General features: G+C 53.4%; 76 protein-coding genes (1 of these 76 cut by a window edge). 15 read left to right on the forward strand and 61 right to left on the reverse strand.

All coding sequences use genetic code 11. From position 1 onward, the window contains the following. The first annotated feature begins 423 nt into the window (after positions 1–423). The gene (locus M2433_RS19420; protein ID WP_429056848.1) at positions 424–978 is read left to right on the forward strand and encodes a gamma carbonic anhydrase family protein; all 555 of its coding nucleotides are present in this window, start codon (positions 424–426) and stop codon (positions 976–978) included. On the opposite strand, the gene M2433_RS19425 is transcribed toward M2433_RS19420, so the two are convergent. The 6 genes from M2433_RS19425 to dprA are packed head-to-tail and all read right to left on the reverse strand — an operon-like array spanning position 954 to position 4737. Beyond that, positions 954–1202 carry a DUF1488 domain-containing protein gene (locus M2433_RS19425; RefSeq protein ID WP_429056846.1) on the reverse strand — a complete coding sequence of 83 codons (249 nt, stop codon included), beginning with the start codon at positions 1200–1202 and terminating at the stop codon, positions 954–956. The two genes, M2433_RS19420 and M2433_RS19425, sit on opposite strands and share 25 nt — an antisense overlap. Beyond that, positions 1199–2017 carry a shikimate dehydrogenase gene (gene aroE / locus M2433_RS19430; protein ID WP_429056844.1) on the reverse strand — a complete coding sequence of 273 codons (819 nt, stop codon included), beginning with the start codon at positions 2015–2017 and terminating at the stop codon, positions 1199–1201. Before aroE ends, M2433_RS19425 begins: the two co-directional genes overlap by 4 nt. A gap of 4 nt (positions 2018–2021) precedes the next feature. Continuing rightward, complete coding sequence (gene tsaC / locus M2433_RS19435) at positions 2022–2594, reverse strand: L-threonylcarbamoyladenylate synthase type 1 TsaC (protein WP_429056871.1); 573 nt, start codon at positions 2592–2594, stop codon at positions 2022–2024. Continuing rightward, entirely contained in the window at positions 2587–3141 is a 555-nt protein-coding gene (locus M2433_RS19440; protein ID WP_429056841.1) for a topoisomerase DNA-binding C4 zinc finger domain-containing protein, read from the reverse strand. Before M2433_RS19440 ends, tsaC begins: the two co-directional genes overlap by 8 nt. A gap of 26 nt (positions 3142–3167) precedes the next feature. Then, positions 3168–3641, reverse strand: coding sequence for a DUF494 family protein Smg (gene smg, locus M2433_RS19445; protein WP_008503477.1), 474 nt, complete (start codon positions 3639–3641; stop codon positions 3168–3170). After that, complete coding sequence (gene dprA, locus M2433_RS19450; RefSeq protein WP_429056838.1) at positions 3613–4737, reverse strand: DNA-protecting protein DprA; 1125 nt, start codon at positions 4735–4737, stop codon at positions 3613–3615. The genes smg and dprA overlap by 29 nt, the downstream gene beginning before the upstream one ends. A gap of 127 nt (positions 4738–4864) precedes the next feature. Between dprA and def the strand changes: the two genes are divergently transcribed. From def to mscL, 5 genes are all read left to right on the forward strand, one after another. Beyond that, positions 4865–5374, forward strand: coding sequence for a peptide deformylase (gene def, locus M2433_RS19455; protein WP_008503479.1), 510 nt, complete (start codon positions 4865–4867; stop codon positions 5372–5374). Positions 5375–5399: 25 nt separating this feature from the next. Further along, complete coding sequence (gene fmt / locus M2433_RS19460; RefSeq protein ID WP_429056836.1) at positions 5400–6347, forward strand: methionyl-tRNA formyltransferase; 948 nt, start codon at positions 5400–5402, stop codon at positions 6345–6347. Between the two features lie 52 nt (positions 6348–6399). Further along, entirely contained in the window at positions 6400–7686 is a 1287-nt protein-coding gene (gene rsmB, locus M2433_RS19465; protein ID WP_429056833.1) for a 16S rRNA (cytosine(967)-C(5))-methyltransferase RsmB, read from the forward strand. 22 nt (positions 7687–7708) lie between these two features. Next, positions 7709–9085 carry a Trk system potassium transporter TrkA gene (trkA, locus tag M2433_RS19470; protein WP_047345326.1) on the forward strand — a complete coding sequence of 459 codons (1377 nt, stop codon included), beginning with the start codon at positions 7709–7711 and terminating at the stop codon, positions 9083–9085. Positions 9086–9231: 146 nt separating this feature from the next. Beyond that, the gene (gene mscL / locus M2433_RS19475; RefSeq protein WP_023309449.1) at positions 9232–9642 is read left to right on the forward strand and encodes a large-conductance mechanosensitive channel protein MscL; all 411 of its coding nucleotides are present in this window, start codon (positions 9232–9234) and stop codon (positions 9640–9642) included. On the opposite strand, the gene M2433_RS19480 is transcribed toward mscL, so the two are convergent. The 31 genes from M2433_RS19480 to rpsJ all read right to left on the reverse strand — a co-directional run bounded on the left by M2433_RS19480 (position 9643) and on the right by rpsJ (position 24472). Then, positions 9643–9858: an alternative ribosome-rescue factor A gene (locus M2433_RS19480; RefSeq protein ID WP_429056830.1), complete on the reverse strand. Its 216-nt coding sequence runs from the start codon at positions 9856–9858 to the stop codon at positions 9643–9645. It abuts the gene before it with no gap. A 57-nt stretch (positions 9859–9915) separates the two neighbouring features. After that, a complete protein-coding gene (gene zntR, locus M2433_RS19485) occupies positions 9916–10341 on the reverse strand; it encodes a Zn(2+)-responsive transcriptional regulator (RefSeq protein WP_429056827.1) in 426 nt (141 codons plus the stop codon). Positions 10342–10343: 2 nt separating this feature from the next. After that, positions 10344–10712, reverse strand: a complete 369-nt coding sequence (locus tag M2433_RS19490; RefSeq protein ID WP_429056826.1) for a DUF1992 domain-containing protein — start codon at positions 10710–10712, stop codon at positions 10344–10346. A gap of 107 nt (positions 10713–10819) precedes the next feature. Continuing rightward, positions 10820–11203, reverse strand: coding sequence for a 50S ribosomal protein L17 (gene rplQ, locus M2433_RS19495; RefSeq protein WP_001216368.1), 384 nt, complete (start codon positions 11201–11203; stop codon positions 10820–10822). Positions 11204–11243: 40 nt separating this feature from the next. Further along, positions 11244–12233: a DNA-directed RNA polymerase subunit alpha gene (locus M2433_RS19500; RefSeq protein WP_002919219.1), complete on the reverse strand. Its 990-nt coding sequence runs from the start codon at positions 12231–12233 to the stop codon at positions 11244–11246. A 25-nt stretch (positions 12234–12258) separates the two neighbouring features. Further along, positions 12259–12879: a 30S ribosomal protein S4 gene (gene rpsD / locus M2433_RS19505; RefSeq protein ID WP_004868345.1), complete on the reverse strand. Its 621-nt coding sequence runs from the start codon at positions 12877–12879 to the stop codon at positions 12259–12261. A 32-nt stretch (positions 12880–12911) separates the two neighbouring features. Then, positions 12912–13301: a 30S ribosomal protein S11 gene (gene rpsK, locus M2433_RS19510; protein ID WP_003863312.1), complete on the reverse strand. Its 390-nt coding sequence runs from the start codon at positions 13299–13301 to the stop codon at positions 12912–12914. Positions 13302–13317: 16 nt separating this feature from the next. Next, positions 13318–13674, reverse strand: coding sequence for a 30S ribosomal protein S13 (gene rpsM / locus M2433_RS19515; protein WP_003863308.1), 357 nt, complete (start codon positions 13672–13674; stop codon positions 13318–13320). Positions 13675–13820: 146 nt separating this feature from the next. Continuing rightward, positions 13821–13937, reverse strand: a complete 117-nt coding sequence (rpmJ, locus tag M2433_RS19520; protein WP_000868187.1) for a 50S ribosomal protein L36 — start codon at positions 13935–13937, stop codon at positions 13821–13823. A 31-nt stretch (positions 13938–13968) separates the two neighbouring features. Further along, positions 13969–15300 (reverse strand): preprotein translocase subunit SecY, encoded by a 1332-nt coding sequence (gene secY / locus M2433_RS19525; RefSeq protein ID WP_003863305.1) that lies wholly within the window; start codon positions 15298–15300, stop codon positions 13969–13971. Between the two features lie 7 nt (positions 15301–15307). Then, positions 15308–15742 (reverse strand): 50S ribosomal protein L15, encoded by a 435-nt coding sequence (gene rplO, locus M2433_RS19530; protein WP_003863304.1) that lies wholly within the window; start codon positions 15740–15742, stop codon positions 15308–15310. Between the two features lie 3 nt (positions 15743–15745). Next, entirely contained in the window at positions 15746–15925 is a 180-nt protein-coding gene (gene rpmD / locus M2433_RS19535; RefSeq protein ID WP_003863301.1) for a 50S ribosomal protein L30, read from the reverse strand. Between the two features lie 6 nt (positions 15926–15931). Continuing rightward, positions 15932–16432 (reverse strand): 30S ribosomal protein S5, encoded by a 501-nt coding sequence (gene rpsE, locus M2433_RS19540; protein WP_003863299.1) that lies wholly within the window; start codon positions 16430–16432, stop codon positions 15932–15934. Positions 16433–16446: 14 nt separating this feature from the next. Further along, complete coding sequence (gene rplR / locus M2433_RS19545) at positions 16447–16800, reverse strand: 50S ribosomal protein L18 (RefSeq protein WP_003863297.1); 354 nt, start codon at positions 16798–16800, stop codon at positions 16447–16449. Between the two features lie 9 nt (positions 16801–16809). Further along, the gene (gene rplF, locus M2433_RS19550) at positions 16810–17343 is read right to left on the reverse strand and encodes a 50S ribosomal protein L6 (RefSeq protein WP_003863296.1); all 534 of its coding nucleotides are present in this window, start codon (positions 17341–17343) and stop codon (positions 16810–16812) included. 12 nt (positions 17344–17355) lie between these two features. Continuing rightward, the gene (rpsH, locus tag M2433_RS19555; RefSeq protein WP_006178918.1) at positions 17356–17748 is read right to left on the reverse strand and encodes a 30S ribosomal protein S8; all 393 of its coding nucleotides are present in this window, start codon (positions 17746–17748) and stop codon (positions 17356–17358) included. A 30-nt stretch (positions 17749–17778) separates the two neighbouring features. Beyond that, positions 17779–18084 carry a 30S ribosomal protein S14 gene (gene rpsN / locus M2433_RS19560; protein ID WP_003863291.1) on the reverse strand — a complete coding sequence of 102 codons (306 nt, stop codon included), beginning with the start codon at positions 18082–18084 and terminating at the stop codon, positions 17779–17781. A 14-nt stretch (positions 18085–18098) separates the two neighbouring features. Further along, positions 18099–18638 carry a 50S ribosomal protein L5 gene (gene rplE / locus M2433_RS19565; RefSeq protein WP_001096206.1) on the reverse strand — a complete coding sequence of 180 codons (540 nt, stop codon included), beginning with the start codon at positions 18636–18638 and terminating at the stop codon, positions 18099–18101. Positions 18639–18652: 14 nt separating this feature from the next. Further along, positions 18653–18967, reverse strand: a complete 315-nt coding sequence (gene rplX, locus M2433_RS19570) for a 50S ribosomal protein L24 (protein WP_003863287.1) — start codon at positions 18965–18967, stop codon at positions 18653–18655. A gap of 10 nt (positions 18968–18977) precedes the next feature. Continuing rightward, positions 18978–19349 carry a 50S ribosomal protein L14 gene (rplN, locus tag M2433_RS19575; RefSeq protein ID WP_002919748.1) on the reverse strand — a complete coding sequence of 124 codons (372 nt, stop codon included), beginning with the start codon at positions 19347–19349 and terminating at the stop codon, positions 18978–18980. A 166-nt stretch (positions 19350–19515) separates the two neighbouring features. Further along, positions 19516–19770, reverse strand: coding sequence for a 30S ribosomal protein S17 (gene rpsQ / locus M2433_RS19580; RefSeq protein WP_008503489.1), 255 nt, complete (start codon positions 19768–19770; stop codon positions 19516–19518). Beyond that, on the reverse strand, positions 19770–19961 hold the full coding sequence (gene rpmC, locus M2433_RS19585) for a 50S ribosomal protein L29 (RefSeq protein ID WP_003863282.1): 192 nt from the start codon (positions 19959–19961) through the stop codon (positions 19770–19772). The genes rpsQ and rpmC overlap by 1 nt, the downstream gene beginning before the upstream one ends. Next, a complete protein-coding gene (gene rplP, locus M2433_RS19590) occupies positions 19961–20371 on the reverse strand; it encodes a 50S ribosomal protein L16 (RefSeq protein ID WP_002919759.1) in 411 nt (136 codons plus the stop codon). The genes rpmC and rplP overlap by 1 nt, the downstream gene beginning before the upstream one ends. 12 nt (positions 20372–20383) lie before the next feature. After that, a complete protein-coding gene (gene rpsC, locus M2433_RS19595; protein ID WP_000529945.1) occupies positions 20384–21085 on the reverse strand; it encodes a 30S ribosomal protein S3 in 702 nt (233 codons plus the stop codon). A gap of 17 nt (positions 21086–21102) precedes the next feature. Continuing rightward, positions 21103–21435: a 50S ribosomal protein L22 gene (gene rplV / locus M2433_RS19600; protein WP_002919773.1), complete on the reverse strand. Its 333-nt coding sequence runs from the start codon at positions 21433–21435 to the stop codon at positions 21103–21105. Positions 21436–21449: 14 nt separating this feature from the next. Further along, a complete protein-coding gene (gene rpsS, locus M2433_RS19605; RefSeq protein WP_001138117.1) occupies positions 21450–21728 on the reverse strand; it encodes a 30S ribosomal protein S19 in 279 nt (92 codons plus the stop codon). Positions 21729–21744: 16 nt separating this feature from the next. Continuing rightward, the gene (rplB, locus tag M2433_RS19610) at positions 21745–22566 is read right to left on the reverse strand and encodes a 50S ribosomal protein L2 (RefSeq protein WP_000301859.1); all 822 of its coding nucleotides are present in this window, start codon (positions 22564–22566) and stop codon (positions 21745–21747) included. Between the two features lie 17 nt (positions 22567–22583). Continuing rightward, complete coding sequence (gene rplW, locus M2433_RS19615; protein ID WP_000617546.1) at positions 22584–22886, reverse strand: 50S ribosomal protein L23; 303 nt, start codon at positions 22884–22886, stop codon at positions 22584–22586. Further along, positions 22883–23488, reverse strand: a complete 606-nt coding sequence (gene rplD, locus M2433_RS19620; protein ID WP_003031119.1) for a 50S ribosomal protein L4 — start codon at positions 23486–23488, stop codon at positions 22883–22885. Before rplD ends, rplW begins: the two co-directional genes overlap by 4 nt. Before the next feature lie 10 nt (positions 23489–23498). Beyond that, complete coding sequence (gene rplC, locus M2433_RS19625) at positions 23499–24128, reverse strand: 50S ribosomal protein L3 (RefSeq protein WP_006178923.1); 630 nt, start codon at positions 24126–24128, stop codon at positions 23499–23501. Positions 24129–24160: 32 nt separating this feature from the next. Then, positions 24161–24472 (reverse strand): 30S ribosomal protein S10, encoded by a 312-nt coding sequence (gene rpsJ, locus M2433_RS19630; RefSeq protein ID WP_001181005.1) that lies wholly within the window; start codon positions 24470–24472, stop codon positions 24161–24163. Positions 24473–24852: 380 nt separating this feature from the next. On the opposite strand from rpsJ, the gene M2433_RS19635 reads away from it, so the two are divergent. Next, complete coding sequence (locus M2433_RS19635; protein WP_429056617.1) at positions 24853–25326, forward strand: prepilin peptidase; 474 nt, start codon at positions 24853–24855, stop codon at positions 25324–25326. Here M2433_RS19635 and bfr read toward each other — a convergent pair. From bfr to fkpA, 11 genes are all read right to left on the reverse strand, one after another. After that, the gene (bfr, locus tag M2433_RS19640) at positions 25310–25786 is read right to left on the reverse strand and encodes a bacterioferritin (RefSeq protein ID WP_008503492.1); all 477 of its coding nucleotides are present in this window, start codon (positions 25784–25786) and stop codon (positions 25310–25312) included. The two genes, M2433_RS19635 and bfr, sit on opposite strands and share 17 nt — an antisense overlap. Positions 25787–25858: 72 nt before the next feature. Next, positions 25859–26053 carry a bacterioferritin-associated ferredoxin gene (gene bfd / locus M2433_RS19645; RefSeq protein ID WP_008503493.1) on the reverse strand — a complete coding sequence of 65 codons (195 nt, stop codon included), beginning with the start codon at positions 26051–26053 and terminating at the stop codon, positions 25859–25861. A gap of 179 nt (positions 26054–26232) precedes the next feature. Beyond that, positions 26233–27417: an elongation factor Tu gene (gene tuf / locus M2433_RS19650; protein WP_014068448.1), complete on the reverse strand. Its 1185-nt coding sequence runs from the start codon at positions 27415–27417 to the stop codon at positions 26233–26235. A gap of 69 nt (positions 27418–27486) precedes the next feature. Further along, a complete protein-coding gene (gene fusA / locus M2433_RS19655; RefSeq protein WP_032662329.1) occupies positions 27487–29601 on the reverse strand; it encodes an elongation factor G in 2115 nt (704 codons plus the stop codon). Positions 29602–29697: 96 nt separating this feature from the next. After that, positions 29698–30168, reverse strand: a complete 471-nt coding sequence (rpsG, locus tag M2433_RS19660) for a 30S ribosomal protein S7 (RefSeq protein WP_004106370.1) — start codon at positions 30166–30168, stop codon at positions 29698–29700. A 96-nt stretch (positions 30169–30264) separates the two neighbouring features. Then, entirely contained in the window at positions 30265–30639 is a 375-nt protein-coding gene (rpsL, locus tag M2433_RS19665; RefSeq protein ID WP_000246815.1) for a 30S ribosomal protein S12, read from the reverse strand. Positions 30640–30763: 124 nt separating this feature from the next. Further along, on the reverse strand, positions 30764–31051 hold the full coding sequence (gene tusB, locus M2433_RS19670) for a sulfurtransferase complex subunit TusB (RefSeq protein WP_429056584.1): 288 nt from the start codon (positions 31049–31051) through the stop codon (positions 30764–30766). 7 nt (positions 31052–31058) lie between these two features. Beyond that, positions 31059–31418 (reverse strand): sulfurtransferase complex subunit TusC, encoded by a 360-nt coding sequence (gene tusC / locus M2433_RS19675; RefSeq protein ID WP_429056581.1) that lies wholly within the window; start codon positions 31416–31418, stop codon positions 31059–31061. Further along, positions 31418–31804, reverse strand: coding sequence for a sulfurtransferase complex subunit TusD (tusD, locus tag M2433_RS19680; RefSeq protein ID WP_033146792.1), 387 nt, complete (start codon positions 31802–31804; stop codon positions 31418–31420). The genes tusC and tusD overlap by 1 nt, the downstream gene beginning before the upstream one ends. Then, positions 31804–32526: a helix-turn-helix transcriptional regulator gene (locus tag M2433_RS19685; RefSeq protein WP_003861697.1), complete on the reverse strand. Its 723-nt coding sequence runs from the start codon at positions 32524–32526 to the stop codon at positions 31804–31806. The genes tusD and M2433_RS19685 overlap by 1 nt, the downstream gene beginning before the upstream one ends. Positions 32527–32691: 165 nt before the next feature. Beyond that, on the reverse strand, positions 32692–33513 hold the full coding sequence (fkpA, locus tag M2433_RS19690; RefSeq protein WP_025758059.1) for an FKBP-type peptidyl-prolyl cis-trans isomerase: 822 nt from the start codon (positions 33511–33513) through the stop codon (positions 32692–32694). A 238-nt stretch (positions 33514–33751) separates the two neighbouring features. Here fkpA and M2433_RS19695 point away from each other — a divergent pair, with 238 nt between their 5' ends. Further along, positions 33752–33970: a protein SlyX gene (locus M2433_RS19695; protein WP_047345774.1), complete on the forward strand. Its 219-nt coding sequence runs from the start codon at positions 33752–33754 to the stop codon at positions 33968–33970. A 51-nt stretch (positions 33971–34021) separates the two neighbouring features. Here the strand turns inward: M2433_RS19695 and slyD are convergent, their stop codons facing one another. The 4 genes from slyD to kefG form a co-directional block, all read right to left on the reverse strand. Continuing rightward, positions 34022–34612, reverse strand: a complete 591-nt coding sequence (gene slyD / locus M2433_RS19700) for a peptidylprolyl isomerase (RefSeq protein ID WP_014885491.1) — start codon at positions 34610–34612, stop codon at positions 34022–34024. 94 nt (positions 34613–34706) lie between these two features. Continuing rightward, on the reverse strand, positions 34707–34907 hold the full coding sequence (locus M2433_RS19705) for a YheV family putative zinc ribbon protein (protein WP_368544978.1): 201 nt from the start codon (positions 34905–34907) through the stop codon (positions 34707–34709). Between the two features lie 13 nt (positions 34908–34920). Next, positions 34921–36726: a glutathione-regulated potassium-efflux system protein KefB gene (gene kefB / locus M2433_RS19710; RefSeq protein WP_059311257.1), complete on the reverse strand. Its 1806-nt coding sequence runs from the start codon at positions 36724–36726 to the stop codon at positions 34921–34923. Next, positions 36726–37277, reverse strand: a complete 552-nt coding sequence (gene kefG / locus M2433_RS19715) for a glutathione-regulated potassium-efflux system ancillary protein KefG (RefSeq protein ID WP_014885493.1) — start codon at positions 37275–37277, stop codon at positions 36726–36728. The genes kefB and kefG overlap by 1 nt, the downstream gene beginning before the upstream one ends. 132 nt (positions 37278–37409) lie before the next feature. On the opposite strand from kefG, the gene M2433_RS19720 reads away from it, so the two are divergent. Continuing rightward, positions 37410–39314, forward strand: coding sequence for an ABC transporter ATP-binding protein (locus tag M2433_RS19720; protein ID WP_429056574.1), 1905 nt, complete (start codon positions 37410–37412; stop codon positions 39312–39314). 15 nt (positions 39315–39329) lie between these two features. Then, positions 39330–40262, forward strand: coding sequence for a LysR substrate-binding domain-containing protein (locus M2433_RS19725; protein ID WP_429056571.1), 933 nt, complete (start codon positions 39330–39332; stop codon positions 40260–40262). Positions 40263–40314: 52 nt separating this feature from the next. Here M2433_RS19725 and mdcH read toward each other — a convergent pair whose 3' ends face one another. The 8 genes from mdcH to mdcA all read right to left on the reverse strand — a co-directional run bounded on the left by mdcH (position 40315) and on the right by mdcA (position 47364). Beyond that, positions 40315–41211, reverse strand: coding sequence for a malonate decarboxylase subunit epsilon (mdcH, locus tag M2433_RS19730; protein ID WP_429056568.1), 897 nt, complete (start codon positions 41209–41211; stop codon positions 40315–40317). After that, positions 41211–41828: a malonate decarboxylase holo-ACP synthase gene (locus M2433_RS19735; protein WP_429056566.1), complete on the reverse strand. Its 618-nt coding sequence runs from the start codon at positions 41826–41828 to the stop codon at positions 41211–41213. Before M2433_RS19735 ends, mdcH begins: the two co-directional genes overlap by 1 nt. A gap of 2 nt (positions 41829–41830) precedes the next feature. Beyond that, complete coding sequence (locus M2433_RS19740) at positions 41831–42790, reverse strand: AEC family transporter (protein WP_264439957.1); 960 nt, start codon at positions 42788–42790, stop codon at positions 41831–41833. A 126-nt stretch (positions 42791–42916) separates the two neighbouring features. Next, positions 42917–43717: a biotin-independent malonate decarboxylase subunit gamma gene (gene mdcE / locus M2433_RS19745; RefSeq protein WP_429056868.1), complete on the reverse strand. Its 801-nt coding sequence runs from the start codon at positions 43715–43717 to the stop codon at positions 42917–42919. Continuing rightward, positions 43717–44550, reverse strand: a complete 834-nt coding sequence (locus M2433_RS19750) for a biotin-independent malonate decarboxylase subunit beta (protein WP_047345766.1) — start codon at positions 44548–44550, stop codon at positions 43717–43719. The genes mdcE and M2433_RS19750 overlap by 1 nt, the downstream gene beginning before the upstream one ends. After that, positions 44543–44842 (reverse strand): malonate decarboxylase acyl carrier protein, encoded by a 300-nt coding sequence (gene mdcC, locus M2433_RS19755; protein WP_014885504.1) that lies wholly within the window; start codon positions 44840–44842, stop codon positions 44543–44545. The genes M2433_RS19750 and mdcC overlap by 8 nt, the downstream gene beginning before the upstream one ends. Positions 44843–44851: 9 nt before the next feature. Beyond that, positions 44852–45709, reverse strand: a complete 858-nt coding sequence (locus M2433_RS19760; RefSeq protein WP_429056563.1) for a triphosphoribosyl-dephospho-CoA synthase — start codon at positions 45707–45709, stop codon at positions 44852–44854. Further along, positions 45709–47364 carry a malonate decarboxylase subunit alpha gene (gene mdcA, locus M2433_RS19765; RefSeq protein WP_039024078.1) on the reverse strand — a complete coding sequence of 552 codons (1656 nt, stop codon included), beginning with the start codon at positions 47362–47364 and terminating at the stop codon, positions 45709–45711. Before mdcA ends, M2433_RS19760 begins: the two co-directional genes overlap by 1 nt. 228 nt (positions 47365–47592) lie before the next feature. On the opposite strand from mdcA, the gene M2433_RS19770 reads away from it, so the two are divergent. From M2433_RS19770 to M2433_RS19780, 3 genes are read left to right on the forward strand one after another with little or no spacing between them, the layout of a single operon-like run. After that, on the forward strand, positions 47593–48615 hold the full coding sequence (locus M2433_RS19770; RefSeq protein WP_429056560.1) for a hydrolase: 1023 nt from the start codon (positions 47593–47595) through the stop codon (positions 48613–48615). Beyond that, the gene (locus tag M2433_RS19775; protein WP_008503016.1) at positions 48612–48830 is read left to right on the forward strand and encodes a YheU family protein; all 219 of its coding nucleotides are present in this window, start codon (positions 48612–48614) and stop codon (positions 48828–48830) included. Before M2433_RS19770 ends, M2433_RS19775 begins: the two co-directional genes overlap by 4 nt. Positions 48831–48860: 30 nt before the next feature. Next, positions 48861–49730, forward strand: a complete 870-nt coding sequence (locus M2433_RS19780; protein WP_429056558.1) for a phosphoribulokinase — start codon at positions 48861–48863, stop codon at positions 49728–49730. Between the two features lie 495 nt (positions 49731–50225). Here the strand turns inward: M2433_RS19780 and M2433_RS19785 are convergent, their stop codons facing one another. Then, positions 50226–50630, reverse strand: a complete 405-nt coding sequence (locus tag M2433_RS19785; protein WP_010436331.1) for an OsmC family protein — start codon at positions 50628–50630, stop codon at positions 50226–50228. A gap of 311 nt (positions 50631–50941) precedes the next feature. Here M2433_RS19785 and crp point away from each other — a divergent pair, with 311 nt between their 5' ends. Next, complete coding sequence (gene crp / locus M2433_RS19790) at positions 50942–51574, forward strand: cAMP-activated global transcriptional regulator CRP (RefSeq protein ID WP_000242758.1); 633 nt, start codon at positions 50942–50944, stop codon at positions 51572–51574. Between the two features lie 57 nt (positions 51575–51631). Further along, a protein-coding gene (locus tag M2433_RS19795; RefSeq protein WP_429056866.1) for a YccS/YhfK family putative transporter crosses the window boundary here: on the forward strand, positions 51632–52054 show its 5' end (the start). 1665 nt of this gene lie beyond the right edge of the window; only the first 423 of its 2088 coding nucleotides appear in the window; its start codon is at positions 51632–51634; its stop codon lies beyond the right edge, outside the window.

The following is a 52054-nucleotide window of genomic DNA, read 5'->3' on the forward strand; positions in this document are numbered from 1 at the left end:
TCAGAGACTTGGTATTCATTTATTGTCCGAAGACATTAAGAATCCATGTCACTTTGAGTGCCCACACAGATTGTCTGATAAATTGTTAAAGAGCATTGCAACGCGGCTTTCGCTCACCGTTGCGAGGTGGCGTATATTACGCTTTCCTCTTTCAGAGTCAACCCGTTATTTCAGGATTTTTTCTCTTCAACCGAACCGCTTGTTGTGTGAAGTGATTCACATCCGCCGTGTCGATGGAGGCGCATTATAGGGATCCCATTTTTTAGCACAAGTATTTTTTAGATCTTTTTTTCCGACTGCTGATTTTCCGTGCTTTTCGCTGAAATCCCGCCCGATTTGCTTAAATATTGACGTATTTTGCCTTGCCTCGATCCAATAATATGATCACAGTCTTCTGTATAGCGCTCATCATTAGAGGTGGATATGCCCGCAGTATTACGTCCTTATAAAGATCTGTTCCCCCAAAAAGGCGATCGCGTGATGATCGATGCCAGCAGCGTGGTCATTGGCGATGTCCGAATGGCCGATGACGTCAGTATCTGGCCACTCGTTGCCATTAGGGGAGATGTTAACTATGTGTCGATTGGTGCACGTACCAATATTCAGGACGGGAGCGTTCTGCATGTCACCCACAAGTCCTCTTATAATCCGGAAGGTAATCCGCTAATCATTGGAGAAGAGGTTACCGTCGGCCATAAAGTGATGCTTCACGGCTGCACTATCGGAAACCGGGTACTCGTTGGGATGGGGTCGATTTTGCTGGATGGCGTCATAGTTGAAGATGACGTCATGATTGGTGCCGGTAGCCTTGTCCCGCAAAACAAAAGACTCGAGAGCGGTTATCTCTATCTGGGAAGCCCGGTAAAACAGATCCGCCCCCTGAAGGAGGCAGAGATCGAAGGATTAAAATACTCAGCGAACAACTATGTTAAATGGAAGAATGACTATCTGAATCAGGACAACCAAATCCAGCCCTGATCGTCCTCCTGCTGTTCACGGATTAAATCGCTGGCTTCCTCTTCCAGATCCCAGCGATTTTCACAAAATACCGCTATCGGATCAGAGCCGCCAAAACGGCACAATAGCGTTTCCCCCAAAATGGCACAGGTAAGTTGCATCCCCTGTACCAGCACCGGGAAACAGACCGCTTGTTTACTCTCATCCCAGCTCTCTCTGTCCGGGAAGTGTATAGCCTGATTCACGCCGAAAGCTCCTGCTTTAACTTTTCAATGACCGGCTCGACTGCAGGCAACACGCCATGCCAGAGCAGTACCGCATGCGCAGCCTGACCCACCAGCATTCCCAGTCCATCCGCTACATGCTTCGCGCCGTGTTGTTCACACCAGCTCAGGAAAGGGGTCTTCCCTTTCTGATAATACATGTCATAGAAGTACATATGAGCGTTTACCAGCGAAGCGGGGATTGCCGGACTCTCGCCATTGATGCCGCTGGACGTGGCATTGATGACAAGATCGAATTCACGATTCTCAAGATCATCAAGTGCTACCGCACTCACGCTACCGGTATGTGCAAACAACGCCGCCAGCGCTTCTGCCCGGGAAAAAGTTCTGTTGGTTATGGTTACCGCACAGTCCAGCGAAAGCAGAGGCAAAAGGACTCCCCGCGATGCGCCACCCGCACCAATCAGCAGGACCCGGAATCCGGGCTTGATAAAGGAGAGTCTTTCCAGATCGCTAAGTAAACCAATTCCGTCAGTGTTATCACCCAGAAGACGGCCATCCTCAAGCCGTTTTAAGGTATTTACTGCACCAGCAAGTGAAGCGCGCTCGGTCAGCTCATCCGCACGCTCGAAAGCTTCCTCTTTAAAAGGAACCGTCACATTCGCGCCTTTACCGCCCGCGGCGAAAAAGGCCTCCAGCGTTGCAATAAATGCATCCACCGGTGCCAGTACACGACCATAGGGATGATTTATCTGAAGCTGCTCCGCAAAGTACTGATGGATCAACGGTGATTTGCTGTGCGCAATTGGATTACCAAAAACAGCATAGGTTTCCATGAGATTACCCCTGGCGAAAACGTTCGCCGGTCAAAGCGTCACGAATTTCGGACGGATTCTGGCGCCCTCCCGTTTCACCGACAGCGACAGGGAAGTCATTTCCGAACTGCGCCAGCACCTCATCGGTTGTGCGACAAGGCGGCAACCCTGTCAGGTTGGCGCTGGTTGAAACCAGCGGTTTGCCATATGCCAGGCAAAGCTCTACCACCAGCGGATGGTCAGTTACGCGAACCGCAAGGGAATCAAAGCGTCCGGTTAACCAGCGTGGCGTTGTCGGCTGCGCCGGGAAGACGAAGGTCACTGGACCAGGCCACGCGGAAAAGATCGTCTCGTGCTGCTCAGGCGTCAGCATAGAGTCATCAATATAGGGCTTAAGCTGCTCATAATTCGCAGCAATCAAAATCAGCCCTTTCTCAACGGGTCTTTGTTTTAAGGTAAGCAGGCGGCTCACGGCCGTCTCGCTGTCGGGATCGCAACCGACCCCAAAAACAGCTTCAGTTGGATAGGCGATGACTTCTTCGTTGTTCAGGACATCCACCAAATGCGCAATGGAGCCTGATTGCAGGTTATTATTCACTGTTTTGATCCGCCAAAACTGGCTTTCCACATTGTTTACTGGCGCAGAAGCGTTTCATACCTTGCGCCGTTTTCTTCTCGATAAGTAGCGGATAATTGCAATGGATGCAGACGCCCGCTACCGGTTTAAAATTGATAACGAACTGGCATTCAGGGTAGCGATCGCAGGAATGGAAGGTCTTACCAAAACGAGAGCGACGCTGTACTAATTGTCCGCGTTGGCATTGAGGACAGGCAATAGCCGTTTCATCAGGCTTATCAATTTGTTCAGTATGTTCACATTCTGGATAACGGCTACATCCAATAAACATGCCGAAACGTCCCTGGCGCAGCGCTAATTCGCCTCCGCAGAGAGGACAAAGCTGCCCCTCCAGAATTTTAACGATATGTCCATCCGCCTGGCTTTTCAGAGGACGAACATAATCACATTCCGGATAGTGTGAACAACCGAGAAACGGGCCGTGTTTCCCGGACCGAATAACAAGTTCAGCCCCGCACTGCGGGCAGGGCTCGTTTTTATGCACCGTGAATAGTGCTGATTTGGCCATAACAACTCTTGGTGCTGCACATTGAATTAATGCAGCATACCTTCATTCACTTCAAAGAGTAATTCTTCCATTTGCTGATAGGCATTTTCACAGCCCGGGATATTGAACAGAACCATCAGGATCACCCACTTGAGATCTTCCAGCTCAAATTCTGCAGTATCCAGCGCCATGACGCGCTCTATCACCATTTCTCTCGTTTCGAGGTTTAGCACCTGAATCTGCTCAAGGAATAAAATGAACCCCCGGCAGCTGGCGTCCAGCCTTTCACACTCTTCAGCGGTATAAATGCGTACTGACAATGGGTCAGAAGCAAGCTGCATCGGTTCGGCGAGGCCTTCCTGATAATCAGCCAGTTTTTCCAGCCACATCAACGCATTATAGATATCTTCCCGCTCAAACCCCGCATCGGTAAGATCCTGTGTCAATTTGTCCTGATCCACTCGCATTTCTGCTTCGTTATGGATGTAAGTCTCAAACAAATACATCAGTACGTCGAACATGGCATGCCCTCCTTAATCGGACATAGCCGCCGGGTACAGCTGCGATCCACCCTGCTAACTCCAGTTCGAGTAGCTGTGCTACCGTTACTGGCACAGGTTGGCCGGCACGTTCAGCGACAACGTCAACAGGTGTTACCTCATCTCCTACGTTAGCCAGGAGCTTGGGAAATGGCAATGCCACCTTTCCCTGATCTGATGAATAATGTCGCTTTTCGGGATCTTCCTGCAGCCATTGCAGCCCATATTGCAAATTTTCAAGTATGTCCCCGACTTCCGTTACCGGTGTCGCCCCCTGCTTAATCAGCCAGTGCGGCCCCTCGCATCCGGGGTTACCTATCGGGCCGGGCAAGGCAAAAATCTCTCGCCCCTGTTCGAGCGCGCATCGCGCCGTGACCAGTGAACCGCTTCGCCGCGCCCCTTCAACCACCAGTACGCCCTGGCTCAGACCGCTGATAATTCGATTACGACGCGGAAAGTTTGCTGGCCTGGGCTGTGCAGAAAGAGGAAACTCAGACACTATCGCGCCGTCAGACTCGATAATCCGCATCGCCAATGCCTGATGTCGGCGGGGATAAATGCTAAACAGTCCGTTCCCCAGCACCGCTACACTTCGCCCTTTTACCGACAGCGCCGCGCTGTGGGCAATGCCGTCAATACCGCAGGCCAGCCCGCTGGTAATCGTAAAACCACTTTGCGAAAGTTGCTCGCAGAGAATCTTTCCCCATCGCTCGCCGTACCATGACGGCGCACGGCTACCGACGACCGCCAGTTGGACCGAATTAAGCGTCTCAAGGTTACCTTTTACGAATAACGCCCCGGGATAATCAGGAATCGCGCGGAGTAAAGGGGGATAAAGCGGATGGTTAGCCATCAATAAATGATTTCCCGGCTGCTCAAGCCATATCAGGCTACGTTCCAGCTCACTTTCATCTGGAGCGAAGAACCGTTCAGTCTGCTTTACTGTCAGCCCGGCGTTTCTGACGACGAGAGCATCAATCCTTTCCAGCTTCTGCAATTGTGCAGCCGCTTCGAGCATTACATCACCATACAGAGAACCTGTGTGTATTAGCCGTAGCCATATCTCGATAGACGTCATCCTTTCCCCTGCCATAAGCGGCCTGCGCAATCATTGCGATTGGTCACTGATGCTGTCAATCGATGGGGGTTTTGTCTAGAATAGAGAGAGTATTCTTATCAACTCCTGAACACGACTCTGGAAATTTATGGCAGTTTTGCAAGTGTTACATATTCCGGACGAGCGCCTTCGCATCGTCGCTGAACCGGTCAAAGAAGTGAATGCAGAAATCCAGCGTATCGTTGATGATATGTTCGATACCATGTACGCCGAAGAAGGCATTGGCCTGGCGGCGACGCAGGTGGACATTCACAAACGTATTATCGTGATCGATGTTTCTGAAAATCGCGATGGCCGCCTGGTGCTTATCAACCCTGAGTTGCTCGAAAAGAGTGGCGAAACCGGGATTGAGGAAGGCTGTCTGTCCATTCCTGAACAGCGTGCTTTAGTGCCCCGTGCCGAAAAAGTGAAAATCCGCGCGCTGGATCGTGACGGTAATCCGTTCGAACTGGAAGCAGACGACCTGCTGGCAATTTGTATTCAGCATGAGATGGATCACCTGGTCGGTAAACTGTTTATCGATTATCTCTCGCCGCTGAAACAGCAGCGTATTCGTCAGAAAGTAGAGAAACTGGATCGTTTGCGTTCTCGCGCATAACGTCCCCCCGGATACAAGGATCATCGTGTCTAAAACACTACGTATTATCTTCGCGGGAACCCCTGATTTTGCAGCGCGTCATCTTGACGCGCTGTTATCTTCTGGTCACCAGGTTGTTGGCGTCTTTACCCAGCCGGACCGTCCGGCAGGCCGCGGTAAAAAACTGATGCCGAGCCCGGTAAAGGTGTTGGCAGAAGAGCATGGCCTACCCGTTTTCCAGCCTGCATCGTTACGGCCACAGGAAAATCAGCAGCTTGTTGCTGACCTGAATGCCGATGTGATGGTGGTGGTGGCTTATGGTTTAATTCTGCCAAAAGCTGTGCTTGATATGCCTCGCCTGGGTTGCGTCAACGTGCATGGGTCTCTGCTCCCGCGCTGGCGTGGTGCAGCACCTATCCAGCGCTCCCTGTGGGCAGGTGATGCTGAAACAGGCGTTACCATCATGAAGATGGATGTAGGTTTAGACACCGGCGATATGCTGTATAAACTGGCCTGCCCCATTACGTCAGACGACACCAGCGCCACGCTGTATGACAAACTGGCAGAACTCGGCCCGCAAGGACTCATCGAGACGCTTCAGCAGCTCGCTGACAATACGGCGAAACCTGAAGTTCAGGATGATGCGCGGGTGACTTATGCCGAAAAACTGAGCAAAGAAGAAGCGAGGATCGACTGGTCTTTGTCAGCCGCTCAACTTGAACGCTGCATTCGCGCCTTTAATCCGTGGCCGATGAGCTGGATGGAGATTGATGGGCAGCCAGTGAAGGTCTGGAAGGCCTCCGTCATTAGCGGTCATACCACAGCCGAACCTGGTACGATTATAGATGCCAGCAAGAACGGTATTCAGGTGGCGACTGCGGAAGGGATCCTGAATCTTGAATCGCTACAACCGGCCGGTAAGAAACCCATGAGCGCTCAGGATCTGTTAAATTCCCGTCGTGAATGGTTTATCCCGGGCAATCGTCTTGCCTGAACAAATTTATTCTTAAGGCCCGGTGTTTCCGGGCATTTTTATTTTTACGGTTATGAAAAAACAAAATCTACGCAGTATGGCGGCTCAGGCCGTTGAGCAGGTTATCGAGCAGGGGCAGTCATTGAGCAACGTCCTGCCTCCACTGCAACAAAAAGTATCGGATAAAGACAAAGCCCTGCTTCAGGAGCTTTGCTTTGGCGTTCTGCGCACACTCTCTCAGCTTGAGTGGTTGATTAATAAGCTGATGTCACGCCCAATGACAGGCAAGCAGCGCACCGTACATTATTTGATTATGGTGGGTTTTTATCAGCTTCTTCATACCCGCATCCCACCTCATGCCGCGCTGGCAGAGACAGTGGAAGGCGCCGTTGCGATTAAACGCCCTCAGCTGAAAGGGCTGATCAATGGCGTACTGCGTCAGTTCCAGCGACAGCAGGAAGAGCTTCTGGCTGAATTTGCCCAAAGCGAAACACGTTTCCTGCACCCGGACTGGCTGTTGAAGCGCCTGAAAAAAGCCTGGCCACAGCAGTGGCAAAATATTGCCGAAGCCAATAATCAACGTCCACCGATGTGGTTACGCGTGAATCGTAATCATCATTCTCGCGATGCCTGGTTGGCCTTGCTTGAAGAGGCTGGAATGAGCGGCTTCACCCATGATGCATACCCTGATGCCGTACGTTTAGCATCGCCTGCACCGGTACATGCATTACCCGGTTTTGATGAAGGCTGGGTAACCGTACAGGATGCCTCTGCCCAGGGTTGCATGACCTGGCTTGAACCTAAAAACGGTGAGCAGATCCTCGATCTGTGCGCCGCGCCTGGTGGCAAAACAACGCATATTCTTGAAGTGGCTCCCCAGGCCAGCGTGATGGCGGTGGACGTTGATGAACAACGTCTGTCACGCGTCTACGACAACCTTAAGCGTCTGGGCATGAAGGCACAGGTTAAGCAAGGCGATGGACGCAAACCCGCAGAATGGTGTGGTGAAACACAATTCGACCGCATTTTGCTGGATGCCCCCTGCTCTGCAACCGGTGTTATTCGTCGTCATCCGGATATCAAGTGGCTACGCCGCGATCGTGATATTAAGGAACTTGCCCAACTGCAGTCGGACATTCTCGACGCCATTTGGCCGCACCTTAAACCAGGCGGAACGCTGGTCTATGCAACCTGCTCCATACTTCCGGAAGAGAACAGCCTGCAAATCGCGTCCTTCCTTAAACGTACCCCTGACGCGGCACTGCGCGATACGGGAACACCTGAATCCCCGGGTCAGCAGAACCTGCCGGGTGCAGAAGAGGGTGATGGCTTCTTTTACGCTAAGCTAATCAAAGAGTGATGTTGAGAACAGGTCACGAGATATGAAGATTATCATTCTGGGTGCAGGACAGGTTGGCGGAACGCTGGCGGAAAATCTGGTTGGCGAAAACAACGACATTACAATTGTTGATACCAACGGCGATCGCCTGCGCGTTTTACAGGATAAATTTGATCTGCGCGTTGTGCAGGGCCACGGTTCACACCCACGCGTTCTTCGTGAGGCGGGCGCCGACGATGCCGACATGCTGGTCGCAGTGACAAGTTCTGACGAAACCAATATGGTGGCCTGTCAGGTGGCCTACTCGCTTTTCAACACGCCAAACCGAATCGCGCGCATCCGCTCTCCGGACTATGTTCGCGATGCTGAGAAACTGTTTAATTCAGAAGCGGTCCCAATCGATCATCTCATCGCGCCAGAACAGCTGGTTATCGACAGTATCTATCGCCTGATCGAATATCCGGGCGCTCTGCAGGTAGTGAACTTTGCCGAAGGAAAAGTGAGCCTGGCGGTCGTCAAGGCCTATTACGGTGGGCCATTGATCGGCAATGCGCTTTCCACGATGCGTGAGCACATGCCGCATATCGATACGCGCGTCGCGGCCATCTTCCGTCACGACAGGCCCATTCGCCCGCAAGGCTCCACCATTGTCGAAGCAGGGGATGAGGTCTTCTTTATTGCAGCGTCACAGCATATCCGTGCGGTGATGAGTGAACTTCAGCGTCTCGAAAAACCCTATAAGCGCATTATGCTGGTAGGCGGCGGCAATATTGGAGCAGGTCTGGCGCATCGGCTGGAAAAAGACTACAGCGTGAAGTTGATCGAGCGCGATCAACAGCGTGCTGCTGAACTGGCGGAAAAACTGCAAAATACGATCGTATTTTATGGCGATGCGTCAGATCAGGAATTGCTGGCTGAAGAGCATATTGATCAAGTTGATCTTTTTATTGCTGTCACCAACGACGACGAAGCGAATATTATGTCCGCCATGCTCGCCAAGCGTATGGGAGCAAAGAAGGTCATGGTGCTTATCCAGCGCAAGGCGTATGTCGATCTGGTCCAGGGCAGCGTCATTGATATTGCCATTTCACCTCAGCAGGCGACGATTTCCGCCCTCCTGAGTCACGTTCGTAAAGCGGATATTGTCGGGGTGTCATCGCTTCGTCGTGGCGTAGCGGAAGCCATTGAAGCAGTTGCTCACGGGGATGAAACCACGTCACGCGTTGTGGGCCGTTCGATCGACGAAATTAAGCTGCCGCCAGGTACAATAATCGGTGCCGTTGTGCGCGGGAATGACGTCATGATTGCCAATGATAATTTACGTATTGAGCAGGGCGATCACGTTATTATGTTCCTAACCGATAAAAAATTTATTACCGACGTTGAACGTTTATTCCAGCCAAGTCCATTCTTCCTTTAATGTGTCGGGTGCCTGAAAAAGTGCACCCGAACTTTATCCTTTTCATTTCTGTGCCTTTTATTTTTCATAACGTTTAATTATCCCGAATGGCAATTGGCTAATCATTTGTTAAACTTATAGTCGTCAGCTGGCACAAGGAGAGAAAAATGAGTTTTATTAAAGAATTCCGCGAATTTGCGATGCGCGGGAACGTTGTTGATTTGGCAGTGGGTGTCATTATTGGTGCGGCATTCGGCAAGATTGTTTCATCATTAGTCGCCGACATTATCATGCCACCTTTAGGGTTGTTAATTGGGGGTATTGATTTTAAACAATTCGCCTTCACGCTGCGTGAAGCGCAGGGTGATGTCCCGGCAGTCGTGATGCACTACGGCGTATTTATTCAGAACGTGTTTGATTTCGTGATTGTAGCGTTTGCCATTTTTATGGCTATCAAGCTGATCAACAGGCTCAACCGTAAAAAAGAAGAGCCGGCTGCGGCGCCTGCACCGACAAAAGAAGAAGTGCTGCTGAGTGAGATTCGCGATCTGTTAAAAGAGCAGAACAACCGCGTATAATCAATAGCTTAAAGCAGGAAGGCCAGTGGTAAATAAGCGATTCGCTTGTTTGCCACTAGCCTCCCAGTTACCCCGTTTTTCATGCTTGTCTTTACGCAGATAACTTCCTTTCCCTTTTTTATTCTTCTCAACGCGCTGTCTAAATAACGGATCGTGAAGTAACGCCTCAATGGCATTGTCCTTAATTTGTCCTTTCGTGTGCTGATAGCGGCTCATAATTTCTCCTGAGCATGGTTAATGACGACGGAAGTCTAGACCCGGATGAGCTAAAGATCAACAGTCCTCGGTTTCTCCACTGGCCCCCTGCTCAAGCGCTTCCAGAATTGAACAATAAATACTGCTGTGGGCCGTACCGCAGCAGGCATCATTCAGCCTTTGCAGAGAGCGCTGCATGGTTTGCAGCTCCTGAATGCGCGCTTCAACTTCATCAAGCCGGGCCTGCACAATACCTTTAGACTCCTGACAGGTATGATGTTCCGGATCGATGCGGATCGATAACAGCTCGCGGATCGAGTCCAGCGTGAAACCGAGCTGTCTCGCATAACGAATAAACCGCAGACGCTGAAGATCGTTATCGGTATAGAGACGGAAGCCACCTTCAGTGCGAACTTCATGATCGATCATCTGCTGCTTTTCGTAATATCGGATGGTATCCGGCGTGACGTTCGCGAGCTTCGCAAGTTCACCGATACGGTACATAACTATTCCTCGCTTATTTTCTGTATCAATCTTTCACTGTATTCCCCGTGCAGAAATTCAGTGCTCATTCCTGCCTGCCGCAGCTTGAGTTCAAGCAGGGCGAGCCGGCGACTAAGTTCGTCGTGTCGAGGATCGTCCTGACGGATCCTTTTGAGAAGATCGGCCAGTTCAACAGCCTCTCTTCTCTGTTCGAGCTCCGGAGGGAGGCAGCCTGCATTTTTCAGTAAACGGTATCCAGCACGTAGTTCCAGTGCGATATGTGAATCATCGTCAAGCACAAGAGGTTCTCCGCTTCCCGGAAGATCGTCGAACTCACCTTTCTTTTGGGCATCGCGAATATGGCGTTCTGCCCACTGGTCGAGCAACCACATTACCGGCTCCTGGGGATGAACAGAATTGATACAAACATTGTAGAGAAGTGGGGATATCGCGGATATAAAAAAACCCGCCGGAGCGGGTTTTTTTACGTTACTGCAGATTACTCTGCAGCAGCTTCTGCTTTCTCTGAACGATCAACCAGCTCGATGTAAGCCATCGGCGCGTTGTCGCCTGCACGGAAACCACACTTCAGAATGCGAGTGTAACCACCGGCACGGCTCGCGAAACGCGGGCCCAGTTCGTTAAACAGTTTTGCCACGATCTCGTTATCACGAGTACGGGCGAATGCCAGACGACGATTAGCAACGCTGTCAGTCTTGGCAAGAGTAATCAGCGGCTCAACTACGCGACGCAGCTCTTTCGCTTTAGGCAGGGTCGTCTTGATGATCTCATGACGAACCAGTGAACCTGCCATGTTGCGGAACATAGCCTGGCGATGGCTGCTGTTGCGGTTCAGTTGACGACCACTCTTACGATGGCGCATGACCTTATCCTTCTCAGTAAAACCTTAACCTGTGATCCGGTTACTCGTCAGCAATGCTTGCTGGTGGCCAGTTTTCCAGGCGCATGCCCAGAGACAAACCACGTGAAGCCAGCACGTCTTTAATCTCAGTAAGAGATTTTTTACCCAGGTTCGGCGTTTTCAGCAACTCAACCTCGGTACGCTGTACCAGATCACCGATATAGTGGATAGCTTCTGCCTTGAGGCAGTTAGCAGAGCGGACAGTCAATTCGAGATCGTCAACAGGGCGCAGCAGGATCGGATCGAATTCTGGTTTCTCTTCTTTCACTTCCGGCTGACGTACATCACGTAAGTCAACGAAAGCTTCCAGTTGTTCTGCCAGGATGGTTGCCGCACGACGAATCGCCTCTTCAGGATCGATTGTGCCGTTGGTTTCCATTTCGATGACCAGCTTGTCCAGGTCGGTACGCTGTTCTACACGCGCTGCTTCAACATTGTAGGCAATACGCTCTACAGGGCTATAGCATGCGTCGACCAGCAGACGGCCGATTGGGCGCTCATCTTCTTCCGAATGAATTCGGGCAGAAGCCGGCACATAACCACGACCGCGCTGAACTTTGATACGCATGCTAATAGCTGCGTTCTCATCGGTCAGGTGGCAGATCACGTGCTGCGGCTTGACGATTTCAACATCACCGTCGTGGGTGATGTCGGCTGCAGTCACAGGGCCAATGCCAGATTTATTCAGAGTAAGAATAACTTCATCTTTACCCTGAACTCTCACCGCCAGCCCTTTCAGGTTGAGCAGGATTTCAAGGATATCTTCCTGAACGCCTTCTTTGGTGCTGTACTCATGAAGTACACCATCAATCTCAACCTCGGTCACCGCGCAACCCGGCATCGATGAGAGCAGAATACGGCGCAGTGCGTTACCCAGAGTATGGCCAAAGCCACGCTCTAAAGGCTCAAGGGTCACCTTGGCGTGCGTCGAACTCACTTGCTCGATATCTACCAGGCGCGGTTTTAGAAACTCTGTCACAGAACCCTGCATTGTGTCCTCTCTTTGGTACTAAGCTTTACTTGGAGTAAAGCTCGACGATCAGGTGTTCGTTAATGTCCGCAGACAGATCAGAACGTTCTGGCTGACGCTTGAACGTACCTTCCATCTTGCCAGCATCAACTTCCAGCCAGGTTGGCTTTTCACGCTGCTCAGCCAGCTCCAGAGCGGCCTTCACGCGAGATTGCTTTTTCGCTTTCTCACGAATGCTAACAACGTCATTCGCTTTAACCTGATAAGAAGCGATGTTAACAACACGACCGTTTACCATGATTGCTTTGTGGCTAACCAGCTGACGTGATTCAGCACGAGTAGCGCCGAAGCCCATACGGTATACAACGTTGTCCAGACGACCTTCCAGCAGAGCCAGCAGGTTTTCACCTGTGTTGCCTTTCAGACGTGCTGCTTCTTTATAGTAGTTACGGAACTGACGCTCCAGCACACCGTACATACGGCGAACTTTTTGCTTTTCACGCAACTGCACACCATAGTCAGACAGACGCGGTTTACGCGCACCGTGCTGGCCAGGAGCTTGTTCAATTTTACACTTGGTATCGATCGCGCGAACGCCAGACTTAAGGAATAAGTCGGTGCCCTCACGACGGCTCAGCTTGAGCTTAGGACCCAAATATCTTGCCATTTTCTATCTCCAACTAACCTAAAAAACGAGCGTTATACGCGACGTTTTTTCGGCGGACGACAACCGTTATGAGGGATCGGAGTCACATCAGTAATATTAGTGATGCGGAAACCAGCGGCGTTCAGAGCGCGAACAGTAGATTCACGACCCGGACCCGGACCTTTAACCATAACTTCCAGATTCTTGATGCCGTATTCTTTTACGGCTTCAGCGCAACGCTCTGCTGCAACCTGAGCTGCGAACGGAGTGGATTTGCGAGAACCACGGAAACCGGAACCACCGGCTGTTGCCCAACCCAATGCGTTACCCTGACGATCAGTAATAGTAACGATGGTGTTGTTGAAAGAAGCATGGATATGAGCCACGCCGTCAGAGACTTGTTTTCTTACACGTTTACGTGCACGAACTGGTGCCTTTGCCATTATTCAATCACCCCGATTATTTCTTGATCGGTTTGCGCGGACCCTTACGGGTACGTGCGTTGGTCTTAGTACGCTGACCGCGCACTGGCAGACCACGACGATGACGCAAACCGCGATAGCAACCAAGATCCATCAGGCGCTTGATGCTCATGCTGATTTCACGGCGCAGATCACCTTCAACGACAAATTTGGCAACTTCGTCACGCAGCGTGTCGATTTGTTCTTCAGACAGCTCACTGATCTTAACATCTTCAGCGATACCCGCTGCAGCCAGAATGGCTTTAGAACGGGTCTTGCCGACGCCGTAGATCGAAGTTAATGCGATCACAGCATGTTTCTGATCAGGAATGTTAATGCCTGCTATACGGGCCACTATGCACTCCTACTATTTAATATGTACGCACCATGCTGAAAAGCCCGTTTTCAGGATACTCAAATGGAAACGTACAGACATACAAAAGATTGGCTGGCTAATCTAGCCAGCTCAACCCAACTTTGCAAGAAAAATATGCGAAATAATCAGCCTTGGCGCTGTTTATGCTTCGGCTCGGCACTGCAAATCACACGGATGACACCATCACGCTTAACGATTTTGCAGTTACGGCATAATTTCTTGACGGAAGCACGAACTTTCATTTTTACTCTCCGTAACTTCTCAGGCGACCATTTAGCGGCCGTAGCCTTTCAGGTTCGCCTTCTTCAATGCAGACTCGTACTGACTGGACATCATCAGAGTTTGCACTTGAGCCATAAAGTCCATAATCACGACAACAACGATAAGCAGTGAGGTCCCACCGAAGTAGAACGGTACTTTCATTGCATCACGCATGAACTCCGGGATCAGGCAGATAAAAGTAATATAGAGCGCACCAACCAAAGTCAGGCGGGTCATTACTTTATCGATATACTTCGCCGTTTGCTCTCCCGGACGAATTCCTGGTACAAATGCACCGGACTTCTTCAGGTTATCTGCTGTTTCACGCGGGTTGAAGACCAACGCCGTGTAGAAGAAACAGAAGAAGATGATCGCAGACGCATAGAGTAACACATAAAGTGGTTGCCCAGGCTGCAAATACAGCGAAATTGTTGTCAGCCAGTTCCAACCAGTACCGCCCCCGAACCATGACGCGATGGTCGCCGGGAACAGAATAATACTGGAAGCGAAGATAGCCGGGATAACCCCCGCCATGTTCACTTTCAGCGGTAAATGTGTGCTCTGTGCAGCATAGACACGACGACCTTGCTGACGCTTAGCGTAGTTCACCACAATGCGGCGTTGACCACGTTCAACGAAGACAACAAAGAACGTCACTGCAAATACTAATACTGCAACCAACAGCAACAGGAGGAAGTGCAGGTCGCCTTGACGCGCTTGCTCGATAGTATGGGCGATGGCCGGCGGGAGGCCCGCAACGATACCGGCGAAGATAATGATTGAGATACCGTTACCGATACCACGCTCAGTAATCTGTTCGCCGAGCCACATCAGGAACATTGTCCCTGTGACCAGACTAACAACAGCGGTGAAATAGAATGCAAAGCCTGGGTTTAATACCAGGCCCTGCATACCAGGCATATTCGGAAGACCGGTAGCAATACCGATCGACTGGAATATTGCCAGCACCAGAGTACCGTAACGGGTGTACTGACTAATCTTACGACGTCCAGACTCCCCTTCTTTCTTCAACTCTGCCAGGGCCGGATGAACGACCGTCAGCAGCTGGATAATAATAGATGCCGAAATGTACGGCATAATACCCAATGCAAAGATAGAAGCACGGCTGAGAGCACCACCAGAGAACATGTTGAACATTTCAATGATGGTGCCTCGCTGTTGCTCAAGCAGTTTGGCAAGTACAGCGGCATCGATACCAGGGATCGGAATAAAAGAGCCAATACGGAACACAATCAGCGCGCCGATAACAAACAGCAGTCTGCGTTTCAGCTCGCCAAATCCACCTTTGGCACTTTGAAAATCTAATCCCGGTTGCTTAGCCATCTGCTACTTATTCCTCAATTTTACCGCCAGCAGCTTCGATAGCAGCACGAGCACCTTTAGTAACACGCAGGCCACGAACAGTTACCGGAGTAGAAACTTCACCAGCCAGGATCACTTTCGCGAACTCGATCTGGATACCGATAATGTTTGCTGCTTTCAGCGTGTTCAGGTCTACAACGCCGCCTTCAACTTTCGCCAGGTCAGACAGACGGATTTCCGCTGTGATCGCTGCTTTGCGAGAGGTGAAGCCGAACTTCGGCAGACGACGGTACAGTGGCATCTGGCCACCCTCGAAACCGCGACGTACGCCACCGCCAGAACGAGAGTTCTGACCTTTGTGACCACGACCACCGGTTTTGCCGAGGCCAGAACCGATACCACGACCCAGGCGTTTACCCGCCTTTTTAGAGCCTTCGGCCGGAGACAGAGTATTTAAACGCATCTCTTACTCCTCAACTTTAACCATGAAGTAAACCGCGTTGACCATACCACGAACAGCAGGAGTATCCTCGCGCTCAACGGTATGACCAATACGACGCAGACCCAGGCCAAGCAGCGTTGCCTTGTGTTTCGGCAGACGACCGATTGCACTGCGGGTTTGAGTGATTTTAATAGTCTTTGCCATGGTCAATTACCCCAGAATTTCTTCAACGGATTTACCACGCTTGGCAGCGACCATTTCTGGAGAATTCATATTTTCCAGGCCATCAATAGTTGCACGAACCACGTTAATCGGGTTGGTGGAACCATATGCTTTGGCCAGAACGTTATGAACCCCAGCAACTTCCAGAACGGCGCGCATTGCACCACCGGCGATGATACCGGTACCTTCTGAAGCTGGCTGCATGAATACACGAGAACCCGTGTGAACACCTTTAACTGGGTGCTGCAGGGTGCCGTTGTTCAGCGCGACGTTAATCATATTGCGACGGGCTTTTTCCATCGCTTTCTGGATCGCTGCTGGAACTTCACGCGCTTTACCGTAACCAAAACCAACGCGACCGTTACCATCACCAACTACAGTCAGAGCTGTGAAGGAGAAAATACGACCACCTTTAACGGTTTTAGATACGCGGTTTACCGCGATCAGCTTTTCCTGCAGTTCGCCAGCCTGTTTTTCGATGTGAGCCATCTTACACCTCTACCTTAGAACTGAAGGCCAGCTTCACGGGCAGCATCTGCCAGTGCCTGGACACGACCATGATATTGGAACCCGGAACGGTCAAAGGAAACATTGCTGATGCCTTTTTCCAGAGCGCGTTCAGCAACAGCTTTACCAACAGCTGCAGCGGCGTCTTTGTTACCGGTGTACTTCAATTGTTCTGAGATAGCTTTTTCTACAGTAGAAGCAGCTACCAGAACTTCAGAACCGTTCGGTGCAATTACCTGTGCGTAAATATGACGCGGGGTACGATGTACCACCAGGCGAGTTGCACCCAGCTCTTTGAGCTTGCGGCGTGCGCGGGTCGCACGACGGATACGAGCAGATTTCTTATCCATAGTGTTACCTTACTTCTTCTTAGCCTCTTTGGTACGCACGACTTCGTCGGCGTAACGAACACCCTTGCCTTTATAAGGCTCAGGACGACGGTAGGCGCGCAGATCTGCTGCAACCTGACCGATCAGCTGTTTATCAGCGCCTTTCAGCACGATTTCAGTTTGAGTCGGACATTCTGCAGTGATACCGGCCGGCAGCGGATGCTCAACAGGGTGTGAGAAGCCCAGAGACAGGCCTACTGCATTCCCTTTGATAGCTGCACGATAACCTACACCAACCAGCTGAAGCTTTTTAGTGAAGCCTTCGGTAACACCAACAACCATTGAGTTCAGCAGGGCACGCGCGGTACCAGCCTGAGCCCATCCATCCACGAAACCATCACGTGGACCGAAGGTCAGAGCGTTATCTGCATGTTTAACTTCAACAGCTTTGTTGAGGGTACGAGTCAGCTCGCCGTTTTTACCTTTGATCGTAATAACCTGACCGTCGATTTTTACATCAACGCCGGCAGGAATAACGACCGGTGCTTTAGCAACACGAGACATTCTTTCCTCCGATTAGGCTACGTAGCAGATAATTTCGCCACCAAGACCAGCCTGGCGCGCTGCACGATCAGTCATAACACCTTTAGAGGTAGAAACAACTGCGATACCAAGACCAGCCATAACTTTTGGCAGCTCATCTTTTTTCTTATAGATGCGCAGGCCTGGGCGGCTGACACGCTGAATGCTTTCTACAACAGCTTTACCCTGGAAATACTTGAGAGTAAGTTCCAGTTCCGGCTTGGTGTCGCCTTCAACTTTAAAATCTTCGATAAAACCTTCTTCCTTCAGCACGTTGGCAATTGCCACTTTCAGCTTGGCGGAAGGCATGGTGACCGCAACTTTGTTCGCGGCCTGACCGTTACGGATACGGGTCAGCATATCCGCGATCGGATCTTGCATGCTCATCTGTCTTTACTCCCGTGATTCAATTGGTAATTACCAGCTAGCCTTTTTCAAGCCTGGCACTTCACCGCGCATAGCGGCTTCACGCAGTTTGATACGGCTCAACCCAAACTTGCCCACATAACCATGTGGACGACCTGTTTGACGACAGCGGTTACGCTGACGAGACGGGCTGGAATCACGCGGCAGAGACTGCAGCTTGAGAACCGCATTCCAACGATCTTCGTCGGAAGCGTTCACATCAGAAATGATCGCTTTCAGTTCAGCGCGTTTAGCGAAGAATTTATCAGCTAAAGCTACGCGCTTTACTTCGCGTGCTTTCATTGATTGCTTAGCCATTCAGTAACCCTACCTTACTTGCGGAACGGGAAGTCAAAGGCAGCCAGCAGAGCACGGCCTTCTTCGTCAGATTTCGCAGTAGTGGTAATGGTAATATCCAAACCACGCACGCGGTCGACTTTATCGTAGTCGATTTCTGGGAAGATGATCTGCTCACGGACACCCATGCTGTAGTTACCACGACCGTCGAAAGACTTAGCGGACAAGCCACGGAAGTCACGGATACGTGGAACAGCAATAGTGATCAGACGCTCAAAGAACTCCCACATGCGTTCGCCACGCAGAGTTACTTTACAGCCGATCGGATAGCCCTGACGGATTTTGAAGCCTGCAACTGATTTGCGTGCTTTGGTGATCAGCGGTTTTTGACCGGAGATTGCTGTCAGGTCAGCTGCTGCGTTATCCAGCAGTTTCTTGTCAGCGATCGCTTCACCAACACCCATGTTCAGGGTGATCTTCTCGACCCGAGGGACTTGCATGACAGAATTGTAGTTAAACTCAGTCATGAGTTTGTTAACTACTTCGTCTTTGTAGTAATCATGCAGTTTCGCCATCGTACTACTCCAAATTACTTGATAGTTTCGCTGTTAGACTTGAAGAAACGGACTTTTTTGCCGTCTTCGAATCTAAAGCCTACACGGTCAGCCTTGCCGGTAGCCGCATTGAAGATTGCAACGTTAGAAACCTGAATAGCAGCTTCTTTTTCAACGATGCCGCCTGGTTGGTTCAGGGCCGGAACCGGCTTCTGATGTTTCTTAACCAGGTTGATACCTTCAACGACGAGTTTGCCGGAAGACAGAACATTTTTTACTTTACCGCGTTTACCTTTATCTTTACCGGTTAACACGATAACTTCGTCATCACGACGGATTTTCGCTGCCATGATTCGCTCCTTAGAGTACTTCTGGTGCCAGAGAGATAATTTTCATGAACTTCTCAGTACGAAGTTCACGAGTTACCGGCCCAAAGATACGCGTGCCGATAGGCTGCTCGCTGTTATTGTTTAAAATAACGCATGCATTACCATCGAAGCGAATGACAGAACCGTCAGGGCGACGAACACCCTTCTTGGTGCGCACCACTACCGCCTTCAGCACATCACCTTTTTTGACCTTACCACGTGGAATTGCTTCCTTGATGGTGATCTTGATGATGTCGCCTACGCCTGCGTAGCGACGGTGCGAGCCACCCAGAACCTTGATACACATTACGCGACGTGCACCGGAGTTGTCGGCGACGTTCAGCATAGTCTGTTCTTGGATCATTTTAGTGCTCCGCTAATGTCAACTACTACCTGAGACTCTAAAATCAGAGCCGTTAAAAAGCCCCATATCGAGGGCGCGGCATTATAACACCGCTTCTGCAATATGGGTAGAAAAAATAAACGGCTCATCGCTGAGCCGTTTATTCGTATTGAGAATGCGTACTGTATTACAGAACCGCTTTCTCTACAACGCGAACCAGCGTCCAGGACTTAGTCTTGGACAGTGGACGGCATTCACGGATTTCAACCTTGTCGCCGATACCACATTCGTTGTTCTCGTCATGTACGTGCAGTTTGGTCGTACGTTTGATGAATTTACCGTAGATCGGGTGTTTCACAATACGTTCGATAGCTACAACAATGGATTTCTCCATTTTGTCGCTAACAACACGACCTTGCAGAGTACGGATTTTATCGGTCATTACGCACCCGCCTTCTGAGTCAGTAAAGTCTTAACGCGTGCAACATTGCGACGCACTTGCTTCAGCAGGTGAGTCTGTTGCAGCTGGCCACTTGCAGCCTGCATACGCAGGTTGAACTGCTCACGCAGCAGGTTCAGCAGCTCAGCGTTCAGCTCTTCAACGCTTTTTTCACGCAGCTCTTTTGCTTTCATTACATCACCGTCTTAGTTACAAAGGTGGTTTTGATAGGCAGTTTCGCTGCTGCCAGGCCGAAGGCTTCACGGGCCAGCTCTTCCGGAACACCGTCCATTTCATAAAGGACTTTGCCCGGTTGGATCAAGGCAACCCAGTACTCCACGTTACCTTTACCTTTACCCATACGAACTTCCAGTGGCTTCTCGGTGATCGGTTTGTCCGGGAATACACGGATCCAGATCTTACCTTGACGCTTAACTGCACGGGTCATTGCACGACGTGCTGCTTCGATCTGACGTGCAGTCAGACGACCACGGCCAACAGCTTTCAGACCGAAAGTGCCGAAGCTAACATCCGTACCCTGCGCCAGACCACGGTTGCGGCCTTTGTGCACTTTACGGAATTTTGTACGCTTTGGTTGTAACATCAGCGACGCTCCTTATTTACGGCCTTTACGCTGCTGCTTTTTAGGTTGAGCAGCCGGTTTTTCCGGTTGTTCAACAGCAGCCATACCACCCAGGATCTCACCTTTGAAGATCCATACCTTAACGCCGATTACACCGTAAGTGGTGTGCGCTTCAGAGGTGTTGTAGTCAATGTCAGCACGCAGAGTGTGCAGCGGTACGCGACCTTCGCGGTACCATTCGGTACGTGCGATTTCCGCGCCGCCCAGACGGCCGCTAACTTCAACTTTGATACCTTTAGCGCCCAGACGCATTGCGTTCTGTACAGCACGCTTCATAGCACGACGGAACATAACGCGACGTTCCAGCTGAGAAGTGATGCTGTCAGCAACCAATTTAGCGTCCAGTTCAGGCTTACGAACTTCAGCGATATTGATCTGTGCAGGAACGCCAGCGATATCCGCTACGACCTTGCGCAGTTTTTCTACGTCTTCGCCTTTCTTACCGATAACGATGCCAGGGCGAGCAGTGTGAATAGTCACACGGATGCTCTTAGCTGGACGCTCGATAACGATACGAGATACAGACGCTTTAGCCAGTTCCTTAGTCAGGTACTGACGTACTTTAAAATCGCTGTCCAGGTTGTCAGCGAATTCTTTGGTGTTCGCAAACCAGGTAGAGTTCCATGGTTTTACAATACCCAGGCGAATACCATTAGGATGTACTTTCTGACCCATTGCTAGTCTCCAGAGTCTCAGCGATCGGACACAACCACAGTAATGTGGCTGGTGCGCTTCAGGATGCGATCTGCACGACCTTTCGCACGCGGCATAATGCGCTTCATGCTTGGGCCTTCATCTACGAAAATTTTCGCGACTTTCAGATCGTCGATGTCAGCGCCATCGTTGTGTTCAGCGTTAGCAATGGCAGATTCCAGTACTTTCTTGACCAATACCGCAGCTTTCTTGTTGGTATAGGTCAGGATGTCCAGGGCCTGCGACACTTTCTTACCGCGAATCAGGTCAGCAACAAGGCGAACCTTCTGAGCAGAAGAACGAGCATGGCGATGTTGAGCTAAAGTTTCCATCTCTTCCTCCTACCTTATTTCTTCTTCGCTTTTTTATCAGCAGCGTGGCCGCGATAAGTACGAGTCGGTGCGAATTCACCCAGTTTGTGACCAACCATTTCGTCGGTAACAAAGACTGGAACGTGCTGACGACCATTATGGACAGCGATGGTCAAACCGATCATGTTAGGAAAGATCGTTGAACGACGGGACCAAGTGCGCAGGGGCTTCTTGTCTCCGCTTTCCACCGCTTTCTCTACCTTCTTCAGCAAGTGCAGGTCAATAAAAGGACCTTTCTTGAGAGAACGTGGCATGGCTTATCCTCTAAAATTATTTGCTACGGCGACGTACGATAAATTTATCAGTACGCTTGTTGCTGCGGGTCTTCTTACCTTTGGTCTGAACGCCCCACGGAGTTACCGGGTGCTTACCAAAGTTACGACCTTCACCACCACCATGTGGGTGATCGACTGGGTTCATCGCAGTACCGCGAACGGTAGGACGAACACCACGCCAGCGTGCAGCACCTGCTTTACCCAGAACGCGCAGCATATGCTCAGCATTGCCAACTTCGCCCAGAGTAGCGCGGCAGTCTGCTTCGACTTTACGCATTTCACCAGAACGCAGACGCAGGGTGACATAAGCACCGTCACGAGCAACGATCTGAACGTAAGTACCAGCGGAACGCGCCAGCTGACCGCCTTTACCTGGTTTCATTTCTACGTTATGAACGGTAGAACCAACCGGGATATTGCGCATCGGCAGGGTGTTGCCTGCTTTGATTGCAGCATCAACGCCAGACTGAATCTGGTCGCCAGCTTTCAGGCCTTTAGGGGCCAGGATGTAACGGCGTTCGCCGTCTTTGTACAGAACCAGCGCGATGTTCGCGGAACGGTTCGGATCGTACTCAAGACGTTCAACAACTGCTGGGATACCGTCTTTGTTGCGTTTGAAGTCAACAATACGATAAGCCTGCTTGTGGCCACCACCGATGTGACGAGTGGTGATACGGCCATTGTTGTTACGACCACCGGATTTGCTGTTTTTTTCCAGCAACGGAGCAAAAGGTTTGCCCTTGTGCAGCTCAGGGTTAACCACTTTAACTACGTGGCGACGACCCGGAGATGTCGGTTTACATTTAACAACTGCCATTGTATTACTCCTCCGACTTACTCAGCGCCGCCAACGAAGTCCAGATTCTGGCCTTCTTTCAGGGTGACGTAAGCTTTTTTCCAGTCGCTACGACGACCGATACGCTGTCCGTGACGTTTAACTTTCCCTTTAACTACCAGGGTGTTAACGACTTCGACTTCGACTTCAAACAGTTTCTGCACAGCAGCTTTGATCTCTGCTTTGGTCGCGTCTTTAGCAACTTTGAGAACGATGGTGTTTGTTTTTTCCATCGCAGTAGACGCTTTTTCAGAAACGTGCGGTGCGCGAAGCACCTTCAGCAGACGTTCTTCACGAATCATGCCAGCATCTCCTCAACTTGCTTAACAGCATCAGCAGTCATTACGACTTTGTCGAAGGCGATCAGGCTAACCGGGTCGATACCAGTCGCGTCGCGTACGTCAACCTTGTGCAGGTTACGTGCGGCCAGGAACAGGTTCTCGTCCAGCTCACCGGTGATGATCAGCACATCTTCCAGAGCCATGTCTTTCAGTTTCTGTGCCAGCAGCTTAGTTTTAGGCGCTTCTACAGAGAATGATTCGACAACGATCAGACGATCCTGACGTACCAGTTCGGACAGAATGCTTTTCAGCGCGCCGCGGTACATCTTTTTGTTAACTTTTTGACTGTGGTCCTGTGGACGCGCAGCGAAGGTCACGCCACCTGAACGCCAGATCGGGCTCTTGATAGAACCTGAACGCGCACGGCCGGTACCTTTCTGGCGCCATGGCTTTTTGCCAGAACCAGTTACTTCAGCACGAGTCTTCTGAGCACGAGTACCCTGACGAGCACCAGCTGCATAAGCAACAACAACCTGGTGAACCAGCGCTTCGTTGAAATCACGACCGAAGGTAGTTTCGGAAACAGTCAGCGCGCTCTGCGCGTCTTTCAATACTAATTCCATTGCTATCCCCTTACGCCTTCACAGCTGGTTTAACGATCAGGTCGCTACCGGTTGCACCCGGAACTGCACCTTTAACCAGCAGCAGGTTGCGCTCAGCGTCAACACGTACTACGTCCAGGCTCTGAACGGTCACACGTTCGTTACCCAGCTGACCTGCCATTTTCTTGCCTTTGAACACTTTGCCCGGAGTCTGGTTCTGACCGATAGAACCCGGAACGCGGTGAGACAAGGAGTTACCGTGAGTAGCGTCCTGGGTACGGAAGTTCCAGCGCTTAACGGTACCAGCAAAACCTTTACCTTTAGAGGTACCGGTTACGTCAACTTTTTTAACGTCAGCAAACAGCTCAACGCTAATGTCCTGACCTACAGTGAACTCTTCGCCTTCAGCAAGACGGAATTCCCACAGACCACGGCCAGCTTCTACGCCAGCTTTAGCGAAGTGACCCGCTTCTGGTTTGGTTACACGGTTAGCTTTTTTAGCACCAGTGGTCACCTGAACAGCGCGGTAGCCATCGTTAGCCAGATCTTTAACCTGAGTAACGCGGTTTGCTTCAACTTCGATTACGGTTACTGGGATAGAAACGCCATCTTCAGTGAAGATGCGGGTCATGCCCACTTTTTTACCGACTAAACCAATCATTGTATCAACCTCTCAATCGCTCGATGACCTGATTAACCCAGGCTGATCTGCACGTCTACACCGGCAGCCAGATCCAGACGCATCAGAGCATCAACGGTTTTCTCAGTTGGCTCAACGATGTCAACCAGACGCTTGTGAGTGCGGATTTCGTACTGATCGCGCGCGTCTTTGTTGACGTGCGGGGAGATCAGAACGGTGAAGCGCTCTTTGCGGGTCGGCAGCGGGATCGGACCACGGACTTGCGCACCAGTGCGCTTAGCAGTCTCGACGATTTCCGCGGTTGATTGATCGATCAGACGATGATCAAACGCTTTAAGGCGGATACGGATTCTTTGGTTCTGCATGAGACCAGAGCTCCAATTATTTTATAAACGAAAATGATTACTCCTCAAACCCATTACGATTGATGGGAGAGTGTAACCGTTCTTACGTAGCCCCCCAATTGGGAGCATTGTTGAGTAACAAAATGAGCTACTCTGGTTCTGATTGAACCCGCCGTCAATTACGACAAGCCCGCGCATTATACGTAAATCTGGGCAAGACGCAAGTGCCGTTTAGAAATTAAGCGCCTGAGGCGCAGTATGCGTAAAGGCGCACAACTTTTTACGCAATGTATCCCTTCTCAATGCTTTGTCTGGAGCCCCTACGCAATTGTCGTTTTTCTGGATTGCCGGCCAGGCCGATTATAACGAGTATGCGCTCAAACCCTTTTGAGGCCTTTTCCATGTTAACCACCCTCCCCTTTTTGCTGGTCTATTTTTCGCTGACTACCTTTCTTGTCCGTGCAGATATTCGCTACGGACTGCTTCCCGATAAATTTCTCTGCCCGCTGCTATGGACGGGCCTGCTCTTTCAGCTCTGTGTCCACCCTGATTTTTTGCCGAGTGCGGTAGTAGGTGCGATGGCTGGATATATCGGCTTTGCCATTATTTATTGGGGGTATCGGTTTATCTGCCGGCGTGAAGGGATGGGATATGGCGATGTAAAATACCTGGCGGCGCTTGGTGCATGGCATGGCTGGTGCATGCTGCCCTCGCTGGCGTTACTCGCTGCGCTTATGGCGCTACTTAGCATTCTTGTATTTTCGTTTCTCACGCCTGATAAAGGGGCATTAAAAAACCCACTGCCTTTTGGGCCATTTCTGGCGGCAGCGGGTTTATGCGTAGGCTGGAAGACGGTGGTTACTCTTCCACTTTGATCTGCGACTGTAGGTAGTTCTGCAGGCCGATTTTAGCAATCAGATCCAGTTCCGTTTCCAGCCAGTCAATGTGACCTTCTTCATCGGCCAGGATCTGGATCATCATATCGCGGCTGACGTAGTCATGTACGCTGTCGGCATAGGCAATGGCTTCACGGAGATCTTTGGCACCTTCAAGTTCCAGCCTAAGGTCGGAACGAAGCATCTCTTCGACGTCTTCTCCGATGCCCAGCTTTCCGAGATCCTGCAGGTTAGGAATGCCTTCAAGGAATAAAATACGCTCGATATATTTATCAGCGTGTTTCATTTCATCAATCGACTCATGGTACTCAACGTCGTTTAAACGCTTAAGTCCCCAGTTTTTGAACATTCTTGCGTGAAGAAAGTACTGGTTGATTGCGACAAGCTCATTTCCCAATAATTTATTGAGATAACTTATGATTTTAACATCACCTTTCATTATATAGTCCCTCCGCTTCCACTCATTGAAGCGTAGATCGGGCTACAGGGATGTCAAAAAAAAGATAGGCGCTTACGCGATCTCTTTGTATTCCGGGATCTGCATCAATTCGTCCTGCATGATCTCTCGCGCAGCACGTACACATTTACCGCATTGATTTCCAACCGGAACAAACTTGCGAAGCTGCTGAAATGACTGAGGTTGAAACTGGCGAACGGCCTGACGTATTTTTTTGTCACTTACACCATTACATAAACAAACGTACATAGAGACTCCCGTTCAAAATATGCGCAAAGTGTAAGTGAGAATGGTTATGATTACAATAGCACAAGCGCCGGAATACGGGGCGGGAGCGGGCAAAAAATGCGGAATTTTGTGACAAATCCTTAGCGACAGAAAACAAAAAAGGACGCCGAAGCGTCCTTTTTTTATTCGGGGATAATTAATTAGCCCAGAACTTTAGCAACAACGCCCGCGCCAACGGTACGGCCGCCTTCACGGATTGCGAAACGCAGACCGTCGTCCATCGCGATTGGGTGGATCAGAGTCACAACCATCTTGATGTTGTCGCCTGGCATTACCATCTCAACGCCTTCTGGCAGTTCGATGGTACCGGTCACGTCAGTTGTACGGAAGTAGAACTGTGGACGGTAGCCTTTGAAGAACGGAGTATGACGGCCGCCTTCGTCTTTGGACAGGATGTACACTTCAGATTCGAACTTGGTGTGTGGCTTGATTGAGCCTGGCTTCGCCAGTACCTGACCACGTTCGATTTCTTCACGTTTGATACCACGCAGCAGAACACCAACGTTCTCACCAGCACGGCCTTCGTCCAGCAGTTTGCGGAACATTTCAACGCCAGTACAGGTAGACTTAGCAGTCTCTTTGATACCAACGATTTCAACTTCTTCACCAACTTTGATGATACCGCGCTCTACACGACCGGTAACAACGGTACCACGACCGGAGATGGAGAATACGTCTTCGATTGGCAGCAGGAATGGCTTGTCAATCGCACGCTCTGGTTCTGGGATGTAAGAATCCAGGAAGCCAGCCAGTTCGATGATTTTCGCTTCCCACTCTGCTTCGCCTTCCAGCGCTTTCAGAGCAGAACCACGAACGATTGGGGTATCGTCGCCTGGGAAGTCGTACTGAGACAGCAGTTCACGAACTTCCATCTCTACCAGTTCCAGCAGCTCTTCGTCATCAACCATGTCGCATTTGTTCAGGAACACGATGATGAAAGGAACGCCTACCTGACGACCCAGCAGGATGTGCTCACGAGTCTGAGGCATTGGGCCGTCAGTCGCAGCAACAACCAGGATCGCGCCGTCCATCTGCGCAGCACCGGTGATCATGTTTTTAACATAGTCGGCGTGGCCTGGGCAGTCTACGTGTGCGTAGTGGCGAGTCGGGGTGTCATATTCAACGTGGGAAGTGTTGATGGTGATACCACGAGCTTTTTCTTCTGGTGCGTTATCGATCTGGTCGAATGCACGAGCAGAACCACCGTAGGTTTTTGCCAGAACGGTAGTGATTGCAGCAGTCAGGGTAGTTTTACCATGGTCAACGTGGCCGATAGTACCAACGTTGACGTGCGGTTTTGTACGTTCAAATTTTTCTTTAGACACGGCTATATTCCTTACTATAGTGCTCTCCCCTCTGGAGAGAGCACGGGACTTAGGTTTTAATCCTGTGGATTACTTACCACGGGCTTCAATAACGGCCTGAGCAACGTTGTTAGGCGCATCATCATACTTCAGGAATTCCATGGTGTATGATGCACGACCTTTGGTCAGAGAACGCAGCTGAGTTGCATATCCGAACATTTCAGACAGCGGAACTTCAGCGTGGATCTTAACGCCAGTTACTTCGGATTCCTGACCACGCAGCATACCGCGACGACGGCTCAAGTCACCGATAACGTCACCGGTGTTCTCTTCAGGAGTTTCTACTTCAACCTTCATGATTGGCTCAAGCAGAACTGGTTTTGCTTTCTTAAAGCCTTCTTTAAAGGCAATAGACGCAGCCAGTTTAAACGCCAGTTCAGAGGAGTCAACGTCGTGGTAAGAACCGAAGTGCAGACGAACACCCATGTCAACAACCGGATAGCCAGCCAGAGGGCCCGCTTTCAGCTGTTCCTGAATGCCTTTATCAACGGCTGGGATGTATTCGCCAGGAATTACACCACCTTTGATGTCGTTGATGAACTCGTAACCTTTAGGGTTAGAGCCCGGCTCCAGTGGGTACATGTCGATCACAACGTGACCGTACTGACCGCGACCACCAGACTGCTTAGCGTGTTTACCTTCAACATCGGTAACTTTCGCACGAATCGCTTCGCGGTAAGCAACCTGAGGTTTACCCACGTTCGCTTCAACGTTGAATTCACGCTTCATACGGTCAACGATGATGTCCAGGTGCAGTTCACCCATACCAGCGATGATGGTCTGGTTAGATTCTTCATCAGTCCATACGCGGAATGATGGGTCTTCTTTCGCCAGACGGCCCAGAGCCAGACCCATTTTTTCCTGGTCAGCTTTGGTTTTTGGTTCAACCGCGATGGAGATTACCGGCTCAGGGAATTCCATACGCTCCAGAATGATCGGGTGATCCGGGTCACACAGGGTGTCACCAGTGGTCACGTCTTTCAGACCGATAGCTGCAGCGATGTCGCCCGCACGAACTTCTTTGATCTCTTCACGTTTGTTAGCGTGCATCTGTACGATACGGCCAAAACGTTCACGCGCCGCTTTCACGGAGTTCAGGATGGTGTCACCGGAGTTAACCACACCAGAGTAAACGCGGAAGAAGGTCAGGTTACCCACGAATGGGTCGGTAGCGATTTTGAACGCCAGTGCAGAGAATGGCTCTTCGTCGCTTGCGTGACGCTCTGCTGGAGTATCTTTACCGTCGTCCAGGATGCCGTTGATCGCAGGAACGTCAACAGGGGATGGCAGGTAATCAACTACCGCATCCAGCATTGCCTGAACACCTTTGTTCTTGAACGCAGAACCACAGGTTACCAGGATGATTTCGTTGTTCAGAACGCGCTGACGCAGAGCTTTTTTGATCTCTTCTTCAGTCAGTTCTTCACCACCCAGGTATTTCTCCATCAGCTCTTCAGAAGCTTCAGCAGCGGATTCGATCAGGTTCTGGTGCCATTCGTCAGCCAGGTCCTGCATTTCAGCCGGGATATCTTCGTATTCGAAGGTAACGCCCTGGTCTGCATCGTTCCAGTTGATGGCTTTCATTTTCACCAGGTCGATAACGCCGGTGAAGCCTTCTTCAGCACCAATTGCCAGCTGCAGCGGAACAGGGTTCGCGCCCAGACGGGTTTTGATCTGACCAACAACTTTCAGGAAGTTAGCACCCATACGGTCCATTTTGTTAACGAACGCGATGCGTGGAACTTTATATTTGTTCGCCTGACGCCATACGGTCTCAGACTGTGGCTGAACACCACCAACTGCGCAATAAACCATTACCGCGCCGTCAAGAACACGCATGGAACGTTCTACTTCGATGGTGAAGTCAACGTGGCCTGGGGTGTCGATGATGTTTACGCGATGCGGTTCGTACTGCTTAGCCATACCTGACCAGAATGCAGTAGTCGCTGCGGAGGTGATAGTAATACCACGCTCCTGCTCCTGTTCCATCCAGTCCATGGTGGCTGCGCCGTCATGAACTTCACCGATTTTGTGGTTTACACCGGTGTAGAACAGAATACGTTCGGTAGTAGTGGTTTTACCGGCGTCGATGTGCGCACTGATACCGATGTTACGGTAGCGTGCGATGGGTGTTGTACGAGCCATTTGATTCCTCGTTTATATCTTTAGGCGTTCAGTTAAGTTACCCAGAGCGGGCGGCTTCTCTGAAGCGCCCGCCTGGTGACTAATACTCCGAAGGGATTACCAACGGTAGTGTGCGAACGCCTTGTTGGCTTCTGCCATACGGTGAACGTCTTCACGTTTCTTAACTGCAGTACCTTTGTTGTCTGCAGCATCAGAAAGTTCGTTCGCCAGACGCAGAGCCATGGATTTATCACCGCGTTTACGAGCAGCTTCAACGATCCAACGCATTGCCAGAGCATTACGACGAACCGGACGAACTTCAACTGGAACCTGATAAGTAGAACCACCAACGCGGCGGGACTTAACTTCTACGGTAGGGCGAACGTTGTCGAGAGCGACTTCGAAAGCTTCCAGTTCATTTTTACCAGAACGCTGAGCCAGGGTCTCAAGCGCGCTGTATACGATTGCTTCTGCAGTAGATTTTTTACCATCTACCATCAGGATATTTACAAATTTTGCCAGCAGTTCTGATCCGAATTTCGGATCTGGAAGAATTTTACGCTGACCAATGACGCGACGACGTGGCATGGGAATACTCCGTTGTTAATTCAGGATTGTCCAAAACTCAAAGAGTTTAGTTTGACATTAAGATAAATCAGTTTGGCCTTACTTAACGGAGAACCATTAAGCCTTAGGACGCTTCACGCCGTACTTGGAGCGAGCCTGCTTACGGTCTTTAACACCTGAGCAGTCGAGCGCACCACGAACGGTGTGGTAACGAACACCCGGAAGGTCTTTAACACGACCGCCACGGATCAGGATCACGGAGTGTTCCTGCAGGTTGTGACCTTCACCACCGATGTAGGAAGTCACTTCGAAACCGTTAGTCAAACGCACACGGCATACTTTACGCAGTGCGGAGTTTGGTTTTTTAGGAGTGGTGGTATATACACGAGTACATACACCACGTTTCTGCGGGCAGGCTTCCAGCGCAGGCACGTTGCTCTTTGCAACTTTGCGTGCGCGTGGTTTGCGTACCAGCTGGTTAACTGTTGCCATTAAATAGCTCCTGGTTTTAGCTTTTGCTTCGTAAACACGTAATAAAACGACCTCATACAATATGAGGACGCGAAATTTTAGGGCTACGTCGAAAAGGTGTCAAGAAATATACAGCGATCTCAAATCACCAGTTCATTTGACTGGCGTGTATCACAGTAAGATTGACGAAATCAGTATAGCCAACCACGTCAATTTTGGCTGAAATTTGACCAGACAGTCCTCGCGCATCAAGATCGTCTTTCAGCGCAGAGACAGTTATGGGGGCATTGCAGAGGATTTCAACGAAACGACTGCCTTCAAGCGCGGCAAGCACACCATCCTGGATCAGCAGCAGGTCATCACCTTCGCGCAGCATACTCAGTAACGCGTCGATATCACATTGCCACGGTGAATGGCTCAGAGTATGGAGCATGGCAGCCTCAGAAAGTCAGAACGGTGTCGTAGTGGGAAAGGTGTTCGCGCAGTGCGGCAGAAGACAGCGTTGTCACATCCAGCACGAAAGGCGTTGCCTCAGTTAAACCGCGCGCGGCCAGGGAGTCGGCACAGACATAGCACGTATCAATGTCGTAAAGCGGTAACACTTTGAAGGTTGCAATGTAATCCCGCGCCAGTATGGCCTGAGGCTGTTGCCCCGCCAGAAGCTGAAATACACCGTCCCCCAAAAAGAAGACGCCAATATCGTCGGTCAGCGCTGATGTCGCGAGCAGCGCATCCAGCCCTTCTCTGCCGGACGCATTACCGTGCGGCGCGGAGGAAAAAACAAACGCGACACGCTTCATCAGAATTGCACCACTCTGTCGCAGGTTAACGCCGCCTGTGCCAGTGCACCCAGACCACTCAACGAAAAACCGGGCTGCAGGTTAGAACCCGATAAACCAAGCCGGGCGGCTTCGGTTGCATCGGTCACGCCGCGGCGCAGTGCCGCCGCAACGCAGATATGCAGTTCTACGCCCTGCTTTTCGTTTAATGCCTGCCAGGCGCGCACCAGATCAAACTCATCGCTCGCCGGTGACGTAAACTGGTTCGCGTTATACACCCCTTCCCGATAGAAGAAGACGCTCGCCAGCTCATGTCCGGCCGCCAGTAGCGCATGCGCAAACTGCAGCGCGCTGCTGGCCTGCTGAGTACCGTACGCCGGGCCTGTCACCATTAACGCAAAACGCATTACTTATCTTGCCCCAGGAAATCACCGCTTTTGAACTGGCGGATGTAGAGGTAAACCGTGTGCTTGGAGATGTTCAGACGATCGGCCACCTGGTTGATCGCGTCTTTAATATCAAAAATCCCTTTCTCGTAGAGATTAAGCACGATCTGGCGATTCTTGGCGTTGTTCGATACGTTGCGATCGGCATTCACCTCTTCAATCGTAAACTCAAGCGTCTGCGTCACGAGATCTTCAACGGAGGAGGCAAAGTTAACAGAAGAGCCCACATCCGGCGTTTCTGGTGGAATAAAGGTGCTCATGATTTGCGAGAATGGCACATCAAGGTTCATGTTGATGCACAGCAGACCAATTACACGATGCTCGCGGTTTCGAATCGCGATGGTTTCGGATTTCATCAGCACGCCGCTTTTGGCGCGGGTGAAATAGCATTTGGAGACGCTGCTGTCCGCGCCGGTCATGTCATGCAACATACGCAATGCAAGGTCGGTGATTGGCGAACCAATTTTACGGCCAGTATGCTCGCCATTCGCAATGCGGATGGCGGAACACTTCAGATCTTGCAGGGAGTGCAATACGATTTCGCAGTGGGAGCCAATGAGCATCGCTAACCCGTCCACCACCGCTTCATAGGATTTCAGAATATCGAAGTCGGTCTGATCGAAAGGACGTTGATCCAGCAAATCAAGTTCACTGGTTTCGTTGGTTAAAAGCGACCTGGACATGAAAAAAACACTCCTTTTCAGGAGCCTGTCGTTAGGTTTTCAGGGCAGGCTCATTATCTACACGGACAACTAAATTAATACAGCGTGTATAGCGCTTTCCAGTGTTAATTATATCTGCCCCACAATAAAAAAACCGCCGCCTTAAAGGCGGCGGTTCTTATCACATTACTTCTTAGCGTCTGTCGCGGCTTTTTCTTCAGCCGGCGCGTCTGCCTTTGCATCCGCTTTCGGTGCCGGTTTGATATCCAGCAGCTCTACGTCAAAGACCAGCGTAGAGTTGGCAGGGATACCCGGAACGCCGGTTTTGCCGTACGCCAGATCGGGTGGGATAACCAGCTTGATTTTGCCGCCTTTCTTGATGTTTTTCAGGCCTTCAGTCCAGCCAGGGATCACACCATCCAGACGGAAAGAGAGCGGCTCACCGCGGGTGTAAGAGTTATCGAACTCTTTACCGTCGATCAGCGTACCTTTGTAGTTCACAACAACAGTGTCGCTGTCTTTAGGTGCATCGCCGGTGCCTTCTTTCTCAACTTTGTACACCAGGCCAGTAGAAGAGGTTTTCACACCCTTCTCTTTAGCAAAAGTATCGCGGTAGGCTTTGCCTTTCGCTTCGTTGTCTTTAGCGTCCGCTTCCATCTTGGTCTGAGCGGCACCCTTCACACGCGCTTCAAACGCCTGCAGAGTCTGTTCGATTTCCTGGTCAGACAGCTTGCTCTTATCTGCAAATGCGTCCTGAACACCGGCGATCAGCTGAGCTTTATCCAGTTTGATGCCCAGTTTCTCTTGTTCTTTCAGAGAGTTTTCCATGTAACGACCCAGAGATGCGCCGAGTGCATAGGCGGATTTCTGGTCGTCATTTTTGAACGCCGCTTTGCTGTCTGCAGTGGCAGCAGGCTTCGCAGCAGTATCAGCAGCGAATGACAGCGGCGCGTTCAGCGCAACAGCCATCGTCGTCGCCAGCAGCGTTACTTTAAACAGTGATTTCATCCATATCTCCAGGGCCTGGGGACTCTCACCCCAGCATTAAACGTAAATGAGTTACGTACTATAAATCGTTGCGGAAGAAATCTACAGACAGACTCCCCCGATTCTCGCCACTTTTCAGACTATTTTTGTTTAAATAAGTTTCTTGCTGCAGGGATGAATACTGCACTCAGGGATAAACTCGGTTAAACTTCGCCGCCGCTGACCCATTATGGCGAATCAGAAACAGACGAGGTGAATCATGAAGGACACGATGATAGAAGAGAGACTGGCCGAGCTTGAAAGCCGCCTGGCTTTTCAGGACATCACCATCGAAGAGCTCAACCAAACGGTGACCGCCCACGAGCTAGAAATGGCAAAACTGCGGGATCTGCTGCGTCTGCTCACTGAAAAAGTGAAGGCCACACAGGCATCGCACATCGCCTCTCAATCTGAAGAGACGCCACCACCTCATTACTGAGGCGTAAAAAAAGCGGGATTATCCCGCTTTTTTATTTTCCGCATGGCGGAATTAGTGGCAACCGCAGCCGCCGTTACCGCAACCACCTTTACCGTGGTCGTGACCATGGTCGTGATCGTGGCCGTGACCACCGCAGCAGCCATCGTGGCCGTGATCGTGGTCATGGTCGTGACCGTGTGCACCGTGAACGTGGCCATGAGCCAGTTCTTCTTCGGTTGCTTCACGGATCGCAACAACTTCTACGTTGAATTTCAGGTTCTGGCCAGCCAGCATGTGGTTGCCGTCAACCACAACGTGGTCGTCTTCCACTTCAGTGATTTCAACAGGAACCGGACCCTGGTCAGTTTCAGCCAGGAAGCGCATGCCAACCTGCAGCTCGTCAACGCCCATGAACACGTCTTTAGGAACGCGCTGAACCAGGTTGTCATCATACTGACCGTAAGCGTCGTTCGCGCCTACAGCAACGTCAAATTTGTCGCCAACTTCGTGACCTTCCAGCGCGGTTTCCAGGCCAGAAATCAGGGAGCCGTGACCATGCAGGTAGTCAAGCGGCGCACTCACCGGAGACTCATCAACCAACACACCGTCTTCTGTACGTACCTGATAGGCCAGGCTGACCACCAGGTCTTTTGCTACTTTCATGATATCTCCTGAGCGTGGGAAAATTGCTGGCGCAGATTGTAGCGGAAATCTGCACCCGTGTACCCTTTAGCTTAAAAAAACTCAGGCGATATCGCTAGTCCGGATGAAAAATCCCGATAACTTGCTCTTCTTTGCGTACATGTTCGCGGGCCTCTTTATCGGCCTCACGCATCTGGTGACCGCACTTAACACACTCAACAACATCAACATTATTTTCCCGCCACATCGCCAGGGTATCTTGCGCCTGGCAGGTCGGGCATTTTGCACCCGCAATAAAGCGTTTACGTACAGCCATCTTTCGTTACCCTTTATTCAAATTCATCCCAGCCATCAAGCTGGCGTCGTTCCTGTTGCATCTCTCTCTGGAAGATCTCCTCCAGCTCGCGACGCGCTTCCCGCACGCGGGAGATCTGCTCAGTATCGGAATGTACCGGCATCAGCTCGCGCAACATTTGCATATCCAGCCGGCGGAAATGCATCTGGGCGCGCTGCGCCTGATGAGGATGCATCCCCAGCGAGATCAACGCCTTGCGGCCCAGCTCCAGCGCGCTGGAAAAGGTCTCACGGGAGAAGTGTTTCACACCTGCCTGTAACAGTTCGTGAGCTTCAACACGTCCACGCGCGCGCGCCAGAATATGCAGATGCGGAAAATGCTGCTGGCACAGCTCCACCAGCTTCATCGTGTCTTCCGGATCGTTGCAGGTAATCACGATGGATTCTGCTGCCTCTGCACCCGCCGAGCGCAAGAGCTCAAGCTGGGTCGCGTCGCCGTAGTAAACCTTGTAGCCATATTTACGCATCAGGTTGACCGCGCTGATATCGCGTTCGAGCACCGTGATGCGCATTTTGTTCGCCATCAGCAAACGCCCGATAACCTGTCCGAAGCGGCCAAAGCCCACCACAATTACCTGTGGCTTATCATCTTCCACCCACGGCGCTTCATCTTCATCGTCAGTCGGGTTTAAGCGGCGCGACAGAAGTTTATCGACCAGCTTCATCAGCAGCGGTGTGGTCATCATAGACAGCGTGACCGTTACCAGCAAAAGCGCCATCTGATCGTCTTTAAACAGCTTCTGGGAGGAGGCGGTAGAGAACAGCACAAACGCGAACTCGCCCCCCTGGCTTAACACGCTGGCAAACTGCATGCGTTCCGAACTGCGCAAGCCGTAAATGCGCGCCATGACGTACAGCACCAGCGTTTTCACCGCCACCAGGATGGCTACGCTCACCACCACCCACAGCAGATGGGTATAGAGCACGCCGAGATTGAGCGCCATCCCCACCGAAATAAAGAACAGACCTAACAACAACCCTTTAAAGGGATCGATGGCAATTTCCAGCTCGTGGCGATATTCGCTCTCCGCCAGCAGCACCCCGGCGATAAAGGTCCCGAGCGCCATCGACAGCCCCAGCGCATCCATAAACAGCGCCGATCCCAGCACCAGCAGCAGCGTCGCAGCGGTAAAGACCTCGCGCACGCCAGACGCGGCAATAAAGCGGAACACGGGACGTAACAGGAAACGTCCACCAATCAGCATACCCGCGAAGGCCAGCACCTTCATGGCAATTTTTGCCCAGTCAAAGTGATCGTCGCCAGAACCCGCCAGCAGCGGCACCAGCGCCAGCGCAGGGATCACCGCTAAGTCCTGGAACAGCAGCACCGAAAAGCCCAGCTGACCGGCTTCATTACGATTCATCCCTTTGTCGCGCATCAGCTGCAGGGCCATCGCCGTCGACGACATGGCAAGGCCTATTCCACCGATCACCGCCGCCTGCCAGGAGAAATTCGTCAGCATCAACAGGCCGCCCAGAATAGCGGCGCTGAACAGCACCTGCGCGGCCCCCACGCCAAAGATAGAGCGCCGGAGCTGCCACAACTTAGAAGGATTCAGCTCCAGGCCGATGATGAACATCAGGAACACCACGCCCAGCTCGGAGAAATGGAGAATTTCATCCACATCGCTGATGAATCCCAGCCCCCAGGGGCCAATCGCGATCCCCGCCAGCAGATAACCCAACACCGCACCTATTCCAATACGTGCAGCAAGCGGCACCGCGACGACGGCCGCAAATAAAAACAGCACCCCGGCGAGGAGTAAATTCGATCCTTCCATTAACGACCTCCTGCCGGAATCGGGGATGCCAGCCATTCACCGTAGGCTCTGGCGTGGCTTGCCAGCTCTTTTGGATCCTGACGCCGTGCCCAGTAGACAATAATCGGGCTCATCCAGTGCATACGGCACATCGCCGCCGTCAGCTCGAAAGGCCGCAGGATGTCGCTCATCGGATAACGGTTCAGCCCGTCGTGGCGGTAAGCGCTTTCGGGCTCACCGGTTGTGATCACGCTGCGCCAGTACTTTCCCGCCAGCTGGTTGCCCCCCACCCCGCTGGAGAAGCCCCGGCTCAGCACGCGGTCCAGCCACTCTTTGAGCAGCGCTGGACAGCTGTAGGTATAAAGCGGGTGCTGGAACACAATCACGTCATGCTGACGCAGCAGTTCCTGCTCGTAAGGGATATCAATAAAAAAATCAGGGTAGTGCGCGTAAAGATCGTGCACCGTCACGTTGCTGAGCTGAGTTGCCGGCTTAAGCAGAACCCGGTTCGCCACCGAGTCCTGAGATTCCGGATGGGCATACAGCAGCAGCACTTTCGCTGTCTGAGACATCACTCCCCTCCCGGTTCTGTTTTTGTGTATTGTTGTCGTTTTGGGCTACCATGGCGGCCCGGTGGGGAAAATGGCCCACACCTTACATTATCATAATGACAAATTAACATAGTCGGAACATACGGCGCTTCTATGATTGTTTTCTCCTCGTTACAAATTCGTCGCGGCGTGCGCGTCCTGCTGGATAACGCCACTGCTACCATCAATCCAGGCCAGAAAGTCGGTCTGGTCGGCAAAAACGGCTGCGGAAAATCCACGCTGCTGGCGCTGCTGAAAAACGAGATTAGCGCGGATGGCGGTAACTTCACCTTCCCGGGGAACTGGCAGCTCGCATGGGTGAACCAGGAGACGCCAGCCCTGAGCGAACCGGCACTCGACTATGTTATCGACGGCGATCGTGAATACCGTAAGCTCGAGGCGGAACTCAACGCCGCTAACGAGCGCAACGACGGTCACGCCATTGCCACCGTTCACGGCAAGCTGGACGCCATCGACGCGTGGACCATTCGCTCCCGCGCCTCCAGCCTGCTGCACGGCCTGGGCTTCAGCAATGAACAGCTGGAACGCCCGGTCAGCGACTTCTCCGGCGGCTGGCGTATGCGCCTCAACCTGGCGCAGGCGCTGATCTGCCGCTCTGATCTGCTGCTGCTCGATGAACCGACCAACCACCTCGATCTCGATGCGGTTATTTGGCTGGAGAAGTGGCTTAAGAGCTATCAGGGCACTCTGATTCTGATCTCCCACGACCGCGACTTCCTCGACCCGGTGGTGGATAAAATCATTCATATCGAACAACAAACGATGTTCGAGTACACCGGCAACTACAGCTCCTTCGAGCGCCAGCGCGCGACGCGCCTTGCCCAGCAGCAGTCCATGTACGAAAGCCAGCAGCAGCGCGTGGCGCACCTGCAGAGCTTTGTGGATCGCTTCAAGGCCAAAGCGTCAAAAGCCAAGCAGGCCCAGAGCCGCATCAAGATGCTTGAACGCATGGAGATGATTGCCCCGGCGCACGTGGATAACCCGTTCCACTTCAGCTTCCGCGCGCCGGAAAGCCTGCCGAACCCGCTGCTGAAGATGGAGAAAGTGAGCGCGGGCTATGCCGACCGCATAATTCTCGACTCCATCAAGCTCAACCTGGTGCCGGGTTCACGTATTGGCCTGCTGGGGCGCAACGGTGCCGGTAAATCTACGCTGATCAAACTGCTGGCGGGCGAGCTTAACCCGGTCAGCGGCGAAATCGGGCTGGCGAAGGGCATCAAGCTGGGCTACTTCGCCCAGCATCAGCTGGAATTTTTACGCGCGGATGAATCCCCGATTCAGCACCTCGCGCGTCTGGCGCCGCAGGAGATGGAGCAGAAGCTGCGCGACTATCTCGGCGGCTTCGGCTTCCAGGGCGATAAGGTGACGGAAAATACCGAGCGTTTCTCCGGCGGCGAAAAAGCCCGCCTGGTGCTGGCGTTAATCGTCTGGCAGCGCCCGAACCTGCTGCTGCTCGATGAACCGACTAACCACCTCGATCTCGATATGCGTCAGGCACTGACCGAAGCGCTGATCGATTTCGAAGGTGCGCTGGTTGTGGTTTCGCACGATCGTCACCTGATCCGCTCCACCACGGACGATCTCTACTTAGTTCACGACGGCAAAGTCGAACCGTTCGACGGCGATCTGGAAGATTACCAGCAGTGGCTGACGGACGTGCAGAAGCAGGAAAACCAGCCGGAAGAGTCCGCGAAAGATAACGCCAACAGCGCGCAGGCGCGTAAAGACCAGAAGCGCCGTGAAGCGGAGCTGCGCACCCAGACGCAGCCGCTGCGTAAAGAGATTGCCCGTCTCGAAAAAGAGATGGAAAAGCTCAACGCCACGCTGGCCGCCGTTGAAGAGAAGCTCGGCGATAGCGGTCTCTATGACCAGAGCCGTAAAGCGGAACTGACGGATTGCCTGCAAACGCAGGCGAAGACCAAATCGAGCCTCGAAGAGTGTGAGATGTCATGGCTCGACGCGCAGGAGCAGCTGGAAGCGATGCTGCAGGCTGAATAACACCCTGGGAGGGCTATGAGTTTCGATATCACGAGCGAGATTACGTTCCGCAAGCTCAGCATCTTCATGACGTTTATGGAGAAGGGGAATATCGCGCGTACCGCCGAAACTCTGGGCCTGAGCGGCGTAAGCGTGCACCGCGCGCTGCACACCCTGGAAGAGAACGTGCGCTGCCCGCTCTTTACCCACAAGGGGCGCAACCTGATTGCCCTGCCTTCCGCCTGGACGCTGCTGGAGTATTGCCAGGAAGTGATGCAGGTGATGGAGCGCGGGCTGGAAGAGTCGCGCAAAGTCGCCGGCATTGGCCAGGGGCGCTTACGCGTCGGCACGCTCTACTCGCTCACCCTGGAAACCGTACCGCGTCTGATTATGGGCATGAAGCTGCGTCGTCCGGATCTGGAAATGGATCTGACGATGGGCTCTAACGACACCTTGCTCCACATGCTGGACGACGGGTCGCTGGACGCCATCCTGATCTCCATTTCCGAAAGCGATATCGACCGCAACAGCCTTGAGGTTCTGCCGCTGTTCCATGACGACATATTCCTTGCCGCACCGGCTTCCGCCACGCTGAATACCCACGGGCCTGCGGATCTCCGTGATTATAAAGATCAGAAATTTGTCGCGCTTGCAGAAGGGTTTGCGACCTACGCCGGGTTCCAGGAAGCGTTCCATATCGCCGGGTTCGAACCGGAGATTGTTACCCGGGTAAACGACATTTTCTCAATGCTCAGTCTGGTTCAGGCGGGCGTCGGCTTTACGCTGATGCCGGGCAGGATGAAGAAGGTCTACGAGAATTCGGTGCAGCTACTGAAGCTGGCGGAACCGTACCAGATGCAGCAGCTTATCGCGATTGTGTTCGCCCGCAACCGCGAGCAGGACCCGAGCCTGCGCGCATTAGCCGCCGAAGGGCGGATGTATGCGCGAAGCCTGCAGGAAAGTACGTGATACACAACAAGGCAACCGAACCCTTAGGTCCGGTAAGGCGCGGGCTAAAAACTCACGCACGAAGCCGACCCGCCAGATGCACCGCCACGTCCACCCCGCTGCGCTCCAGTGAAATGGTCTCCCCTTCCCACGCGGCCTGTCGCGTCAGACAGGTCAGTACGCCGCCGGGCGGCATCTCGATCGCCAGCCGGGCTTCGCGTTCGTTAGCGGAAATCATCGCCTCCTGCCAGCGCACCGTACGCGCCATGTTCATCGCCAGATCGTCCGCGATTTTCTCCGGCTGCCAGAGCACGCGCCCGGTGCTGCCGCTCAGGTATGCGCAGCGTGGACGAGCCAGCGTGACGGACTCAAACGCCGCAGCCAGCGTTTGCGCCGGTGCCGCCAGTAGTTCGCAGTGCGACGGCACGCTCACCGCCAGCCGTTTGGCCTTGTTCGCCCCTTTTGCCAGCGCGCGCGCCGCCACCTGCGCCATCCCGTCATCGCTTCCGGCAATCACGATCTGCGTTTCGGCATTCAGGTTAGCAATATACGTTCCGGTACCCTCGATAAGCTGCTCCACCTGCGGCAGGGTCAGCCCCATAATCGCCGTCAGGCCGTAGCCGTGCGGATACGCCTGCTCCATCAGATCGCCACGCAGCGCCACCAGCTTAAGCGCGTCCGTCAATTCCAGCGCGCCAGCCATGACCGCTGCGGGATAGGCACCAATCGATAAACCGCTCACAATGTCAGGCGACACGCCGCGCCGTTCGAGCTCGCGCGCCCAGGCCACGCCTGAAATCAGCAGACACAGCTGTACCGCGCGGGTGTGAGTAAGCGAGGCTGCACTATCCAGCGTATCGACTTCGCTGCCCAGCACCTCGCGTGCCTGTGCCAGCGTCGTTCCCGGCAAATTTTGCAGCATGCCTTCGTGCTGCGTGCCCTGTCCCGGAAAGGTAAACAGTATTTTCATCACTCCTCCCTGCGCCACGGATCCGCCACCAGGCGCGGTCCGCGGCGGGTTTTCAGCAGCGTTTTTCCGTCGCGTAACCACTCCGCCAGCGCAAAGCCCCCTTCGGGCGTATCGACCTGCGTATCCGCCCGGCACAGCGCGCGGCCCAGCTGCGACTGCCATGCGGTAAAAGCATCAGGGGAAATCGGCTCAGAGGCGCGGATCAGCAGGTCAAGATCGCTGTCGGCATGAATCACCGGGATGCCGGTCGCCAGCGCATAGCCGGTGCTGCCGGTAATGCCCCACGTCCACGGCCACGCCTGCTGTGAAAGCTGCAACGCCACCTGAACCGGTGGCTGAGTCACAAACGGCGAGCGCAGCAGATCGGCCGTCACGCTCAGCGCCTCAGGCGAAACAACGCGTAGCACGTTCGCAGGCTTCACCCACCCGGCCGCACGCTGGTCGCGGCGCAGGCCGCGAACGCCAACGGGGATGCGGCCTTCGCTATCAACATCACGCCGCACCACTACCGGCAGGCCGGTATGCCAGACGGCATCCACCCAGGATTCGGCGATCCCTTCCAGCGCGTCACGCGCGGTAAGCCAGATGAGGTCGTGCGGGCGTAATGTTGTGCTCATAATTACATTCCTGAAGTCAGCGAGATAAACAGCGGCAGCGACAGGATACACAGTACGGAGCTTAACAGCAGCACGGCTTCAGCATCCGGCGACTGCACGCCAAAGCGGTTACCGAACACCACGCCGAAGAAGCCTGCGGACAGCGCAATCATCAGGATGGCGGTGATCGCCACGGAGCCATGCAGGCCGAAGATCAGCACAATACCCCAGGCAATCGCAGGCTGAATCAGCAGCTTGGCGATGGTTGAGGTAATCACCATAGTGTTAATCTGCAGCTTACGGGCAGAGAGGATCACCCCGGTCAGGAACAGCGCGGCCGCGGTCGCGGAGAGCCCCAGCGGTTTAATCGCCGCCAGAACCAGATCCGGCATTTTGATACCGATGGCGGACAAAATCACACCCAGCAGCGGGCCCATCACGATCGGTTTTTTAATCGAACGCCACATCAGCACCGGCAGCATGGAGAGCGTTGAGCCGGAGCTATTGCCTTCTGCGCGCGCTTTTTCACGCTCCAGAATCAGCAGGCAGAACGGCGTCATCAGCACGGAGCCGCAGGCAATAGAGACCGCGACGGACAGAGACGTGGAAGAACCTTCCCCCAGCACGCTGCCCAGAATCGGCAGGCCAAGCGCCGCGTAGTTCGGCAGCGCGACCGTCAGGGTCAGAACCGCAGCGTCCTGTGGAGATTTTTTAAAGACTTTGGTGGCGAGGAAGTAGATTGCCGCATAGGTAATCCACATCGCCAGGGTCAGCACCAGGATCAGCGGTGACTGGGCCACAATGCCGGTCCACGGCGTTTGCACGGTGGCGCTAAACAGCGCGGCAGGCAGTGCAAAATCCATCACGAAGATATTGAGCAGGGAAACGTTTTTATTGTCGACCATCTTTGCCTTACCGGCCCAGAATCCCAGCAGCATGATGACGAAAATCGGTGCAAGAGCATGAACAATTACGTAAGTCATAAATCACCTGTAGTAAAAAAAGTTTTAGCACTGGCGCGATGATTATTATTTTTCAGGATGCAGGCTCCCACGCGAGCGCAGCGGACGCGCCCGCGGGGTTATGCATCTGGCAGGTCTCTTTTTTACTTACCAGCTGGCTCGCATACGTTCGCGTACGAGCGCCGAGCTGCGGCGGTTGTCAGCACCCAGACGATTTTTCAGCGTGGTGTCCTGACGAGCGTCACTGATGGCCTGTTGCAGGGTGGTTTTCACCTGCGTCAGATCGTTTTCGGACGGGGCATCCGGGTTGCTGATGTCCAGCAGGTTAGAAAGCAGCCCCAGCGTGGCATAGTTGCTAATGTCATACGCCATTGGTGGAATGGTTGCCGCCAGTTTTTCCAGGGCCTCCACGGTACGCAGCGTAATACGCGCCGCAGACTCTTTGCCCATCGCGTGGATCAGTACGCCTTTATCGTTAAAGGCGATCAGGCGGTTGGCCTGGTAGCCGTGCGCCAGAAACGCGCCGGACATCGCCTTGCCGACGATCAGGCCAATCACCGGATGACCGGCCAGGCGCGCGTTCGCATAGGCTGCTGCCGCACCGGCCAGCGCCTGGTGAATACCAAACGCTTCTTCACGACGGCCATAGGCCTGGCTTGGGACGTCAATCACCGCCACAATCGGGCGCTTAACGGCCTTATCGGCATCCGCCGCGACGGTTTCGCTGACCACTTTCGCCAGCGTCCAGCCTTCCAGCAGACCGACTTCACCCTTCGCGGCGCGCGGGAAGTGGTTGTTGGCATCCGGCACCACGGCAACGAAGCGCACCGCTTCGCCGTTAAGCTCGCCGTCTGCCGCCTGCACGGACGGGCATAGCCCTTCCACACGTTGTGCATTCGGGGCGAGAATATTCAGCCAGAGTTCGCCACGGCTCATTGAGTTAGTCATCATTTCACCTCCCGGGCAAAAAGCGCGTTAATTTGTTCGGCATCGGCCTGTTTGCGGGTGTCGAAATTCGTCAGACGGTTCAGGTAATCGTCATAGTTATCGGTGCGATGTTTCGCCGGCACGCCTTTAGCAATCGCGTCGTTCATCGCCTGTTTCACCGCGTTGATACCGTCGCCGACGAGCGCATCCACCAGCCCGCTTTGGTAGCGCACTTCACCGCCGGTCATGCTCCAGATAAACGGACGATCGCGAGAGTCGTACTCTTCAATCCCGGCTTCCTGCTCGATAACCTGCGGGCCGTTCAGGCCGAGACGCGCTTCGCGGGTCACAATCAGGTAGCTGCACAGCGCCGCCGCGATGGACATGCCGCCGAAGCAGCCCACGGTCCCGGCCACAATCCCGATCACGGGCGTGTAGCGACGCAGGTCGACAATCGCAGCGTGGATATCGGCAATCGCCGCCAGGCCGAGGTTCGCTTCCTGCAGGCGCACGCCGCCGGTTTCGAGGCACAGCACGGCCTGAGTCGGAATGCCGTTGCGGTTATCTTCTGCCGCCAGCTCCAGCGCGGCCGCCATTTTGGCACCGGACACTTCGCCCATGCTGCCGCCCTGGAACGCGCCTTCAATCGCCACGACAACGGCCGGCTGACCGTTAATCGTGCCTTTCGCCACCACCATGCCGTCGTCCGCCTGCGGCACAATGCCCTGCGGGCCAAGCCACGGAGAGATAATGCCCTCAAACGGATCCAGCAGTTCGCGGTAGCTGCCCTCGTCGAGCAGGGCCTGCGCACGCTGGCGCGCTTTTAATTCGATAAAGCTGCTGTCATCACGCATGGCTCACCCCCTCAAAGACCTGTTCGATGCGAATGCGGGCCACGCCCGGCGTCGCGCCGAAATCATGAATGGTCAGTTTTCCTGCCGGCAGGCTGCTGACCGTTTGCAGGCGGTTGAACAGCGCCTCCCAGCGACCACGGCTGTTGTCAACGGAGGTGGTGATATCAATGGTTAGCGTCTGGCCCGGTTCGGCGGTGAAGAGCACCTCCATATCCCCGGAGCCGACTACCCCTGCCAGTGCCCTGCCGCTTAACGCGCGGCTGGCTGGCACGGTCAATGTAATTTTTTCCATAACATCCTCTTAATGCTTTGAATAAGGCGATTCGACGCGGTCAAGAAACAGCGTGGCGGCAAGCAGGTCGGCGGCGCCGCCCGGTGACGCGTTAAGCGCCAGCATCTGACGGTCTAAGTTCGCCAGCGCCTGCTGGCCCGCGAGGGTGGCACAGCCTCCCGCATTCAGTACCGCACGGGCACCGTGCTGCATGGCGTCCAGCCCCTCCATGCCGGCGCGCGACAGCACGCAGGTATCGGTGAGCGACGTCATGATGGCCATCAGCGCATCGAGTCTGGCCTGTGCTTCGCTGCTGCCGTTCAGGCGGCTGAGGCGAAGCTGCGGCAGCGCGCGCTGCATAACGTGCGGGAACGCCTGCTGAGCCTCTTCGCGAGCGCCCGGCACGCGGTAGCGGTGCGTGGCGCGCAGCCCTTTACTGAACACCTTCGGCGCCGCATCGTCCGGCAGTTTTGCCAGCTGCGCGGCGGTGCGGGCGACGTCTTGCGCCCGGGCATCACCGCCCAGCATCGCTACCGCGCTGACCAGCAATCCCAGCGCCCAAATCGCGCCGCGATGGGTGTTTACGCCCCCGGTTGCAGCCATCATCTGCTGCTCGCCCTCGCGGCCGAGCCGCCCGACGGTCTGCCTGAGCGCAATATCTGCCGGACGCTGCCAGCTTTGCTGCGCCAGCGCCTGAAACGTGGGGGTCAGGCTGTGCGCGGAGCGCTCCATCAGCGCAAGGGATAAATCGTGGTGCGCGCCGTTCCCCCGACTGTCCACCAGACCGGGTTTCGGGCTTAAACGTGCTTCGTCAATCAGACACTGCGTGGCGGTTCGCGCCAGCCATTCGGCACCGCCTTCAACCTGAATCTGGGGCAGAAGTTTCATTACCAGCTCCGGAATTTCGCAGGTGGGTTGTAGAGACCGCCGGACCATTCCACGAGGTCTGACACGCTGCCTGCCGCCAGCAGAGAGCGGGTGGCGTCGGTGCGGCGGATCCCCATATCTTCCGGGTAGACCACTTTGCCGCTCTGACGCAGTTCCGCCACGCGTTTAGCATCTACGCCCAGACCAATATCGGTGATACCGGCGACGGCCGCGACCATCGCACGACGCTCTTCCAGATCTTTCGCCCGGTAGAGGTAAGCGATCCCCTCTTCCGTCAGCACGTGGGTCACGTCATCGCCGTAGATCATCACCGGCGCCAGCGGCATGCCGGAGGCTTTCGCCACGTCAACGGCATCGAGTTTTTCCACGAAGGTCGGCTTAACGCCTGCCTGGAAGGTTTCGACCATCTGGACGACCAGTTTTTTACCGCGCTGCATTGGATCCGGTTCGGTGATCATGTTCAGCCAGGCCGGGGTCGCGTGACGACGACCGTGCGGGTCATGCCCCATGTTTGGCGCACCGCCGAAGCCGGAAAGACGACCGCGGGTTACCGTTGAGGAGTTGGCGTAACCATCAACCTGCAGGGTTGAGCCGATAAACATATCGACCGCGTACTGGCCTGCCAGCTGGCAGAACGCGCGGTTAGAGCGCATGGAGCCGTCGGCACCGGTAAAGAACACGTCAGGACGGGCGCGAATGTACTCTTCCATCCCCAGCTCGCCGCCGAAGCAGTGCACGCTTTCGACCCAGCCGCTTTCAATGGCCGGGATCAGCGTCGGATGCGGGTTCAGCGTCCAGTGCTTACAGATTTTGCCCTTCAGGCCAAGCTGTTCGCCGTAGGTAGGCAGCAGCAGCTCGATAGCCGCGGTGTTAAAGCCGATCCCGTGGTTCAGGGACTGCACCTGGTGTTCCGCATAGATGCCCTTGATGGCCATCATCGCCATCAGGATGTGTTCCTGTTTAATCAGACGCGGGTCGCGGGTAAACAGCGGTTCGATAAAGAACGGCTTATCGGCAACCACAACGAAGTCAATCCAGGAGCCCGGAATATCGACGCGCGGCAGGTCACACTCGTCATCCACCAGCTCGTTCACCTGGGCAATGACAATCCCGTCGTGGAACGCTGCGGCTTCCACCAGCGCCGGGGTATCTTCGGTGCTCGCCCCGGTGTAGAGGTTGCCTTTGCGGTCGGCTTTAAAGCCGGCGATCAGCGCCACGTTTGGCGAGAGGTCGACGTAGAGGCGTGAATAGAGCTCGATATAGGTATGAATCGCGCCGATTTCGAGCTGACCATCCTCCAGCAGCTGGGAGATTCGCAGGCTCTGCGTCCCGGAGAAGGAGAAATCCAGCTTGCGGGCAATGCCTTTCTCAAAGATATCCAGATGCTCGCTGCGGCCGACGCTCGGCATGATCATATGCAGGTCGTGGACAATTTGCGGGTTCACTTCGGCAAGCGAGCGGGAAAGGAAATCCGCCTGCTTCTGGTTGTTACCTTCCAGAACGACCTTGTCGCCAGGCGCGATCAGTTTTTCCAGCATGGCGACAAGATCGCCGGTTGGCAGTACCTTGCCCTGCACCGGTACGGACGCCAGACGACGCGCTTTTTCGCTGCGTCGCGTGTTCCATTGCCGGGTGGGTGTTTGCCCAGATAACATTATTAACCTCCTGATTCAGCTAATCATTTTGATTTGCTTAACGTTGAGTAAAGTGTGCGCTCTGGTGAGAAAGGCATCAATTAAGCGTAGAGCGGAATCATTAGCCTGAGAGTAATAATCAAGGTAAAGATTTGTGATCGGGATCAGTTCATGTTTCGGAAATCCAGGCTAAACGGGGTACAATTCGGAAAGTATCGTTAATTTCCGACAAGAATCAGCATCGCGCTTATGACCCAAATCATTCCATCAGACTTCGACATTGCAGCCGAAGACAGCACTGAGTTCGTGCCTATGCGCGGCGTCGCCAATCGCCATTTGCAGACCATGCTGCCGCGACTGATCCGCCGCAAGGTTCAGTTCACCCCGCACTGGCAGCGCCTTGACCTGCCAGACGGTGACTTTCTGGATCTCGCCTGGAGCGAATCTCCGGAGCAGGCCCGCCATAAGCCGCGTCTGGTGGTCTTTCACGGTCTGGAAGGCAGCCTGCACAGCCCCTATGCGCATGGATTAATTGAGGCGGCAAAAGCGCGCGGGTGGCTCGGCGTGGTGATGCATTTTCGCGGCTGCAGCGGCGAACCCAATCGTCAGAAACGCATCTATCACTCGGGTGAAACCGAAGACGGAACGTGGTTTTTACACTGGCTGCGGGAAAACTTTGGCACCGTGCCCACCGCTGCCGTGGGCTATTCGCTGGGCGGCAATATGCTGGCCTGCCTGCTGGCGAAAGAGGGTCAAAGCGTACCGCTGGATGCCGCGGTGATTGTCTCCGCGCCGTTTATGCTGGAGCAGTGCAGCTACCACATGGAGAAAGGCTTTTCTCGCGTCTATCAGCGCTACCTGCTCAACCTGCTGAAAGCCAACGCGGCGCGTAAGCTGAAGGCCTATCCTGATACCCTTCCGGTGAGCCTGCGCCAGCTGAAAAAGGTGCGTCGTATTCGGGAATTTGACGATCTGATCACCGCGAAAATCCACGGCTTCGCCGATGCGATTGACTACTATCGTCAGTGCAGCGCCATGCCGCTGCTCAGTAAGATCGCGCAGCCGACGCTTATCATTCATGCCAAAGATGACCCTTTTATGGATCATCACTCGATCCCCGCTCAGGAATTCCTGCCCGACAACGTTCACTATCAGCTGACGGAGCACGGTGGCCACGTTGGGTTTATCGGCGGCACGCTGCGCCGCCCGAAAATGTGGCTTGAGACGCGTATTCCTGACTGGCTAACCCCTTATCTGGACGGTGCAAAATGATTATTCCCTGGCAGGATCTGGCTCCCGAAACGCTCGATAATCTGATTGAAAGCTTTGTATTACGCGAAGGCACCGATTATGGTGAACAAGAACGCTCGCTTGAGCAAAAGGTCAACGATGTAAAGCGCCAGCTGAAAAGCGGCGACGTGGTGCTGGTGTGGTCAGAACTGCATGAGACGGTCAATATCATGCCCCGCAACGCGTTTCACGGCTGATCTTCCACCCATTTCAGTCAGGGAGTTGCTATGTCTGCCAGACATCCGGTTATTGCCGTTACGGGGTCGAGTGGTGCGGGAACCACCACCACCAGCCTCGCCTTTCGCAAGATTTTCGCCCAGCTGAATCTCCGTGCGGCGGAGGTCGAAGGCGACAGCTTTCACCGCTACACGCGCCCGGAGATGGATATGGCCATTCGTAAGGCGCGCGATCTGGGTAAACACATCAGCTACTTCGGCCCGGAAGCCAATGACTTCGGCCTGCTGGAACAAACATTCATTGAGTACGGACAGAGCGGCAAAGGGCAATCCCGCAAGTATCTGCACACTTACGACGAAGCCGTGCCCTGGAACCAGGTGCCGGGCACCTTTACCCCCTGGCAGCCGCTGCCGGAACCCACCGACGTATTGTTCTACGAAGGATTACACGGCGGCGTGGTCACGCCCCAGCACGACGTGGCGCGACACGTGGATCTGCTGGTCGGGGTGGTGCCTATCGTTAACCTGGAGTGGATCCAGAAGCTGACGCGTGACATGAGCGAGCGCGGCCACTCGCGCGAGGCGGTGATGGATTCCGTCGTGCGCTCCATGGAGGACTACATCAATTACTTAACGCCGCAATTCTCCCGCACGCACATTAACTTCCAGCGCGTGCCGACGGTGGACACCTCCAACCCGTTTGCCGCCAAAACGATCCCTTCTCTGGATGAGAGCTTTGTGGTGATCCATTTCCGCAATCTTGAAGGCATCGATTACCCCTGGCTGCTGGCGATGCTGCAGGGCTCGTTTATTTCGCACATGAATACATTGGTGGTGCCGGGCGGAAAAATGGGACTGGCAATGGAGCTTATCATGACGCCGCTGGTAGAGCGGCTGATGGAAGGGAAGCAGATCGCATAATCATATTCCCTCTCCCGGTGGGTTGAGGAATCCCCAGTATTTTTTTACCAAAAGCGACGAATGCTGTTTCAGGAAAATGAATGACTTACAGCGACGCCCTGGTCCGGCTGTAAATCGCTGAGGCGTTTTCTGCAGGCCGGGGCGAGGCGCAGGGATGCGCCGAGAGGGCGGGCTTTACAGGGATGTTACCTCCGCCCGTCCCCGATAAGCCGGAAGGAATAAGCCGAAGGTACCGCGCAGCGGCGATTTACCGCCGGGAGCCAGGGTCGCCAGGGTGGTGGCGATTGAGCCACCCTGGCACGTTCACAGGTATTGTCGTTACAGAGTAGCAAGGAACATAAAGTGAACGGAATAACCTCCACAGCCGTATGTTCCCCCTCACCCCAACCCTCTCCCTCAAGGGAGAGGGGGTCGTATGTGCAGGCATTATTTTATGGGGATCCCTCAGCCCTGTGGGAGGGGGTGAGGGCATCAACACGCACGATGCCCCATCAATCACGCCTCAATCACTTCATACGAATGGGTAATTTTTACCGCTTTCTCCAGCATTAACGCCACCGAGCAGTACTTCTCCGCAGACAGGTCCACCGCGCGTGATACTGCGGCATCTTTCAGTTCTTTACCGGTCACGATAAAGTGCAGATTAATGTGCGTGAACAGGCGTGGCGCCTCTTCGCGACGTTCGGAAGTAAGCTTCACTTCGCAATCGGTCACATCATGACGGCCTTTTTGCAGAATCGACACCACGTCAATCGCGCTGCATCCGCCTGCCGCCATCAGCACCATTTCCATTGGACTTGGCGCTTTGTCGCCGGAGTTACCATCCATCAAAATCTGGTGTCCTGACGCGGACTCGCCCAGGAACGTTAAACCCTCAACCCACTTCACGCGCGCTTGCATATTTTTGAACTCCAACGTTGCATTTTTGGTGACAGATTACGCGTGCGTTACATTTCTCGCAATGGAAGGCGACCTGCATCATGCTGAAGCGAGACACCAGGAGACACGCGGCGAAAGCTATGCTAAAACACTCAGGATGCTACAGTAATACATTGACGTTACACGTGTATGCAGAGGACATCAAACTTTACTGGCTGCGAAACGTTACGGTAGCCGACTTCCCAGGGTATGGGTAAGAATTCGATTGCAACCCCAGAGTCCGGATGCATCTGATGACTCTGGTGACAGCTTATAACAGAGGATAACAGCGCATGGTGCTTGGCAAACCGCAAACAGACCCGACTCTCGAATGGTTCTTGTCTCATTGCCACATTCATAAGTACCCATCGAAGAGCACGCTGATTCACCAGGGTGAAAAAGCGGAAACGTTGTATTACATCGTTAAAGGCTCGGTGGCAGTGCTGATCAAAGATGAAGAAGGGAAAGAGATGATCCTTTCTTATCTGAACCAGGGCGATTTCATCGGTGAACTGGGCCTGTTTGAAGAGGGCCAGGAACGTAGCGCCTGGGTTCGTGCAAAGACAGCATGTGAAGTGGCTGAAATTTCTTACAAGAAGTTCCGTCAGCTGATTCAGGTTAACCCTGACATCCTGATGCGTCTTTCTTCCCAGATGGCGCGCCGTCTGCAGGTCACCTCTGAGAAAGTGGGTAACCTCGCCTTCCTGGACGTGACTGGCCGTATTGCACAAACGCTGCTGAACCTGGCGAAACAGCCAGACGCAATGACCCACCCGGACGGCATGCAAATTAAAATTACCCGTCAGGAAATTGGTCAGATCGTCGGTTGTTCCCGTGAGACAGTGGGCCGTATCCTGAAAATGCTGGAAGATCAAAACCTGATCTCCGCCCACGGTAAAACCATCGTGGTCTACGGAACGCGTTAATTCCGCTTAAACGGCGTGTCACCCCAGGGTGTCACGCCGTTTTTGTCTCTACTCCCCATGTGGCGCAGGCTGATCTATCACCCGGAAGTTAACTACGCACTGCGACAAACGCTGGTGTTGTGTCTTCCCGTGGCCGTGGGCCTGATCCTCGGACACCTTCAGCAAGGCCTGCTGTTTTCTCTCGTGCCCGCCTGCTGCAACATCGCCGGTCTGGACACGCCGCATAAGCGCTTCTTCAAACGCCTGACTATTGGCGGCTGCCTGTTCGCAGGCTGTAGCCTCGCCGTGCAGCTTCTGCTTGCCCGGGACATCCCGCTGCCGCTGATCCTGACCGTGCTGGCCATGACCCTCGGCGTCACCGCCGAAATCAGCTCGCTGCACGCCCGCCTGCTTCCCGCCTCGCTAATTGCGGCCATTTTCACGCTGAGCCTCGCCGGGAATATGCCGGTGTGGGAGCCGCTGCTGATCTACGCTCTGGGG

Source organism: Enterobacter sp. AC1, assembly GCF_050434705.1.
Lineage (GTDB): Bacteria > Pseudomonadota > Gammaproteobacteria > Enterobacterales > Enterobacteriaceae > Enterobacter > Enterobacter cloacae_L.

What these genes read in the sequence shown, in the direction of transcription:
- M2433_RS19420 (WP_429056848.1), top strand. Translation starts at nt 424, where the DNA reads ATGCCCGCAGTATTACGTCCTTATAAAGATCTGTTCCCCCAAAAAGGC.
- aroE (WP_429056844.1), bottom strand. Translation starts at nt 2,017, where the DNA reads ATGGAAACCTATGCTGTTTTTGGTAATCCAATTGCGCACAGCAAATCA.
- M2433_RS19440 (WP_429056841.1), bottom strand. Translation starts at nt 3,141, where the DNA reads ATGGCCAAATCAGCACTATTCACGGTGCATAAAAACGAGCCCTGCCCG.
- smg (WP_008503477.1), bottom strand. Translation starts at nt 3,641, where the DNA reads ATGTTCGACGTACTGATGTATTTGTTTGAGACTTACATCCATAACGAA.
- dprA (WP_429056838.1), bottom strand. Translation starts at nt 4,737, where the DNA reads ATGACGTCTATCGAGATATGGCTACGGCTAATACACACAGGTTCTCTG.
- def (WP_008503479.1), top strand. Translation starts at nt 4,865, where the DNA reads ATGGCAGTTTTGCAAGTGTTACATATTCCGGACGAGCGCCTTCGCATC.
- rsmB (WP_429056833.1), top strand. Translation starts at nt 6,400, where the DNA reads ATGAAAAAACAAAATCTACGCAGTATGGCGGCTCAGGCCGTTGAGCAG.
- trkA (WP_047345326.1), top strand. Translation starts at nt 7,709, where the DNA reads ATGAAGATTATCATTCTGGGTGCAGGACAGGTTGGCGGAACGCTGGCG.
- mscL (WP_023309449.1), top strand. Translation starts at nt 9,232, where the DNA reads ATGAGTTTTATTAAAGAATTCCGCGAATTTGCGATGCGCGGGAACGTT.
- M2433_RS19480 (WP_429056830.1), bottom strand. Translation starts at nt 9,858, where the DNA reads ATGAGCCGCTATCAGCACACGAAAGGACAAATTAAGGACAATGCCATT.
- zntR (WP_429056827.1), bottom strand. Translation starts at nt 10,341, where the DNA reads ATGTACCGTATCGGTGAACTTGCGAAGCTCGCGAACGTCACGCCGGAT.
- M2433_RS19490 (WP_429056826.1), bottom strand. Translation starts at nt 10,712, where the DNA reads ATGTGGTTGCTCGACCAGTGGGCAGAACGCCATATTCGCGATGCCCAA.
- rplQ (WP_001216368.1), bottom strand. Translation starts at nt 11,203, where the DNA reads ATGCGCCATCGTAAGAGTGGTCGTCAACTGAACCGCAACAGCAGCCAT.
- M2433_RS19500 (WP_002919219.1), bottom strand. Translation starts at nt 12,233, where the DNA reads ATGCAGGGTTCTGTGACAGAGTTTCTAAAACCGCGCCTGGTAGATATC.
- rpsD (WP_004868345.1), bottom strand. Translation starts at nt 12,879, where the DNA reads ATGGCAAGATATTTGGGTCCTAAGCTCAAGCTGAGCCGTCGTGAGGGC.
- rpsK (WP_003863312.1), bottom strand. Translation starts at nt 13,301, where the DNA reads ATGGCAAAGGCACCAGTTCGTGCACGTAAACGTGTAAGAAAACAAGTC.
- rpmJ (WP_000868187.1), bottom strand. Translation starts at nt 13,937, where the DNA reads ATGAAAGTTCGTGCTTCCGTCAAGAAATTATGCCGTAACTGCAAAATC.
- secY (WP_003863305.1), bottom strand. Translation starts at nt 15,300, where the DNA reads ATGGCTAAGCAACCGGGATTAGATTTTCAAAGTGCCAAAGGTGGATTT.
- rplO (WP_003863304.1), bottom strand. Translation starts at nt 15,742, where the DNA reads ATGCGTTTAAATACTCTGTCTCCGGCCGAAGGCTCTAAAAAGGCGGGT.
- rpmD (WP_003863301.1), bottom strand. Translation starts at nt 15,925, where the DNA reads ATGGCAAAGACTATTAAAATCACTCAAACCCGCAGTGCAATCGGTCGT.
- rpsE (WP_003863299.1), bottom strand. Translation starts at nt 16,432, where the DNA reads ATGGCTCACATCGAAAAACAGGCTGGCGAACTGCAGGAAAAGCTGATC.
- rplR (WP_003863297.1), bottom strand. Translation starts at nt 16,800, where the DNA reads ATGGATAAGAAATCTGCTCGTATCCGTCGTGCGACCCGCGCACGCCGC.
- rplF (WP_003863296.1), bottom strand. Translation starts at nt 17,343, where the DNA reads ATGTCTCGTGTTGCTAAAGCACCGGTCGTTATTCCTGCCGGCGTTGAT.
- rpsH (WP_006178918.1), bottom strand. Translation starts at nt 17,748, where the DNA reads ATGAGCATGCAAGATCCGATCGCGGATATGCTGACCCGTATCCGTAAC.
- rpsN (WP_003863291.1), bottom strand. Translation starts at nt 18,084, where the DNA reads ATGGCTAAGCAATCAATGAAAGCACGCGAAGTAAAGCGCGTAGCTTTA.
- rplE (WP_001096206.1), bottom strand. Translation starts at nt 18,638, where the DNA reads ATGGCGAAACTGCATGATTACTACAAAGACGAAGTAGTTAACAAACTC.
- rplX (WP_003863287.1), bottom strand. Translation starts at nt 18,967, where the DNA reads ATGGCAGCGAAAATCCGTCGTGATGACGAAGTTATCGTGTTAACCGGT.
- rplN (WP_002919748.1), bottom strand. Translation starts at nt 19,349, where the DNA reads ATGATCCAAGAACAGACTATGCTGAACGTCGCCGACAACTCCGGTGCA.
- rpsQ (WP_008503489.1), bottom strand. Translation starts at nt 19,770, where the DNA reads ATGACCGATAAAATCCGTACTCTGCAAGGTCGTGTTGTTAGCGACAAA.
- rpmC (WP_003863282.1), bottom strand. Translation starts at nt 19,961, where the DNA reads ATGAAAGCAAAAGAGCTGCGTGAAAAAAGCGTTGAAGAGCTGAACGCT.
- rplP (WP_002919759.1), bottom strand. Translation starts at nt 20,371, where the DNA reads ATGTTACAACCAAAGCGTACAAAATTCCGTAAAGTGCACAAAGGCCGC.
- rpsC (WP_000529945.1), bottom strand. Translation starts at nt 21,085, where the DNA reads ATGGGTCAGAAAGTACATCCTAATGGTATTCGCCTGGGTATTGTAAAA.
- rplV (WP_002919773.1), bottom strand. Translation starts at nt 21,435, where the DNA reads ATGGAAACTTTAGCTCAACATCGCCATGCTCGTTCTTCTGCTCAGAAG.
- rpsS (WP_001138117.1), bottom strand. Translation starts at nt 21,728, where the DNA reads ATGCCACGTTCTCTCAAGAAAGGTCCTTTTATTGACCTGCACTTGCTG.
- rplB (WP_000301859.1), bottom strand. Translation starts at nt 22,566, where the DNA reads ATGGCAGTTGTTAAATGTAAACCGACATCTCCGGGTCGTCGCCACGTA.
- rplW (WP_000617546.1), bottom strand. Translation starts at nt 22,886, where the DNA reads ATGATTCGTGAAGAACGTCTGCTGAAGGTGCTTCGCGCACCGCACGTT.
- rplD (WP_003031119.1), bottom strand. Translation starts at nt 23,488, where the DNA reads ATGGAATTAGTATTGAAAGACGCGCAGAGCGCGCTGACTGTTTCCGAA.
- rplC (WP_006178923.1), bottom strand. Translation starts at nt 24,128, where the DNA reads ATGATTGGTTTAGTCGGTAAAAAAGTGGGCATGACCCGCATCTTCACT.
- rpsJ (WP_001181005.1), bottom strand. Translation starts at nt 24,472, where the DNA reads ATGCAGAACCAAAGAATCCGTATCCGCCTTAAAGCGTTTGATCATCGT.
- M2433_RS19635 (WP_429056617.1), top strand. Translation starts at nt 24,853, where the DNA reads ATGTTAACCACCCTCCCCTTTTTGCTGGTCTATTTTTCGCTGACTACC.
- bfr (WP_008503492.1), bottom strand. Translation starts at nt 25,786, where the DNA reads ATGAAAGGTGATGTTAAAATCATAAGTTATCTCAATAAATTATTGGGA.
- bfd (WP_008503493.1), bottom strand. Translation starts at nt 26,053, where the DNA reads ATGTACGTTTGTTTATGTAATGGTGTAAGTGACAAAAAAATACGTCAG.
- fusA (WP_032662329.1), bottom strand. Translation starts at nt 29,601, where the DNA reads ATGGCTCGTACAACACCCATCGCACGCTACCGTAACATCGGTATCAGT.
- rpsG (WP_004106370.1), bottom strand. Translation starts at nt 30,168, where the DNA reads ATGCCACGTCGTCGCGTCATTGGTCAGCGTAAAATTCTTCCAGATCCG.
- rpsL (WP_000246815.1), bottom strand. Translation starts at nt 30,639, where the DNA reads ATGGCAACAGTTAACCAGCTGGTACGCAAACCACGCGCACGCAAAGTT.
- tusB (WP_429056584.1), bottom strand. Translation starts at nt 31,051, where the DNA reads ATGCTCCATACTCTGAGCCATTCACCGTGGCAATGTGATATCGACGCG.
- tusC (WP_429056581.1), bottom strand. Translation starts at nt 31,418, where the DNA reads ATGAAGCGTGTCGCGTTTGTTTTTTCCTCCGCGCCGCACGGTAATGCG.
- tusD (WP_033146792.1), bottom strand. Translation starts at nt 31,804, where the DNA reads ATGCGTTTTGCGTTAATGGTGACAGGCCCGGCGTACGGTACTCAGCAG.
- M2433_RS19685 (WP_003861697.1), bottom strand. Translation starts at nt 32,526, where the DNA reads ATGTCCAGGTCGCTTTTAACCAACGAAACCAGTGAACTTGATTTGCTG.
- fkpA (WP_025758059.1), bottom strand. Translation starts at nt 33,513, where the DNA reads ATGAAATCACTGTTTAAAGTAACGCTGCTGGCGACGACGATGGCTGTT.
- M2433_RS19695 (WP_047345774.1), top strand. Translation starts at nt 33,752, where the DNA reads ATGAAGGACACGATGATAGAAGAGAGACTGGCCGAGCTTGAAAGCCGC.
- slyD (WP_014885491.1), bottom strand. Translation starts at nt 34,612, where the DNA reads ATGAAAGTAGCAAAAGACCTGGTGGTCAGCCTGGCCTATCAGGTACGT.
- M2433_RS19705 (WP_368544978.1), bottom strand. Translation starts at nt 34,907, where the DNA reads ATGGCTGTACGTAAACGCTTTATTGCGGGTGCAAAATGCCCGACCTGC.
- kefB (WP_059311257.1), bottom strand. Translation starts at nt 36,726, where the DNA reads ATGGAAGGATCGAATTTACTCCTCGCCGGGGTGCTGTTTTTATTTGCG.
- kefG (WP_014885493.1), bottom strand. Translation starts at nt 37,277, where the DNA reads ATGTCTCAGACAGCGAAAGTGCTGCTGCTGTATGCCCATCCGGAATCT.
- M2433_RS19720 (WP_429056574.1), top strand. Translation starts at nt 37,410, where the DNA reads ATGATTGTTTTCTCCTCGTTACAAATTCGTCGCGGCGTGCGCGTCCTG.
- M2433_RS19725 (WP_429056571.1), top strand. Translation starts at nt 39,330, where the DNA reads ATGAGTTTCGATATCACGAGCGAGATTACGTTCCGCAAGCTCAGCATC.
- mdcH (WP_429056568.1), bottom strand. Translation starts at nt 41,211, where the DNA reads ATGAAAATACTGTTTACCTTTCCGGGACAGGGCACGCAGCACGAAGGC.
- M2433_RS19735 (WP_429056566.1), bottom strand. Translation starts at nt 41,828, where the DNA reads ATGAGCACAACATTACGCCCGCACGACCTCATCTGGCTTACCGCGCGT.
- M2433_RS19740 (WP_264439957.1), bottom strand. Translation starts at nt 42,790, where the DNA reads ATGACTTACGTAATTGTTCATGCTCTTGCACCGATTTTCGTCATCATG.
- mdcE (WP_429056868.1), bottom strand. Translation starts at nt 43,717, where the DNA reads ATGACTAACTCAATGAGCCGTGGCGAACTCTGGCTGAATATTCTCGCC.
- M2433_RS19750 (WP_047345766.1), bottom strand. Translation starts at nt 44,550, where the DNA reads ATGCGTGATGACAGCAGCTTTATCGAATTAAAAGCGCGCCAGCGTGCG.
- mdcC (WP_014885504.1), bottom strand. Translation starts at nt 44,842, where the DNA reads ATGGAAAAAATTACATTGACCGTGCCAGCCAGCCGCGCGTTAAGCGGC.
- M2433_RS19760 (WP_429056563.1), bottom strand. Translation starts at nt 45,709, where the DNA reads ATGAAACTTCTGCCCCAGATTCAGGTTGAAGGCGGTGCCGAATGGCTG.
- mdcA (WP_039024078.1), bottom strand. Translation starts at nt 47,364, where the DNA reads ATGTTATCTGGGCAAACACCCACCCGGCAATGGAACACGCGACGCAGC.
- M2433_RS19770 (WP_429056560.1), top strand. Translation starts at nt 47,593, where the DNA reads ATGACCCAAATCATTCCATCAGACTTCGACATTGCAGCCGAAGACAGC.
- M2433_RS19775 (WP_008503016.1), top strand. Translation starts at nt 48,612, where the DNA reads ATGATTATTCCCTGGCAGGATCTGGCTCCCGAAACGCTCGATAATCTG.
- M2433_RS19780 (WP_429056558.1), top strand. Translation starts at nt 48,861, where the DNA reads ATGTCTGCCAGACATCCGGTTATTGCCGTTACGGGGTCGAGTGGTGCG.
- M2433_RS19785 (WP_010436331.1), bottom strand. Translation starts at nt 50,630, where the DNA reads ATGCAAGCGCGCGTGAAGTGGGTTGAGGGTTTAACGTTCCTGGGCGAG.
- crp (WP_000242758.1), top strand. Translation starts at nt 50,942, where the DNA reads ATGGTGCTTGGCAAACCGCAAACAGACCCGACTCTCGAATGGTTCTTG.